Source organism: Natrialba swarupiae (genome assembly GCF_008245225.1).
Lineage (GTDB): Archaea > Halobacteriota > Halobacteria > Halobacteriales > Natrialbaceae > Natrarchaeobius > Natrarchaeobius swarupiae.
The window spans coordinates 1-57,671 of record NZ_VTAW01000007.1 but is presented as its reverse complement, the minus strand read 5'-3'; the positions used below and the strand labels follow the sequence as shown (position 1 = coordinate 57,671).

The 57,671-nt window shown below is 60.2% G+C and carries 45 protein-coding genes and 1 pseudogene (1 of these 46 running past the window's edge); 27 read left to right on the top strand and 19 right to left on the bottom strand.

The window, feature by feature from the left end:
- From FYC77_RS07390 to FYC77_RS07380, 3 genes are all read left to right on the top strand, one after another.
- Window positions 1–634, top strand: partial view of a dihydrodipicolinate synthase family protein gene (locus FYC77_RS07390; protein WP_149080870.1) — the 3' portion only. 389 nt of this gene lie to the left of the window's left edge; 634 of the gene's 1,023 nt are visible here — the last part of the coding sequence; its start codon lies off the left edge, out of view; it ends in the stop codon at window positions 632–634.
- A gap of 471 nt (window positions 635–1,105) precedes the next feature.
- Complete coding sequence (locus FYC77_RS07385) at window positions 1,106–2,464, top strand: MFS transporter (RefSeq protein ID WP_149080869.1); 1,359 nt, start codon at window positions 1,106–1,108, stop codon at window positions 2,462–2,464.
- A gap of 276 nt (window positions 2,465–2,740) precedes the next feature.
- Window positions 2,741–3,172: a universal stress protein gene (locus FYC77_RS07380; protein ID WP_149080868.1), complete on the top strand. Its 432-nt coding sequence runs from the start codon at window positions 2,741–2,743 to the stop codon at window positions 3,170–3,172.
- A gap of 89 nt (window positions 3,173–3,261) precedes the next feature.
- Here the strand turns inward: FYC77_RS07380 and FYC77_RS07375 are convergent, their stop codons facing one another.
- From FYC77_RS07375 to allB, 6 genes are all read right to left on the bottom strand, one after another.
- The gene (locus FYC77_RS07375; protein ID WP_149080867.1) at window positions 3,262–5,217 is read right to left on the bottom strand and encodes a TRAP transporter permease; all 1,956 of its coding nucleotides are present in this window, start codon (window positions 5,215–5,217) and stop codon (window positions 3,262–3,264) included.
- 6 nt (window positions 5,218–5,223) lie between these two features.
- Window positions 5,224–6,180 carry a TAXI family TRAP transporter solute-binding subunit gene (locus FYC77_RS07370; RefSeq protein WP_162354484.1) on the bottom strand — a complete coding sequence of 319 codons (957 nt, stop codon included), beginning with the start codon at window positions 6,178–6,180 and terminating at the stop codon, window positions 5,224–5,226.
- 182 nt (window positions 6,181–6,362) lie between these two features.
- Window positions 6,363–8,321: a TRAP transporter permease gene (locus tag FYC77_RS07365; RefSeq protein ID WP_149080865.1), complete on the bottom strand. Its 1,959-nt coding sequence runs from the start codon at window positions 8,319–8,321 to the stop codon at window positions 6,363–6,365.
- A 5-nt stretch (window positions 8,322–8,326) separates the two neighbouring features.
- A complete protein-coding gene (locus FYC77_RS07360) occupies window positions 8,327–9,286 on the bottom strand; it encodes a TAXI family TRAP transporter solute-binding subunit (RefSeq protein ID WP_149080864.1) in 960 nt (319 codons plus the stop codon).
- 215 nt (window positions 9,287–9,501) lie between these two features.
- Window positions 9,502–10,722 (bottom strand): C45 family autoproteolytic acyltransferase/hydolase, encoded by a 1,221-nt coding sequence (locus FYC77_RS07355; protein ID WP_149080863.1) that lies wholly within the window; start codon window positions 10,720–10,722, stop codon window positions 9,502–9,504.
- Window positions 10,722–12,113 carry an allantoinase AllB gene (gene allB, locus FYC77_RS07350; RefSeq protein ID WP_149080862.1) on the bottom strand — a complete coding sequence of 464 codons (1,392 nt, stop codon included), beginning with the start codon at window positions 12,111–12,113 and terminating at the stop codon, window positions 10,722–10,724. The genes FYC77_RS07355 and allB overlap by 1 nt, the downstream gene beginning before the upstream one ends.
- Window positions 12,114–12,723: 610 nt before the next feature.
- Between allB and FYC77_RS07345 the strand changes: the two genes are divergently transcribed.
- Window positions 12,724–13,638 (top strand): ABC transporter substrate-binding protein, encoded by a 915-nt coding sequence (locus FYC77_RS07345; RefSeq protein WP_149080861.1) that lies wholly within the window; start codon window positions 12,724–12,726, stop codon window positions 13,636–13,638.
- Between the two features lie 69 nt (window positions 13,639–13,707).
- Complete coding sequence (locus FYC77_RS07340) at window positions 13,708–15,210, top strand: aldehyde dehydrogenase family protein (RefSeq protein ID WP_149080860.1); 1,503 nt, start codon at window positions 13,708–13,710, stop codon at window positions 15,208–15,210.
- A gap of 221 nt (window positions 15,211–15,431) precedes the next feature.
- On the opposite strand, the gene FYC77_RS07335 is transcribed toward FYC77_RS07340, so the two are convergent.
- The 3 genes from FYC77_RS07335 to FYC77_RS07325 form a co-directional block, all read right to left on the bottom strand.
- The gene (locus FYC77_RS07335) at window positions 15,432–17,285 is read right to left on the bottom strand and encodes an archaea-specific SMC-related protein (protein ID WP_149080859.1); all 1,854 of its coding nucleotides are present in this window, start codon (window positions 17,283–17,285) and stop codon (window positions 15,432–15,434) included.
- Window positions 17,282–17,887, bottom strand: a complete 606-nt coding sequence (rdfA, locus tag FYC77_RS07330; protein ID WP_149080858.1) for a rod-determining factor RdfA — start codon at window positions 17,885–17,887, stop codon at window positions 17,282–17,284. The genes FYC77_RS07335 and rdfA overlap by 4 nt, the downstream gene beginning before the upstream one ends.
- A 363-nt stretch (window positions 17,888–18,250) precedes the next feature.
- Window positions 18,251–18,721: an Lrp/AsnC family transcriptional regulator gene (locus FYC77_RS07325; RefSeq protein WP_149080857.1), complete on the bottom strand. Its 471-nt coding sequence runs from the start codon at window positions 18,719–18,721 to the stop codon at window positions 18,251–18,253.
- 302 nt (window positions 18,722–19,023) lie between these two features.
- Between FYC77_RS07325 and FYC77_RS07320 the strand changes: the two genes are divergently transcribed.
- Both FYC77_RS07320 and FYC77_RS07315 read left to right on the top strand, forming a co-directional pair.
- Entirely contained in the window at window positions 19,024–21,117 is a 2,094-nt protein-coding gene (locus FYC77_RS07320) for a hydantoinase/oxoprolinase family protein (RefSeq protein WP_149080856.1), read from the top strand.
- Complete coding sequence (locus FYC77_RS07315; protein ID WP_149080855.1) at window positions 21,110–22,876, top strand: hydantoinase B/oxoprolinase family protein; 1,767 nt, start codon at window positions 21,110–21,112, stop codon at window positions 22,874–22,876. Before FYC77_RS07320 ends, FYC77_RS07315 begins: the two co-directional genes overlap by 8 nt.
- Window positions 22,877–23,036: 160 nt before the next feature.
- Here FYC77_RS07315 and FYC77_RS07310 read toward each other — a convergent pair whose 3' ends face one another.
- Window positions 23,037–23,768 carry an SDR family NAD(P)-dependent oxidoreductase gene (locus FYC77_RS07310; RefSeq protein WP_149080854.1) on the bottom strand — a complete coding sequence of 244 codons (732 nt, stop codon included), beginning with the start codon at window positions 23,766–23,768 and terminating at the stop codon, window positions 23,037–23,039.
- Between the two features lie 152 nt (window positions 23,769–23,920).
- Here FYC77_RS07310 and FYC77_RS07305 point away from each other — a divergent pair, with 152 nt between their 5' ends.
- Genes FYC77_RS07305 through FYC77_RS07295 form a run of 3 tightly spaced genes read left to right on the top strand, consistent with a single transcriptional unit; the run spans window position 23,921 to window position 26,458 of the window.
- Window positions 23,921–25,057, top strand: coding sequence for an NAD/NADP octopine/nopaline dehydrogenase family protein (locus FYC77_RS07305; protein WP_149080853.1), 1,137 nt, complete (start codon window positions 23,921–23,923; stop codon window positions 25,055–25,057).
- On the top strand, window positions 25,054–26,013 hold the full coding sequence (locus FYC77_RS07300) for a 3-hydroxyacyl-CoA dehydrogenase family protein (protein ID WP_149080852.1): 960 nt from the start codon (window positions 25,054–25,056) through the stop codon (window positions 26,011–26,013). The genes FYC77_RS07305 and FYC77_RS07300 overlap by 4 nt, the downstream gene beginning before the upstream one ends.
- Window positions 26,006–26,458, top strand: coding sequence for a VOC family protein (locus FYC77_RS07295; protein ID WP_149080851.1), 453 nt, complete (start codon window positions 26,006–26,008; stop codon window positions 26,456–26,458). The genes FYC77_RS07300 and FYC77_RS07295 overlap by 8 nt, the downstream gene beginning before the upstream one ends.
- 271 nt (window positions 26,459–26,729) lie before the next feature.
- On the opposite strand, the gene FYC77_RS07290 is transcribed toward FYC77_RS07295, so the two are convergent.
- On the bottom strand, window positions 26,730–27,119 hold the full coding sequence (locus FYC77_RS07290) for a DUF2237 family protein (protein WP_149080850.1): 390 nt from the start codon (window positions 27,117–27,119) through the stop codon (window positions 26,730–26,732).
- A 668-nt stretch (window positions 27,120–27,787) separates the two neighbouring features.
- Between FYC77_RS07290 and FYC77_RS07285 the strand changes: the two genes are divergently transcribed.
- Entirely contained in the window at window positions 27,788–28,102 is a 315-nt protein-coding gene (locus FYC77_RS07285; RefSeq protein ID WP_149080849.1) for a cupin domain-containing protein, read from the top strand.
- A gap of 119 nt (window positions 28,103–28,221) precedes the next feature.
- Here FYC77_RS07285 and FYC77_RS07280 read toward each other — a convergent pair whose 3' ends face one another.
- Window positions 28,222–30,372: an acetate--CoA ligase family protein gene (locus FYC77_RS07280; RefSeq protein ID WP_149080848.1), complete on the bottom strand. Its 2,151-nt coding sequence runs from the start codon at window positions 30,370–30,372 to the stop codon at window positions 28,222–28,224.
- 145 nt (window positions 30,373–30,517) lie between these two features.
- Between FYC77_RS07280 and FYC77_RS07275 the strand changes: the two genes are divergently transcribed.
- The 14 genes from FYC77_RS07275 to FYC77_RS07210 all read left to right on the top strand — a co-directional run bounded on the left by FYC77_RS07275 (window position 30,518) and on the right by FYC77_RS07210 (window position 47,291).
- Entirely contained in the window at window positions 30,518–32,224 is a 1,707-nt protein-coding gene (locus FYC77_RS07275; RefSeq protein ID WP_149080847.1) for an acyl-CoA synthetase, read from the top strand.
- A gap of 210 nt (window positions 32,225–32,434) precedes the next feature.
- The gene (locus tag FYC77_RS07270; RefSeq protein WP_149080846.1) at window positions 32,435–33,559 is read left to right on the top strand and encodes a mandelate racemase/muconate lactonizing enzyme family protein; all 1,125 of its coding nucleotides are present in this window, start codon (window positions 32,435–32,437) and stop codon (window positions 33,557–33,559) included.
- Between the two features lie 218 nt (window positions 33,560–33,777).
- Window positions 33,778–34,812 (top strand): Bug family tripartite tricarboxylate transporter substrate binding protein, encoded by a 1,035-nt coding sequence (locus tag FYC77_RS07265; RefSeq protein WP_149080845.1) that lies wholly within the window; start codon window positions 33,778–33,780, stop codon window positions 34,810–34,812.
- A gap of 60 nt (window positions 34,813–34,872) precedes the next feature.
- A complete protein-coding gene (locus tag FYC77_RS07260) occupies window positions 34,873–35,421 on the top strand; it encodes a tripartite tricarboxylate transporter TctB family protein (protein WP_149080844.1) in 549 nt (182 codons plus the stop codon).
- A 3-nt stretch (window positions 35,422–35,424) separates the two neighbouring features.
- On the top strand, window positions 35,425–36,909 hold the full coding sequence (locus tag FYC77_RS07255; RefSeq protein WP_149080843.1) for a tripartite tricarboxylate transporter permease: 1,485 nt from the start codon (window positions 35,425–35,427) through the stop codon (window positions 36,907–36,909).
- A 35-nt stretch (window positions 36,910–36,944) separates the two neighbouring features.
- Complete coding sequence (locus FYC77_RS07250) at window positions 36,945–38,180, top strand: CaiB/BaiF CoA transferase family protein (protein WP_149080842.1); 1,236 nt, start codon at window positions 36,945–36,947, stop codon at window positions 38,178–38,180.
- Window positions 38,177–38,962: an enoyl-CoA hydratase/isomerase family protein gene (locus FYC77_RS07245; protein WP_149080841.1), complete on the top strand. Its 786-nt coding sequence runs from the start codon at window positions 38,177–38,179 to the stop codon at window positions 38,960–38,962. The genes FYC77_RS07250 and FYC77_RS07245 overlap by 4 nt, the downstream gene beginning before the upstream one ends.
- Before the next feature lie 246 nt (window positions 38,963–39,208).
- Window positions 39,209–40,093: a DUF6282 family protein gene (locus FYC77_RS07240; protein ID WP_149080840.1), complete on the top strand. Its 885-nt coding sequence runs from the start codon at window positions 39,209–39,211 to the stop codon at window positions 40,091–40,093.
- Between the two features lie 173 nt (window positions 40,094–40,266).
- On the top strand, window positions 40,267–40,857 hold the full coding sequence (locus tag FYC77_RS07235; RefSeq protein ID WP_149080839.1) for a CoxG family protein: 591 nt from the start codon (window positions 40,267–40,269) through the stop codon (window positions 40,855–40,857).
- 54 nt (window positions 40,858–40,911) lie between these two features.
- On the top strand, window positions 40,912–41,409 hold the full coding sequence (locus tag FYC77_RS07230) for a (2Fe-2S)-binding protein (protein WP_149080838.1): 498 nt from the start codon (window positions 40,912–40,914) through the stop codon (window positions 41,407–41,409).
- Window positions 41,409–42,299, top strand: a complete 891-nt coding sequence (locus FYC77_RS07225; RefSeq protein ID WP_149080837.1) for an FAD binding domain-containing protein — start codon at window positions 41,409–41,411, stop codon at window positions 42,297–42,299. Before FYC77_RS07230 ends, FYC77_RS07225 begins: the two co-directional genes overlap by 1 nt.
- A 322-nt stretch (window positions 42,300–42,621) precedes the next feature.
- The gene (locus FYC77_RS07220; RefSeq protein ID WP_149080947.1) at window positions 42,622–43,497 is read left to right on the top strand and encodes an AAA family ATPase; all 876 of its coding nucleotides are present in this window, start codon (window positions 42,622–42,624) and stop codon (window positions 43,495–43,497) included.
- Window positions 43,494–44,774: a VWA domain-containing protein gene (locus FYC77_RS07215; RefSeq protein WP_149080836.1), complete on the top strand. Its 1,281-nt coding sequence runs from the start codon at window positions 43,494–43,496 to the stop codon at window positions 44,772–44,774. Before FYC77_RS07220 ends, FYC77_RS07215 begins: the two co-directional genes overlap by 4 nt.
- A gap of 144 nt (window positions 44,775–44,918) precedes the next feature.
- Window positions 44,919–47,291, top strand: coding sequence for a xanthine dehydrogenase family protein molybdopterin-binding subunit (locus FYC77_RS07210; protein ID WP_149080835.1), 2,373 nt, complete (start codon window positions 44,919–44,921; stop codon window positions 47,289–47,291).
- 179 nt (window positions 47,292–47,470) lie between these two features.
- Here the strand turns inward: FYC77_RS07210 and FYC77_RS07205 are convergent, their stop codons facing one another.
- Both FYC77_RS07205 and FYC77_RS07200 read right to left on the bottom strand, forming a co-directional pair.
- A complete protein-coding gene (locus FYC77_RS07205; protein ID WP_149080834.1) occupies window positions 47,471–48,697 on the bottom strand; it encodes a molybdopterin molybdotransferase MoeA in 1,227 nt (408 codons plus the stop codon).
- A 228-nt stretch (window positions 48,698–48,925) separates the two neighbouring features.
- A complete protein-coding gene (locus tag FYC77_RS07200) occupies window positions 48,926–50,077 on the bottom strand; it encodes an XdhC family protein (RefSeq protein ID WP_149080833.1) in 1,152 nt (383 codons plus the stop codon).
- Window positions 50,078–51,144: 1,067 nt separating this feature from the next.
- Between FYC77_RS07200 and FYC77_RS20640 the strand changes: the two are divergent.
- Together FYC77_RS20640 and FYC77_RS20635 are read left to right on the top strand one after the other, a co-directional pair.
- A pseudogene (locus FYC77_RS20640) lies at window positions 51,145–51,564 on the top strand (polysaccharide deacetylase family protein); the annotation flags it as partial.
- A gap of 27 nt (window positions 51,565–51,591) precedes the next feature.
- Window positions 51,592–51,978 (top strand): polysaccharide deacetylase family protein, encoded by a 387-nt coding sequence (locus FYC77_RS20635; protein ID WP_238386832.1) that lies wholly within the window; start codon window positions 51,592–51,594, stop codon window positions 51,976–51,978.
- 66 nt (window positions 51,979–52,044) lie between these two features.
- Here FYC77_RS20635 and FYC77_RS07190 read toward each other — a convergent pair whose 3' ends face one another.
- The 5 genes from FYC77_RS07190 to FYC77_RS07170 form a co-directional block, all read right to left on the bottom strand.
- The gene (locus FYC77_RS07190) at window positions 52,045–52,803 is read right to left on the bottom strand and encodes an SDR family NAD(P)-dependent oxidoreductase (RefSeq protein WP_149080831.1); all 759 of its coding nucleotides are present in this window, start codon (window positions 52,801–52,803) and stop codon (window positions 52,045–52,047) included.
- A 77-nt stretch (window positions 52,804–52,880) separates the two neighbouring features.
- Window positions 52,881–54,041, bottom strand: coding sequence for a M20 family metallopeptidase (locus FYC77_RS07185; protein ID WP_149080830.1), 1,161 nt, complete (start codon window positions 54,039–54,041; stop codon window positions 52,881–52,883).
- A 247-nt stretch (window positions 54,042–54,288) separates the two neighbouring features.
- The gene (locus FYC77_RS07180; RefSeq protein WP_149080829.1) at window positions 54,289–55,464 is read right to left on the bottom strand and encodes a M20 family metallopeptidase; all 1,176 of its coding nucleotides are present in this window, start codon (window positions 55,462–55,464) and stop codon (window positions 54,289–54,291) included.
- A gap of 188 nt (window positions 55,465–55,652) precedes the next feature.
- Entirely contained in the window at window positions 55,653–56,441 is a 789-nt protein-coding gene (locus FYC77_RS07175) for an ABC transporter permease (protein ID WP_162354483.1), read from the bottom strand.
- Window positions 56,442–56,491: 50 nt separating this feature from the next.
- A complete protein-coding gene (locus FYC77_RS07170; RefSeq protein ID WP_149080827.1) occupies window positions 56,492–57,448 on the bottom strand; it encodes an ABC transporter permease in 957 nt (318 codons plus the stop codon).
- Window positions 57,449–57,671 lie beyond the last annotated feature (223 nt).

Genomic DNA, 57,671 nt, shown 5'->3' with positions numbered 1-57,671 from the left:
GACCGTCGAGTTCCATCGCCACGTCGCGGAGGCAGTCCCGGAGCTCGGAATCATCGTCTACCACAACCCGCCGGCGTTCAAGAATCGGCTGACGCCGAAACTCTGGGAGGAACTCGCCGAGATCCCACAAGTCGTCGGTGCGAAATACGGTGCAGTCGACGCGGGATGGCGCGACGCCGTCAGCTCCGTCGGCGATTCGGTTCAGCTGATGCCGATCGAGCGAAAGTGGTACATCGCGAACGAACTCGCGCCCGAACACGCGAACGCGGCCTGGTCGGGGAGTGCATCGTGTGATCCCCTGCCGGCGCTCAGACTTCGGGACGCCATCACCGAGGGCGACGACGAGACCGCACGCGAACTGAACTACCGGATCAACAAGACGAACGAGAAGTTCTATCCACAGGTCGGTCCGGAAGCGGTCTACCCGGAAACGATGAACGTCCGCCACGACGACCTCTACGGGCTGTACACGATTCCGCTACAGAAGGCCCGAATCGAGGGTGCTGGGTATATCGACCCCGGCCCGGTTCGACCGCCATACCACGTTGCCCCCGAGGAACTCGTCGAGATGGCCCGCGAATCCGGTCGCGAGTGGCGCCAACTCGCGTCCGACCTCCGCGATACCGACAACTGATCGCACATCGACGGACGACTGACCGGCAATCAGTCATCGCAAACCGTATCATACGCTGAATCGGACAACTCCCGCCGAAGCTCGGTTTCGATGCCGGTCCTCACGGCCTAACGTAGTTCATCACTCGTTTTCGCCCGGACGTTCCGTCGAAACGCTCGCACCGATGCTATCTCTTGTCAACCGGCGATAGAAAATGTTACTTTCCTCTTGTCTAAACCACTGTCCTATCGATGAACGCCACCAGTCTTCCCTGCTGTATCCGACTGCTCGAAACTCGGGTCGTCTCTAGTACTCCGACACGCGTCGACTGCAGGGTCGACTCGGACCACACCACCGAATTCGACCCTGCAGTGCGGGCTTGCCAAAGCACTAGCGGACCGGCCAGTACCGCCAGCTACCGATGGAACCGGATGGACCGAATGGACAACGATGGGTTCCGACGGGACCGACCAACGCAGAGTTCGTTCGACGATGTCTGATGAAACGACCGTCAGCGACGTCGTCGACGATCTCTCGACGGGGTCGTTTCACCGGCGATTGCTGCTCATTACCGGTTGTGCCCTGTGCTTTACGGCCGTCGAAATCCTCTCTATCTCGTTCGTCCTCCCGGCCCTGATAGATAGTTGGTCTCTTTCGGGCGTTGCAGCCGGATTACTCGGAAGCAGCGCCCTTGTTGGCATCATGTTCGGAAGCTGGTTCGGCGGCTGGTATGCCGACCGGGTCGGACGCGTTTCCGGCCTCCAGTGGGCAGTTCTCTGTTACTCACTGTTCGCTGGATTGACTGCGCTTTCGCTCGGGTTCTACTCACTGTTCGCCTTTCGACTCCTCACCGGGTTCGGCGTCGGGTGGGCGACGACCATCACTGTCTCCTATCTCAGCGAACACCTTCCGACGCGCCATCGCGGTCGGTATATCGTCTATTTCGAAATGTTCTGGCCGATCGGGACGATTTTGGCGGTCGTCCTCGCGTGGATCTGTCTCGACGTTCTCGCCACCGATGGAACGATCCTCGGCGTCGCTTCCTGGCGGTTCGTCTTCCTCGGTGCGGCGCTTCCGGCCGTGCTCGTCCTGGTAATTCGCAGACTCGAGGAGACGCCGTACTATCTCGCCTCGGACGATCGTCTCGACGATGCGAACGCACGTGTCCAGGATATCGCGGGCGAAAACGGGGATTCCGCATCGGCAATTACTGCAACGCGATCCGATCGGGGTAATAGTGCCAGTTTCGCTCGACTGTTCGAACCGGGACTGCGTCGACGGACGATTCTTGCGTCACTCTCGTGGTTCGGCATCAACTTCGGATTCTACGGTATTTTCATCTGGCTTCCCGACACGCTCGAGGCGGCAAACGTCGGCGGCGATCTCTACGGGCAACTGTTTCTTGTCGCCATCGCGCAACTGCCCGGAATCCTCAGTGCGGCGTATCTGATCGACAGGATCGGCCGAATGTACACGATCGGTGGCTACCTGCTGTTGGCTGGCGTCTTTACGTTTACCTTCGCAACCGAACTGGCCGGCTGGTCGATCGCCGGACTCGAGGTCGTACACCCGCTGTTGAGTCTCTTTCTGGCGAGTTTCTTCCTGATTGGGGCGTGGGGACCGATGCTCGCCTATACCGCAGAACTGTTCCCGACCGAAGTGCGTGGAACTGGGTTTGGATTCGCAAGCGGTATCGGTAAGATCGCGTCGATCAGCGGTCCGATCGTGGCCGGCCTCCTCGTCACGTGGGGCTATTTCGTCGCGCTGACTCCCTTTGCCATCGGGATGGCAGCGGGTGCCGTGCTCATCCTCACGTGGGGGACGGAGACGAAAGGCCAATCACTGCAATAACTCCGACTCGAGGTTATCGTCGTCGGTGAACCGATTTTCCCGCTCGTCTCCGAGTGACCGGCGGCGGCCGTACCCGATAGTGATTCGCGGGCTCAAAGCTGTTTCACGACCGCTCGAGGGTATTTTCACCGGAAACGGCCTGTGTCACGGCCCAGTGGGCGATGCTCGATATTGCTTTCCGACCGAGAGATGTCGAGTCAGAGCGAAGAATTGACAGATAACTAACTATTCTTCTGGACCAGTTAGTTCAAGGCCTTCGACGTACAGTATGAGGACATGTATCGTGTTCTTATCCCGGTCGATCCGGACATGGACCGAGCGAGCGCAGCGGCGGATGCAGTCCTTTCATTACCTAGTGTGACCGACGAGATCGACGTAACCGTCCTGAGTGTGTTCGCGGAGCGGGACGTACAGGATCTCGACGGTGGTCGCCTCGAGTCCGAGGAACTGTTCGAGAATTCGGAGCCACCGGAGAGCCTCGAAGCGACGGCGGCGTATCTCACCGAGAACGGTGTGTCCGTTTCGACACGTCGGGAACACGGCGATCCGGCAGAGACTATTTTGGCGGTTGCAGAAAACGACGATGTCGATACGATCGTCATGAGCGCTCGAAAGCGCACGCCGGTCGGCAAGGCTCTCTTCGGCAGCGTGACCCAAAACGTGACGCTGGATAGCCCGGTTCCGGTCGTTATCGCCGGCACAGCGTAACCGGTCTCGCGTCTTCGTCGGCATGGTCGTAGCCTGTGTGGACCGGTGAGCGATTAGTGAACTCGGTTCGCCTGCGTGATCGACGAGCTTTAATCACTTTTTGCTGGCGTCGAACGGAGGTGTTCGTCTTTCAGCCGGCTTCTGATCTGGCGATATCCGCCGACCAATCCGACGAGCAGACCGACGGCGTTCAACGTGAGACTCGGATGGATGAGCAACAGTGCGGATCCAACTAACATCCCGCGTTCGATGCGAGATATTCCCGTGTAGATGTGTCCAACGATTGCCGCGGCGAGAGCAACGAACCCGATCGATGTAGTGAGTATCGCAATGGCAATTCCGTCGGCCGACCCAATCAGGAGAAGCCGTTCGTCGTAAACGAACGCAAACGGCAGCAAGAACGCACCCAGTGAGAGCTTCCAGGCCCAGAAGCCGGTCTTGAGCGGATGGCTCTCTGCAATCGTTGATGCGGCGTATGCGGCGATACAAACTGGCGGTGTGACCATCGCCATCATACCGAAATAGAAGATAAAGAGGTGCGCCGTCAACTCCGGTAGGCCGATTCGGACCAGCGACGGTGCGACGAGAATCGCCAGTAGAATGTAGACGGTTACCGTATCGGTTGCCATTCCGAATATGATACAGAGTACCATCGTCACGAGCAGGGCCATCATCAGGTGTGTCCCCGCTAGATCCATCACCACCGATGAAATGGCGAGTCCGAGCCCCGTCAATCCGATAACGCCGAGTACGATACCAATACAGGTCGCAGCCACGATGATCGGCGCGGCACGCTTACAGGCGAGCTCTATCCCATCAACTAACGAGTTTGACATCAGCGTATCGGATTCGGATCTCGGGTCGTACAGCCTCGCGTCTTTCGGAATGAACGTGATAAACAGCAGGATCGCCAGCGAGTAGACGATCGACCGGCGGACACTCATTCCCGTGTATAGGAGATAGACCAGTATAACCAGCGGAACGAAGTAATACAATCGTGAGATAACCGACCTGCGATCCGGGATCATCTCGTCAGGCAGTCCGACCAGATTCATCTTGACGCTCTGGAAATGAACGACCATGTATACACAGAAGAACGTCAGCAATCCTGGAACGAGTGCCCGTTCAATGATCGTTACGTAGTCGATCGCAGTGATATCCATCATAATAAAAATAGCAGCGCCCATAACGGGAGGGAGCAACTGACCGCCAGCACTGGCAGCGCTTTCGACTCCCGCCGCGAAGTTTCGTTCGTACCCCTGGTCTTTCATCGTCGGAATCGTAAAGGCTCCCGTCGTTAGCGCGTTCGCAACCGCACTTCCGGAGATCATCCCCATGGAGCCACTGGCGAACACGGTGAGCTTTGCGGGTCCGCCGGTTACCTTTCCGAACAGCACCTTCGCGAGATCCAAAAACATCTTTCCGCCGCCTGAGATCTCCAACAGCGCCCCGAACAAGACGAATACGAACACGTAGTCGAACATGACCGCCAGTGGGAACGAAAACAGCCCTTGTGAGCTCACGTAGATCTGCGTCGCCATCTGCTCTAAGGAGTACCCCGAGTGTCTGAACACGCCGGGAAACAGCGGACCAATAAACAGGTACAACAGAGAGAACACCGCGAGGATCGGTATCGCCCATCCGATCGTCCGCCTCGTCGCTTCTACCACCACGATTATTGCGAATATCCCCAGGACGATCTCCGTCGGCGTCGCTGTCCCTGCCTGTTCGATCACCTGCTGTGAAAACACGATCAAGTAGCCGTACGACACCACAGAGAGTGCGATCAAGGCGCGATCTATCCAGTCGTAGTAGCTGTCGCTTGGCAAGACATCGTAACTGATCTCCTCTCTCAGCGGAAATTTCACAAACAGATATACCAACGTCAACAGGAGAAAGGTTCCCAGCTGTTGGTACGAGTTAAACTGCAGCGTCAGGGCTACGTACAGGGTAAATAGCGTTACTCCCACTGCGATTATCCGCTGGAGTATGGTCGCCTCCCCGCCAACTCGCTGTTCGTCCGCCGAATTCAGGGCAGTGTCCATGGCCGGTCAGATCAGACCGTGTTCTTCGAAGTACTCGAGTGACCCGTCGTGATAGGGGACACCGAAGTCGTAGTACGCCCATTCCGTTTCGAGATTCTCCGAATTGACGTTGGATTCCTGGATCGGTTCCGGATTTTCCAGAATCGCTCTCGTCATCTCGTAGACGACGTCGTCGTCCATCTCCGGCATCGTCACCCAGAAACTGTTCGTCCCCATCGCCAGCTCGGTCTCCTCGTAGTTTTCGAGCATATCCGGCGTCACTTCCGCTCTCGCCGTCCACGGGAACACTTCTTGCATACTGTCGAACTCATCTTCGGTCCATCCGAGGACTCGGAGCTCGTCACCGTCCGTCGCAAAGGCGTTCATCGTGTCGGATCCGTGGTGTCCGAAGAACGCATCCAGGTCCCCGTCACGAAGGGCCCGAAGCCCCTCGCCGTAGCCCATATACTGATCGTCCGTTTCGAGACCGTAGTGGTCCATCAGTGTGTCGTGTTGACCGTGCGTGCCACTTCCCTCCGGTCCCGAGGTCATCGTCACGCCGTCTAAGTCGGAAATCGTTTCGATCTCCGAGTCGTCTCGCACGACGTAGTACTGTGCGACGACCTCCGAGCGCATGATACACCGTATATCGATTTCGTCTTCGAAGGGTACCTCGCCGTTGTACGCCAGATGTCCGATCTGGTCGACGGTCGTTCCGATATCGATCTCACCGTTGTCCAAATTTCGGATATTTGCCACGGAACCGTCCGACGTACTCACGGTTGCCGACAGCGGTGGATCTTCGGTGTGTTCCGGTAACAACTCCACGAGTGGCGCTGATTTCGTGTAATGAGAGGCTCCTTCACCGGCAGTGTGTATCGAAAGATCTCTCGCGTCGTCATCGCCACCGAGACATCCGGCAACCAATCCTGTTCCGACCGCCAGACCACTCGTTAGGAACTGTCGCCTGTTGGCTAGTACCATGCTAAACGGATACATCTACATTCACATAAAAATTCCCTTTCGTAACTGAGTGATAAGTTGTTGCTGGAATGTCAACAGATCCCGGGAAATCGGCGGTTGTAGCCCACTATCTGTGGCTGCGTTTCCTAACACAACGATAACATGTATCGGGAAATCGGTTGATCGGTCGGCCGTAGCCGACCTCAGTCGGCTTCGGTTGGCTGCGGTGTCAGCCGACGTTCGGTCACCATACTGCGGAACTGCCGGAATCCGCCGATTACGAGCAGGCCGAGACCGACGGCGTTTATGGTCAGGTTCGGCGCGATCAACAGGACGGACGCACCGAGGAGCGTAGCTCGTTCGATCCGGGAGAGGCCCGTGTACGCGTGGCCGACGATCGCTCCTGCGAGGGCAGTGAGCGCGACGATCGTCGTCAGGATCGACAATGCGATTGCGTCGGCCGACCCGATCATTAGCAGATTCTCGTCGAAGACGAACGCGAACGGAAGCAAGAACGCCGCAAGCGAGAGTCGCCAGGCCCAGAAGCCACTTCTGAGCGGATCGCTCTCGGCGATCGTCGACGCCGCGTACGCGGCGATACAGACCGGCGGGGTGACCATCGCCATCAGCCCGAAGTAGAAAATAAAGAGGTGTGCGGTGAGCTCGGGAACGCCGATGTCGACGAGTCCGGGTGCGACGAGGACTGCGAGGAGGATGTACACCGTGACGGTGTCGGTTGCCATCCCGAACATAATGCTCAAAAGCATAACGACCACGAGCGCGACCATCAGGTGAATCGATGCGAGATCCATTACGACCGAGGAGATCGCGAGGCCGACCCCAGTCATACCGATAACGCCCAGAATGATCCCGATACAGGTTGCAGCGACGACGATCGGTGCTGCACGTTTCGCGGTCAGTTCGATGGCGTCGACGAACGGGTTCGAAGCGAGTTCGTGAGATTCCCGTCGAGGATCGTACAGCCGTGCGTCGTAGACGAGGGTCGTCACGATGAGCAGAACACCGATCCCGTAGATGACCGATCGGCGAACGCTGATACCATCGTACAGCAGGTACACCAGGATCACGACCGGGATGAAATAGTACAGTCGCTTGAGTACCGAGCGTCGGTCCGGAATCGCCTCGTCGGGCAGACCGACCTGTCCGGATTTGACGCTCTGAAAGTGGACGACCATGTAGATACAGAGGAACATCAAGATCCCCGGAATGAGCGCTCTCGTGATGATCGTCACGTAATCGATGCCCGTGATGTCCATCATGATGAATACGGCAGCGCCCATGACCGGTGGCAGTAGCTGCCCGCCAGTACTCGCGGCGCTTTCGACGCCGGCCGCGAAGTCCCGATCGTATCCCTGATCTTTCATCGTCGGGATCGTAAATGCGCCCGTCGTCAGGGCGTTTGCGACTGCGCTGCCGGATATCATCCCCATCGAGCCACTCGCGAACACCGAGAGCTTTGCCGGTCCGCCGGTGACCTTTCCGAACAGGACCTTCGCGAGATCCAGGAACATCTTCCCACCGCCGGATACCTCCAGTAACGCCCCGAACAGAACGAACAGGAACACGTAGTCGAACATCACGGCGAGCGGGAACGAGAACAGCCCCCTCGTACTGACGTACATTTGTACGATCAGCTGATTGGTCGAGTAGCCGGGGTGGCTGAATATCCCCGGAAACGCCGGACCGAGATAGACGTAGACGAGGAACCCGGTGGCGAACAGCGGGATCGTCCAGCCGATCGTCCGTCGCGTCGCTTCCAGGACGACGAACATCGCGAGGAATCCGAGCGGAATCTCGAACGTCTGTACGCGACCTGCCTGTTCGATAATCTGCGCTGAGTTGAGTATCAGATAGCCGTACGTGACCGTCGACCCGACGATCATTGCGATATCGAACCAGTTACAGAGTCGTATCTGTCGATCGCTCAACTCCCGCTCGATCGTTTCCCGAAGCGGGAAGCGAAGAAACAGGTAGACGAGCGTCAGCATCAAAAACGTGCCCAGCCGCTGGAACGTGCTGAACTCCAGCGTCAGGGCGACGTATACGGTAAACGCTGCAATCAAAACGGCCAAAAGCTTCTGTAGCCGCGTCGTATCGTCGTCGATTGGAACTGCTACTTCTCCCTCGACAGATGTACTCATGACGATTAGAGTACGCCCTCGTCTTCGAAGAACTCGATTGCGGCGTCGTGATACGGGACGCCGAAGTCGTAGTGGGCGAACTCGAGTCCGAACTCCTCGGAGTTGACGTTACTGTCCCGAATCGGCTCCGGATTGCTCGTCACGACGCGACACAGCTCGTAGACGACGTCGTCGTCCATCTCCGGCGTCGTCATCCAGTAGCCGTGTGTCCCCATCACGCCCGTGGTCTCCTCGTAGTTTTCGAGCATATCCGGCGTCACATCCGCTTCGACCGTCCACGGGAACACCTCCTGGAGTCCCTCCATCGCTTCGTCGTCGAACTCGAGGAGCTCGAGTTCGTCGCCGTCGGTCGCAAACGCGTTGATGGCGTCCGACCCGTGGAAGACGAACCACGCGTCGACGTCGCCGTCACGGAGCGCACGCCCACCCTCTCCGTAGCTCAGATAGACGTCGTCGGTCTCGAGACCGTACTGGTCCATCAGCGCCTCGTGTTGTCCAGTCGTTCCGCCACCCTCCGGACCGGGGGTGACGCTCCGGCCGTCGAGATCCCAGATCGAATCGATGTCCGAATCGGCCTGGACCACGTAGTACTGCGGGACGAGCTCGCCGCGCATGATGCAGCGAATGTCGATCTCGTTTCCGTCGAACGGCCCCTGTCCGTTGTAGGCCAGGTGTCCGATCTGGTCGACGGACGTTCCAACGTCGATTTCGCCGTCGTCGAGTGCACGCATGTTCGCGACCGACCCGTCCGACGAACTCACCGTCGCGTTGAGGGCGGGGTCCTCCGAGTGATCGGGCAGTAGCTCGACCCAGGGCGCGGACATGTTGTAGTGCGATGCGCCCTCTGCCGCCGTATCGACCTGAAGGTGAACGCTATCGTCGTCCCCCCCGAGACAACCGGCGACGAGGCCGGCACCGACAACACTCCCACTCGCGAGAAAGCTGCGTCTGCTGACTGGTGGCATACGTCTCACACTATTCTTTATCACACTTAAATCTGGCGAAAAACTTAAACTGGTGAAAAAATATCTAGAATAATATGTGGTGTATTTGTCGGTGAATAACTGGACGAATACGTTCGCCGTGGCGAGAGTGAGGTGACTGTCGACTCGCCCTCGTTACGGCCACCGACTGCTATCGACGCTGTCGACGGCGTCCAGTCGAAAAAACGAACGAAAGTTCAGTCGAGCGCCGGCGGTTCGGCTTCGCCTTCGTAGGGTTCTTCCGTGTAGTGGTCGAACCAGGCGTCTCCCGTGAGGAATCGCTCCGGTACGTCGTCCTCGGAAGCGCCTGCCTCGAGGGCGAGCCAGCCGTCGCCTTCCTCGGTTCGCCAAGCGTAACTTGGCTTACCGAGCGCGATGTAGATCGTGCTGTTTTCCGGCTCGTCGCCGTCGAGTTCGAAGATCGCCGCTGAAAGCGACGTTTCGTCCGTATAGTCGTTCTCCTGGTAGCGACAGATCGACTCGAGGCCCGGACCGTTTTCGTGATCCATCGACAGATCACGCATCGTCTCGGCGGTCACGTCGCCGTTTTCGGCCTCGAGGACCTCCATTACTCGCTCGTGGCGCGAGTAGCTCGAGGGGATCTCCTCGCGTGAACGCGCCAGATCGGAGAGCACTTCGAACTTGTTCCCGCGACCGATGACGTCGTCTTCGACCCACTCGCTCGCGAGGTGGGTGAACTCGCCTTCGAGGATGATCGCTTTCTCGGCGTCGGCGATCGGGATGTTGCCGGGTGAGGACATCGGATCCGAGAACAGCATCGGGGTGATGTGCTGGGCGACCTCCTCTGCGGTGTCGCCGTGGAGCAGCCCTTCGCGCATGTACGCGCCCCGAGAGGCGGCTGCCCAGTCTTTCGAATCTTTCCCGTCCTCGTCGAAGGTAACCGTCCGGGAGATGTTCGAGCCGATGGCGACGCCCTGGTCGTTCATCCCCATCTTGACCGCCGTCGAACCGGCGGCAGTGACGCCGATGACCTTGTTCTTGTCGTCGGGGTCTTCGACGCTGACGACGTTGATCTGGTTGTGCTTGTGGTAGTTCTCGCCCTCGAACTCGTCAGCACCTTTCTTATCGCTTTGCTTGAAGAAGATCGTCTCGCCGGTCGCCGATGCCTCTCCGGCGGCGATGGCCGTCGTACAGCCGTCGGTGACGAGCGTCTCCTCGAAGAGGTTGTACGCGAGCAGATCACGGTGGGGAACGCCCGCTGCGTCGGCCATCCCGTGGATCTTGGAACGCGTCGACTCCGTGAGCCGCTCTCGGTTGGCACGTGCTTCCTCGTGTACCGTCTCGCGGTCGAGTCCGCGGTTGGCGACTGCCTGCCAGAAGCCCTCGAGGTTGTGCTCGATGGCCTCTCGGAGCCGCGTTCCCGTCTCTCGGCCGCGCTCGTATGCGTCTTCGCTCATTAGTTTCCGTAATCGTTGTCGATTTCGTCGACGTCGACCTGGTTCCCGTAACCGGATTCGCCGACGACTTCGCCGTCTTCGTAGACGACGTTGCCTCTGACGATCGTCGTCTCGACGCTACCGGTGAACGATTCTCCCTCGAACGGCGTCACCGTGTTCTTCGAGTGCAGCGAGTGGCGATCCTCGAGGGTCCACTCTTCTTCGAGATCGAAGATGGTGAAGTCGGCGTCGGTACCGACCTGCAGCGATCCCTTCTCGGGATACATGCCCCAGATCTTCGCCGGCTGGGTCGAGTGCATGTTGATCCACTGCTCGAGGCTCATACGACCCTCGTTGACGAACGAGAGCATGGCCGGGACCTCGGTCTCGAGGCCGACGAACCCGGAGATAACCTCCCAGGTGTTCTTGAAGGGATCGTCCATGCCCTTCTCTTCGTCCGTGTGCGGCGAGTGGTCGGTTGCGATACAGTCGATGCCGTCGCCCTGGACCTGTTCCCAGAGGAGATCCTGCTCTTCCTGATCGCGGATCGGAGGCTGGATGCGAGCGACGTTTCCTTTCTCTCGCATGACGTCCTCGGTGAACCACAGATAGTGGGGCATCGTCTCGGCGGTCACGTCGATGCCGCGGTCTTTCCCCTCGGCGACGAGCTCCGCGCCCGAGCCACACGAGAGGTGGAACATGTGGATCTTCGCACCGGTCTCCTCTGCGAAGAGGATCGTTCGGCTGATCGCCTCTCGTTCCGTGATCGGCGGTCGCGACCACGTGTGGTAGATCGGGTCGTTTTTGCCTTCTTCCTGGAACTTCTCGGCAAGGTGTGAGAGAATCTCGTCGTTCTCTTCGTGGAATCCGAGCCGGCGGTTGGTCTCGGCGACCTGTTCCATCGCCTCGAGAAGTTCGCCGTCGTTCGGTGGGGGAATCGCACCGATCGTGGTGCCCAGGAACACCTTGTAGCCGACGACGCCCGTCTCGGCGAGGTCGTGGACCTGATCGTAGTTGTTGGACGTGATGACCGCGTAGAACTGGAAGTCGACGAGCGCGTTCTCGTCACCGAGATTGGCTTTCGTCTCGATGTGTTCTGGCTGGTCGATGACCGGGTCCGTGTTGGGCATACCCATGACGGTGGTTACACCGCCGGCAGCCGCGGCCTGGGTGGCCGTTTTCCAGTCTTCTTTGTACTCGAGACCGGGGGTCCGGTTGTGAATGTGGCAGTCGATGACGCCGGGGGCGAGGTAGTTACCGTCTGCCTCGACGACCTCATCGGCGTCCGGCAGATTTTCGCTCGATCCGATCGCAACGATCTTCCCGTCGTCAACCGCAACCCCTGCGTCCGGGCCTATCTGCCCTTCAGGGGTAACGATTGTACAGTCTCTGACCACGAGGTCTACTGACATACATCCGAATACAATACCTGCTACAATAATATACCTTGTGACTTCTGCGGTCGGATCGGACATCTAGTACCGTTCCAAACGTCGACTGATGGGTGAAACGAGACGACCGCCATCGGTTCCACCCACCAGTTCAGGTTTGGAACGCCATTAGGACACGCGTCGACTGCAGGGTCGAATCGAACCACACCACCGCATTCGACCCTGCAGTGTAGGCTTGCCAAATCCTAGGGGTCGTGCGTCGGGGGTCCTGCATTGCCGGACCGTGTACATATACAAATAAAACGGCAAAATAACGGACTTAGTGCATTATTCCTATACGATAGAATCCGATATAAAAAATCACCAATTGCCTCCCCTGCACTCGACGGGGGATTCATCTTGTATGTGGGACAGGTGTTCACGTGATTATCGACCGTAATATAATAATTAATAACAACGGAGTAGGCATCCGCCGAGTCGGTGGTCCCCGATACCGGGTCGCTGTACGTCGATTTCTGCTCACTGCGGACGACGGGACGAATCGCTAGAGCGACACCTGGCCACCCAGCCCCGGGGAGTCCGCCCGTAAGTAGTCAGCAGATTTTTGCTGGTCGCCACTCATGCATCGGTGATGACGGAGACGCTCAAATTCAGTACGACGCCGTTTTACAACACAAGACAGTTCTACTACGCACTCGAGACCGGGGAAGTGACGCCGACTCTCGGCGACGTCAGCGTCGAACACAACCACTCGCCGAGAAAGGATCAGCTCTTGCTTACCGGAGAGCTCGACGCCACGACGATGTCGATGGGGAAGTACGTCACGTCGAAGCTCGTCAGTCACACCGACGTCGTCCCGACCGATCCGCTCGCAGTCGCCGCTGGGTTGACGTATCAGCGCGGCAACGGCATGTTCGTCCGCGCCGAATCCGGCATCGACGACCCACAAGATCTCGTCGGGAAGCGAGTCGGTATCCACGACCGCTCGCTCGCGATGACCTACCACAAGGCGATTCTCGAGGATCGATTCGACGTCGGCCCCGACGACGTCGAGTGGGTCGTCGATACCCATCAGGGACTTGCCGAACGGATGGAATCGGGTCGTCTCGACGCCGTCGAACGGATCAACGACTGGTACTGGGGCCTCGAGGAGGATCCGGACTACGAACTGCTCTACGACATGGGTGTCGAGTGGGACGAACTGACCGGCTATCGGCCGCTGGTCCACCTCGTCTGTGTCGACCGGTCGGTGTACGACGCACACACCGAGCGCGTCACGGCGTTCGTCGACGCGCTCGGCCGCTCGCGTGCGTACCGAAACGAAAACTACGAAGCCGTCCTCACCGCGTTTCTCGAGGAGACGGACACCGGCGAGTGGGAGGGTGAGCGGACGGTCGAGGCGCTCCGGCAGGTCACCGACGGCGTCGACTGTCCGTTCGTTCTCGAGTCCGACCAGCGGGAGAACGTCCGTGATTGGATGGAGTACGCCGACCGCTACGGCGTATTCGAACGGCCGCCGATCGCCGACGAACGGCTGTTTCCGTAGGACGGCTGCAGCCACCGTTCGTCAGTCACAACGGCTATATAAGAGGCGCGAGACATATGCTCATATAGCATGTTCGAGTACGATCTAGAGACGTTGTCCGGAAAACACGTCTCCCTCGAGATAGAGGACCGAATGTACATCGACGGCGAGTTCGTCTCCAGCGAGGAGACGTTCGAAAACGAGTGTCCATCGACTGGTGAGATCCTCGCCGACGTTCCGATCGCGACCGAAGACCAGGTCGACCAGGCCGTCCAGGCTGCCGACCGAGCCAGCCAGGAGTGGCGGGAACTCGACGTCTTCGAACGCCGCGAGCGCGTCGAAGCCTTCGCCGATTTCCTCCTCGAGCACCAGGACGAACTGACGAAACTCGACGTCGCCGACAACGGGAGCAGTATCTCCCGGATGAAATTCGACACGGAGAAGGGCGCTCGCAACCTCAAATACAACGCCGGGCTGGCGACCGAGCTCAAAGGGGAGACGATCCCGACCGGGCCGAACAATCACAACTTCACCCAGCGTGAACCCTACGGCGTCGTCGCCGGCATCATCCCGTTCAACCACCCGACGATGTTCGTCGCCGAGAAGGTCGCGCCCGCGATCGTCGCCGGCAACGGCATCGTCGTCAAACCATCGGAGTTCACCCCGCTTTCGGCGCTGTACATCGGACGTCTCATCGACGAGTGTGATCTCTTCCCGGACGGCCTGATCAACATCGTCACCGGCTTCGGCGAAACGGGCGCGAACCTCGTCGAACACGACGACGTCAGGCTCGTCTCGATGGTCGGCAGCCCCGCAACCGGAAAGAAGATCATGCAGGGTGCCTCGAAGAACCTCTCACCCGTCTTGCTCGAGTTGGGTGGCAAGAATCCGTTTATCGTCTATCCCGACGCCGACATGGACCGCGTTCTCGACGGCCTCAAGGGGGCGATGGCGTTACCCTGGCAGGGCCAGTCCTGTGGCAGCGGCACCCGGCTACTCGTCCACGAGGACGCCTACGACGACGTCGTTCCGCCGCTGATCGACCGACTCGAATCGGTGACGATCGGGGATCCGTTCGACGAGTCGAACACGATGGGGTCGGTCGTCTCCGAGCCACAGTTCGAGAAAGTCTGCAAGTACATCGATATCGCCAAAGAGGAAGGCGCGGACGTGCTGTTCGGCGGCGAGACGGTCGACGAGTACGACCGTGGATACTACCTCGAGCCAACCGTCTTCGAAGTCGAGCCGGATATGACGATCGCTCACGAGGAGACGTTCGGGCCGGTGCTCTCGGTGATGACCTGGAGCGAGTACGACGAGATGATCGAGATCGCCAACAGCACCGACTACGGCCTGACTGCAAGCGTCTGGACGAACGACCTCAACACGGCACACCGGGCTGCGGACGATATCGAGTCGGGTTACATCTGGATCAACCAGCACGGACGCCACTACATCGGCGCGCCGTTTGGCGGTTACAAACAGAGCGGCATCGGGAACAAAGAGGATATCTCGGAACTGCTCGATCACACCCGCGTGAAAAACATCAACATCGAGTTCAGTGACGATCTGACCCTCGCCGGCGGCAACTAACGCGGAAAGCCCACCGCCGTTCGCTTCATACGGATTGTTGTACCACTGTACCGGCGAACCCGCAGACGGGTCGCGGGTTCGGCGGTACCGACTGACAGTAAACCATCTCATCCATGGACGGTTCGTGGGGTCGCCGACGTCGACATCTCACCGTTTTTCCGACGAGAAAACGGACCGACTGCGATCGACTCGAGTGTGGATTCGACGCGTTGACAGTGTTCCTACGGCGTGAGCTGTTTCGGATTGACGGAACCGTATTCCAGTTCCGAGCCGGCGAGTACAGCCTCGTTGTCGGGGAGCAAGGCGGTAACCAAAAGCGGTGACTCGTCGGCAAAGTACTCGAGCAGCCCCGTCGCTCGTTCGGCGTCGAACGCGCCGAGCGTGTCGATGACGAGGACTGGAACGGTGTCGGCGACGTCGTAGGCGATGTACCCGGCAAGCGCGAGTACGAGCCCAACCATCTCACGCTCGCTCTCCGAGAGGTTGTAAATCGTGTCCTGACGAGTGACGCCATTTTCTTCCCGGGCGACGATCAGATCGAAGTTGCCGTCCAACCAGACGCGTTCGATCGCCTCGTACTCGAGCAACTCGATCAACTCGTCCATCGCCTCGTTGAACTGCGTCTGGAGGCGTTGTTCGAGGTTCTCGATGCGTTCAGTGAGCGTGCGGATCTCGTCGCGGAGCGACTCGATCCGTTCGCGGTTCCGTTCGCGGTCCTGACGAGCCGCTTCGAGGTCGTCGATCGTCGATTCGAGGCGCTCGATGTCTGTCTGAACCGAGTGTAACTCGATTCGCGTCGACTCGATCTCGTCGGTCAGATCACTCGTTTCGCTCTCTTGCTCGGCTTCCTTCTGGGCAATCTGATCCTCGACGCGGTCGATCTCGTCTTCGAGATCCGCGATCTGTTCGCGGTTGGTCTCGAGGGAATCCCGCCGCTCTTCGAGTTGCTCTTCGAGGGAGCGTTTCTTCGACTCGAGGGTGTCGACCCGTCTGTGGGCCTCGTCGATGGCGTCGAGTTGTGCGTTGATCTCCTCAAGTCGTGGCTCGTACTCGGCGCGTCGGTCCTTGTCCGCTTCGATGAGCTCGGTGAGTTGTGTTATCGTCTCGTCGAACTCCTCGGCGGTCGATTCGGTGCCACACGCCCAGCACGTCACTGTATCACCGGTTAGTCCGTGTTGTTGCCCGAGGACGCCGGTGTATGGCGACGATTGCATCTCCCGGTTTGCGGTCAGCACTGATTGGAGGATATCGAGACGGTTGGTGATCTCGTCGAGATCGTCCCTGATCGAGGCCTTCTCGGCCTCGAGTGACTCGACGTCGTACCCCGCGACGGTCTCACGGGCCTCCTCGAGTTCGGCTTCGACCTCCGCGATCTGGTCGGTGAGACGATCGATCGCGTCCTCGTAATTTTCGATCTGCGAGCGATAATCCCGTCGTCTGGTGACGAGTTGCGATCGCGTTTCCTGAAGCTCCTCGAGTTCCTCGTCGTCGGTGATCGTCCGCTGTTTGTCCCGCAACTCGTCGAGTGTCGCCTCGAGTTCGACGGCGGTTTCGCGTTTCGTCTCGAGTTCCCGTTTTCGGTCCTCCAGTCGCGTTTCGACGTCCGCCTGGGCCTCGATTTCCGTTTGCAGTTCGTTTTTCTCGACGATCTTCCCTTCGCGTTCGGCCTCGAGTGCGTCGATATCCATCGGGCCTTTGAGAACGTCTTCGAAGTTCTCGTTGTTTCTCACCGCCGAGCGGACGGTGCTGAATTCGAACAGGCAGGCGAACTGTTCGAACAACTCGATATCGTCGCCGTCGTCGATCCAGCAGTCGCCGTCGATTTCGATTCCGTGACCCGTCTCCGTTGCCGTCCGAACGATCGTTTCCCCGTCCAACGAGAGTTCGACGCGTGCAGTATCGGCGTCGTTTTTGATCGGCACCGTCGATCGACCGAGGCCGAACGCGACCGCCTCGAGAAACGACGTCTTGTTCGAGGAGTTCGGTCCGGTGACGACGTTGAGTTCGTCGGAGAGCGTACAGTCGACCGAGTCGATTCCGCCGACGTTCTCGATGGAGATCGTTAACTCGCTCATTGGTGGACCTCCATGGTCGCACAGTCACAGAGTTCGCCGCGGTAGATCGCACGTCGGAGCGGAACGCGCGTCTGGCAGGATTCACACTCGAGGTCGACGTCGACGTGGACGGTAATGTCCTCGCCGCCGCGGAGCTTTCCCTTTCGCTCGAGCGACCGGACGGCTGAGACGATCTTCTCTTTGGCGTGATTGCGCGCGATTTCGATCGCCTCACGTTCCCACTCGCTGGACTCTTCTTTTTCGTATTCGGCGTCGAGACAGTCGAGGAGATGCGTTCGAACGACGCCGTAGGAGACGAAATCGTCCTGCAGGCGCTCGACGTCGATCCCTTCACGCTCGAGCATGGCGGCGACCTCGCTGCTCGTCGTTCCCTCCTCGCGAAGCCTGTCGTACTTCGATTCGGCCTCGTCACCGAGTGTCGACAGTCCCACTTTGTCCATCTCCCGGCGCAGGAGGGTGACGTTCAACCACCGGGCGAGCTGTCTGTACCCCTTTCGCTGCGAACCGTCACCGCGCCACTCCTCGAGTAACCGTTCGTCGTAGTGTTCGAGGTCGTGGTCTTCGAGAACTCGGCAAACTTTACATCCATATTCTGTTCCCATATCCGGCCATATACCCCCGTGAAACAAAAGTGTACTCGTTGATATTTGCTAAAGCAAAGAACGTACTGGTGTTGGGAAGGCTGTGTGATCTCGTCGTTTGCTCAGCTCTCGCCGTCGTTTCGCCGCGCTCTCGAACCTGGTCTGGCGGGAGTTTTTGATACGGTTTACTGCCAATCATCACCGGCGAATCCGCGACCAGTCTGCGGGTTCGCCGGGACATCGTTCCAGCAATCCGTATGAGACACCTGTACGAAAATCAGGAGGAGTAGACCGTGACCGAAGCGAACGACCAGTCGACTCGAATCGTGAGCGGGGTGAAGACGAATATATTCGGCGGCGTCTGTCTCGATGGCGGGAGCGTTACTACTGTGCGAGGTAGTTTTCGATCGTCGTCATCCGGTCTGTCTCGACCATATACTCCACGTTCGAGACGTTCTCGAGGGTCCGGACAGTGTCGATCAGATCGTCGGCGTCTCGATTCGAGGAGACGGTTGCGACGGCGTACAGATCGAACGAACCGAGCCCGCGACAGTTCATCCAGAACCCCATCTCCGCCAGTGCTTCGAACGTCTCTTCTTTTGCATCCTCGTTGTCTTCGACTGCGATAAACAGCCGGATCACCTCCCATCCGTGCTGTTTCGGAGCCGTCAGAAGGAGAATCGACGTCGTCTCGAACAGCTTCGAGACGCGGTATCGGATCCCCTCACCACTCATTTCGAACCCTTCGTCCTCGAGTTGCTCGGCGATATCCGAGTACGGCGTCCGCGGGTTTTGAACGAGAATACGGAGAATAGTGCGGTCGATCTCGTCCAGCCCGTCGAGTTCTTGTGGCATGGCAATGTATAGATATGCACACGAAATAAATCCTCGTTTTCACTACCCATTCTGGATGGCCGCGTCTCGAGACGGGCTACTGGAAGTCGTTACCGTCGCATCCGGGATCGGTTCTCCGGGTCCGACAGTAATCAGTTACAGCAGTCCGTATGAACACTCGACATCGCATAGTTTCTCACCGAGGGGCCGACCTGGCTTACTGACGTTGTGGCGAATCAGTGTCACTCCGGAAACGTTTTCTCGCCGTCTGAGAGCGAAAAACCGTGGGAATTTATTACACATGCCGGGACATATACCACCTAATGCCCAAGCGAATAGGCTTCGATGTCGGTGGAACGTTCACCGATTTTGTACTGAAAGACGAGGAGACCGGTGAACTCGACGTGTACAAGTATCCGACGACTGTCGACGACCCGTCTCAGGGTGTGCTGACGGGACTCGACGAATTTCTCACCGAAGTCGACTCGGAGATCGACGACCTCGAGCAGCTCATCCACGCCACGACGCTCGCGACGAACACCGTTCTCGAGCGTGACGGTGCGGACACGGCGCTGTTGACGACGGAGGGATTCCGGGACGTACCGATTCTGGGCCGACAGAAACGCTACGATCTGTACGATCTTTTCATCGAGAAGCCCGATCCGATCGTCGACCGGGAGAACATCTACGAGGTTGACGAGCGTCTCCACCCTCGAGAGGGTGTTGTGACGCCACTCGACGAGGACGAACTCGCGTCGCTGGTCGAGGATATCGAAGACGACTACGAGTCGGTCGCGGTTAGCTTCCTTCACTCCTACGAAGACGACAGACACGAGCGTGCGGCGGCGGAGGTTATCGAGGACGTCGCGCCGGATCTGTATACGACGCGCGCGTCGGGCATTTCGAAACAATACCGCGAGTACGAGCGGACGAACACTGCGCTGGTCGACGCCTACGTCAAACCGACCGTCCAGCAGTATCTGAGCAAGATCGAAGACGACCTTGACGGGCAGGGGTACGACGGCTCGTTCTTCATGATGAAATCGAGCGGTGGCGTTGCGACGCCGAAGATGATCCAGCAGTCGCCGGTTCAGATCATCGAGTCTGGGCCGGTCGCCGGTGCGCTCAACGCGGCCCACATCGGCGAACACGTCGGTCACGAGAACGTGTTCTCGTTCGACATGGGTGGGACGACGGCGAAGATCTGCTTTATCATCGACGGCCAACCCAAACGAACGGACGTCTTCGAAGTCGACGAGGCCGAGATGAAAGAGGGCAGTGGCCTCCCGATCAACCTGACGGTCATCGACATGATCGAGATCAGTGCCGGCGGCGGTTCCATCGCCGCGGCGAGTGACACCGGCCGAATCACCGTCGGGCCGGAGAGCTCCGGTGCGGAACCGGGGCCGATCTGTTACGGTCGCGGTGGTACCCAGCCGACCGTCACGGACGCCGACCTCGCGCTTGGCTATCTCAACCCGGATTACTTCCTCGGAGGGCGGATGGACATCGACGTCGACGACGCACTCGCCGGCATCGATCGGGACATCGCCGAACCGCTCGGCATGGATACCTACGACGCAGCGTGGGGTGTCAAAGAGATCGTCGACAACGCGATGACCCGCGCGAGCCAGATTCACGCCTCCGAACGCGGGATCGACCCACGCGAGTTCGGCATGATCGCCTTCGGCGGTGCCGGTCCGTCCCACGCAGCGTTCATCGCACACGAACTCAACGTCCCGAAGGTGATCGTGCCTCCGGGTGCGGGCGTCGCGAGCGCCGGCGGCTTGCTCGTCGCCGACATCGAGTTCCACCTCGATCAGACGTACATCACCGAACTCACGCCCGACGGCCTCGAACACGTCAACGACATCTACGACGACCTCGAGGCCCGTGGCCGTGAACTCGTCAAGGAAGCCGGTGGCGACGACACCCAGATCGAAGTCGAGCGCGAAGCCGACATGAAGTACGTCGGTCAGGCACACGAACTCGGCGTCGAACTTCCGACCGGAGCACTTGGCTCCGATGATATCGAGACGATCGAACAGCGGTTCCACGACACCTACGAGCGAACGTACGGCTACAGCGACGAGGACGAGGAGATCGAAGGGATCACGTGGAAAGTTACGGTCCGAAGCCCGACCGAGTCGATGTCTATCGAGACGGCCGAGAGCGGATCGGCTCGTGCGAGCGACGCCAGAAAGGGAACGCGGGAGGCGTACTTCAAGAGCGCCGGCGGCTTCACCGATGCCGGGATCTACGACCGGGAGCAACTCTCCCCCGGTGCCGAACTTACCGGGCCCGCGGTTATCGAAGAGGTCAACTCGACGACCGTCGTTCCGCCGGGTGACGTCTTGACCGTCGACGAGTACGGCAATCTCGTCATCGAAATCAACGAGGTGAGCGATCATGAGTGAGACAGATTCGGATGCAGAGATCAGTATCGACGCCGACGAACTCGATCCGATCACGTTTACGGTTATCTGGGATCGACTCGTCGCGATGTGCAACGAGATGGGGAAAGTCCTCCAGCGAACCGGGAAGAGCGAGGCCGTCTCGCTCGGCCAGGACTTCTCCACCGGACTGTTCGACCGCGAAGGGCGAATGGTCGCACAGGGCAACTTCAGTCCCGGCCACCTCGGATCGATGCCGTATGCGGTCCAGCACGTCCGAGACCGGTACGATTACGACGACCTAGAGCCCGGCGACGGAATCCTGTTGAACGACTCCTACATGGGGTCGGGACACCTGCCGGATATGTTCCTCGTCACGCCGGTGTTCGTCGACGATCGGATCGAAGGGTTCTCCGTGACGATCGCCCATCACATCGACGTCGGCGGAATGGCACCGGGATCGCAGGCGGTCGAGGCGACCGAAATCTACCAGGAAGGGCTCAGGCTGTTCCCGACGAAGGTGATCTCGGAGGGCGAACTCGAGCGGTGGTTCGTCGACCTCATCGAGGCCAACGTCAGACTGCCGGACGAAGTGATCGGCGATCTGAAGGCCCAGCAAAACGCCAACCACCACGGTGCGACCCTGTTCCGGGAGATCATCGAGGAGTACGACCGGGAGACGATCTACACGTGTATCGACGAGGTCATCTCCCAGTCCGAACGCCGCGTCCGGGAGGACCTTCGGGAGATGCCCGACGGCAAGTACTCCTTCGAGGACGTCATGGACAACGTTCGCGTCGACAGCGGACCGGTCAACCTCGAGGTGACGATCGAGATCGACGACGACGAGTTGATCTTCGACTACGATGGGACCGATCCGGCGACACAGAGCGCGATCAACAGCTACATCAACTACACCCGGGCGTACTCGGCGTTCGTCCTCAAGGCGATCACCGAAAAGTATCTCCCGCAGAACGAAGGGATCATGAAACCGATGACCGTCCGTGCGCCGGAGGGATCGTTCCTCAATCCCCAGCCACCGACGGCGGCGAACGCTCGCCCGATCATCAACCAGCGACTCGTCGAACTGAACCTCGGTGCGGTCGCCAAGGCAGTCCCCGACAAGGTGATCGCTGCGAGCAGTCACTTCGGCAACCCCAACTTCAGCGGGGAGGATCCGGAGACCGGCGAGCAGTTCATCCTCTATGACTTCATGATCGGGGGCGTCGGTGCCTCCGAGCGCAAGGACGGTGAGGAGGGAATCTGTTCGTCGTTCAACGTGACCAACATCCCCGTCGAACTCCACGAGACGCGGTACCCCGTGGTCATCGACCGACTCGAGCTCATCCCTGACTCCGGCGGTGCCGGTCGACACCGCGGCGGCCTGGGTCTTCGGAAGGACTTCACGCTGTTCGCCGAAAACGTCTCGTTTACCAACCTGTTAGAACGCACCGAGTCCCAGCCGTGGGGACTCGAGGGTGGCGAGGGCGGTGACAGCGGACAAACGGTTCTCAACCCCGACGACGAGGCCGAGGAACTCCATCCCAAAGGACAGTTCGAACTCGAGTACGGCGACACCGTCAGCTTCCAGCTCTCGGGCGGTGGCGGCTACGGCGACCCGCTCGAGCGCGATCCCGAGGCGGTTCGAGAGGACGTCGTGAAGGAGTATATCACGGTCGAGGAGGCCCACGACGTCTACGGCGTCGTCTTCCACGACGACGAGGACGGCCTACGCGTCGACGAGGCGGCGACCGAGTCACGTCGCAGCGAACTGGCCGCCTGACGCGGTCGGCCCATAGCCCTTTCCCGACGGTCGGTACTCGTTTTCGTCGCAACGTCGCTTTTAGTACGACCTGCGAACAGGTGACACATCTGGGTCCGGACTCCTCGCCGAACGATTCGCGCTGAAAAAATTCGTTCGTCCCGAAACGCGAGTCGCCGGCTTACTCGAGGCTGAGTCCCGAATCGACGGGCAAGACGGCACCGGTCGTCGTCGATGCCAGATCAGAACAGAGGAACAGACACGCGTTCGCGATCGCCTGTGGCGTCGTCAACTGTTTGTACGGCTGTTGCTCGAGGAGACCGTCGATTGCGTCCTCCGAGAGCGCGTCGGGATCCCGGATGAATCCCGGCGAGACGACGTTTGCGCGGACGCCGGAGGGGCCGAGTTCCCGTGCGGCTTCCTCGACGAGTGCGATCAGTGCCTGTTTGCTGGCGTCGTAGGCGGCGAGATCGGAGCTTCGCATGATGCCGTCACACGCCGAGACTGCGACCATGGCACCGTGGCCCTGCTCTTCGAACTTCGGAGCGGCAGCCTTGATCGTATTGAACGCCCCCGTTACGTTGACGTCGAGGTGGCGCTGCCAGTCGTCGACGTCGGTGTCCGTGATCGAACTTCGGGCGATGACGCCGACGGTGTACACCAGGCTGTCGATCGGTCCGATCGCGTCGAACGCCTCGTCGATGACCGCTTCGGTTTCCTCGGGGTCGGTCACGTCACACGACCACGCCTCGTGGCCGTCTCCGTCGAGTTCGTTGAGTAAAGCCTCGGCGTCGTCGGATGCACTGTTGTACGTGAATCCGACGGTGCCGCCGGCGTCGGCGACGGTTTCTGCGACCGCACGACCCGAATCTGACGTTCCAGAGAGGACGAGTACTGTTTGTTCGTCGTACATACCGTATGTACGAAGCGGGCGTACTCACATCAAACTGGGGGATGCGGATTGTACGACCGTTACCTGGGGGATGCGGTTCGTACGTCCGTTATCGCAGGGCAGGTGACGATCCATCCAATTTACGTATGTTGGATTCTAACGTGTGACTGGTTATGCACACTGTAGCGGTAATCGGTGGCAGCAACGGCGGGTATGCCGCCGCTGCTGACTTCGCCGAACAAGGACATACGGTTCAGTGGTACGTTCGCTCCCCGGATAATCACGCGGCTGTACTCGACTCGCAGTCGGTTACGCTCGCAGTTTCGCCTCGTTACGAGGGGACGAGACGAACGGCGGACGATCGGACCACCGTCTCACTCTCGACGGTAACGACGGATCTCGCCGAGGCAGTCTCGGGAGCCGATGCGGTCGTAGTCCCGCTCCCGACGACGGCACAGCGGGGGCTCTTTTCCGACCTCGCACCGGTTCTCGAGGACGATCAAGTCGTGTTGCTCTGTCCCGGAAACTTCGGTTCGTATCTCCTCCGGCAGTCGATCGACGAACTCGACGACCCGCCGGAAAACGTCACCGTCGCCGAAACGCCGACGCTGCCGTACGTGACGCGTCGGTCCGACGACGCCGAGTCGACGATCAACCTCGACGCGGTCGCGCTCCCGATCGGTGCCTATCCCGGCGACGAAACCGACCGGGCGCTCGCGGTCGTCGAAGGGCTCTACGAGTCGGCCATCCCGGCCGAAAACGCACTCGACAGCGCGTTGAACAACAGCAACTCGTGTGTCAACGCCGTGCCGACGGTACTCAACGCGGGTGCGATCGAAAGCGACGAGATCGAGTCGTTCAACATCCACCGCCACGGGATCGGTGACGGCGTCTACAACGCGTTGATGTCACTCGACGAGGAGCGCGTTCGAATCCGAGAGGAGCTTGGATACGACGAACCGCACTTCACCCAGGACGAGTACTACCGCCCGGGGGAGGCCGACGGTGGGCACTTCTACGGCGAAAATGCCCGCAAGGCGCTGATGAGCGCCGACACCTTCAGCGAAGACCCACCGTCGCTCGACGATCGGTACGTCCACGAGGACATCAGCATCGCGACGGTGTTGTTGGCCTCCGTCGGCGAGTTCCTCGACGTCGAGACGGCGACGATCGACAGCATCGTCCACATCGCGGAATCGCTCATGGACGAGGAGTACAGCGAGACGGGACGAACGCTCGAGCAACTCGGCCTCGCCGATCTCTCGCGTGGGGAGTTCGAGCGGGTCCTCGCGGAGGGTGACGAGCAATGACGGACTCGGAGCCGCCGATCGTCGTCGTGGGACCGGGTCGAATGGGTATCGGTATCGCGCAAGTGTTCGCCACGGACGGGCGATCGGTTCACATCCTCGACGTGAAAGAGCGCACGGACTCTGAGTTCGAGGACAAAGTCGAGTCGGTCTCCGAGACGATCCGATCGAACCTCGAGTTTCTCGCAGCCCGCGGTCACTTCGATGGGGACGCGAGCGACGTGCTCGACCGGATCACCGTCACTCGCGAGACGGAGACGTCCCTCGAGTCGGCAGAGTGGGTGTTCGAGGCCCTCCCCGAGGATCCCGAGATCAAACGAGAATTCCTCTCCTCGTCGGCCGACGCGCTCGGCGACGCGGTCGTCGCGACGACGACCTCCTCGATCAGCATCGACGAACTGGCGGACGCCGCCCCCGCGCCCGAGCGACTGCTGATCACCCACTGGCTCAACCCGGCGTTTATCGTGCCGCTGGTCGAGGTCGCACACAACGAACGGACCGACGACGACGCGGTCGATCGAACGGTCGCGCTCCTCGAGGCCGTCGGCAAGGAGCCGGTCACCTGTTCGGACAGTCCCGGCTTTCTCGGCTCGCGCATTCAGGCGGCTGCGATGAACGAAGCGGTCCGGGCCTACGAGGACGGCGTGGCGTCGCCCGAAGAGATCGACCGCGCGCTTCGGACCGGGGTCGGCTTCCGGATGGCCGCGATCGGATTGATCGAGTTCATCGACCTCGGCGGCGTCGACATTCTCTACTACGTCAACGAGTACCTCGAGGACGAGCTCGGGGAACGGTTCGAGAACCCGGATAGCGTCGTCGAGAAGATGGAGGCGAACGATCTCGGACCGAAGACCGGTGCCGGCTACTACGACTACGGCGAGGACGTCGACGCCGAGGAGCTAAAGACCGAAACCTACAGTCGGATGCTCGCGCTCGCGGAGACACTCGACGATGAGTGACGTCGAGGTCGTCTCCCTCGACCGCGTCCTCATCGCGACGGCCGACCTCGAGGCGAGTACGCGTCAGTTCACCGAGCTGCTCGGACTCGAGTTCGGCGCGGTCGTCGATCCACCGGCAGCGCCGATTGCAAACCGAACCAGTCGCATCGGCGTCGAGTTCGTCTCCGGCGACGACGGCTCGGCCGTCCAGCGATTCCTCGAGCGAAACGGCCCTGGGCTGTACGCGGTGTCGTTCGAAGTTGCCGACGTCGACGAGGCGCGCGAATCACTCGCGGCGAACGGCGTCGACCCCGTCGACGAGGTCGAACTCGAGGGGTTTCACGAGGTGTTCTACCACCCATCTTCGTTCGAGGGCGTCATGGTCGCCCTCACGGAGTACGATCGTCCCCACCCGGCCGAATCGGCCGCCGCCGAGTCGGGATGGACTCGCGACGCGGACGACTGACGTCCGTCCGTTCCTGACGGGTCCGGATACGACGTCCCTTTTCACCTTCTCAGCCTGTCATAGAATACGTCTCACTCAGTGGCTTCCCAAGCCTGAACTGACGAGTCGAACCAGTTGGCGGGTATCGGTTCGACTCATCAGTCGACGCTTGGGAGGGTACTCAGTATAAAGAGTGTCGTAGAACGGTCATCACACCAGTAAGGAGGAAATCCGAAGCGGGAGCAGTCGAAGTTACCAAGGATAATCGCACGATCTCATGTCCGTTGGGCGCTCAGACGTCGTAGGAGTGGCTTTCGAGCGTCTCCAGATCCACGGAATCCAACACTGCCTCATTGGTTGCTTCGAGAACTACGGGTGGGACCGTGGTCTCCGGGAGACGTTTGGCTTGTGTGGCTTCAAGTGCCTCGATCCACCGTCCGAGACAGAGACACCAGCGATCACCAGGATCAAGCCCGGGAAACTCCAACTCCGGACGCGGCGTCACAAGGTCGTTGCCCTGTTCTCTACTGAAAGATAGGAATTCGTCGGTCATGACTGCACAAAGCTCGTGTCTACCTCGATCGTTGGGATGAGTTCCACAGCAGCCATCGCGGTCGAAGCCAGTCCTCGGATCAGTACTACAGGTGGCAATTTCCTCGCCAAGGACATTTCGTTCGGGCATACCGATAGAGTGTGATCCATCGTGAAAAGCCTCTCCCTCTGTGATTGTTTCTATGACACACGGATGAACCGAACCTATGCAACCCCGCAAAAACCCCTCTGTCGATATGGTAGGTTCGACAAATCCAACGTGAATTGGGCTGCAGTTTGGGCCAATTAGCTGAAATGTAGTATCACGAATTGAGATAACGGATACCACTCTCGAAACATGGCCCTATGTCGCTCGAGGAATCCGGTTCTATCCGGTTGAGCCCTTTACCCTCGAGCATCGAAAACACCACTTTAGAACGTATAGAACGCGAAAAGTCCCGAAGACTCTATCTTCGGTGGGATCGGTGTAGGAGCACCGACCACGGATCAACTATGCGTGTCATACAAAAGGTCTCATACGGATTGCTGTAACTATTTACCGGGGCAACCGCAAGGCGAGGCGCGGTTGCCCCGGTAAGGACTTATAACAGTCAGTATAAGAGGGGAGGAGGAACGGCAGCGTGAATACCCCTGTCAAGGTCTCAGAGATTCTCTGCCCGCAGATCTCTGATGCGATCGCGTTAAGTTAGAGGATGAGGCGCTCGACTTCAGGGTGTCTATGACCGAAATCGAACGCCCGAACGTATCGTCTAATGCCGACATTGGGTTTATATGTGATCAGAGCGAAGTGCTAACGGTATGAAACATATTACCGCAGAGGATTTGGCAGAACGACAGGAAAACCAGGACAGCGACGTCACCACAGTGTTCGATGAGGATGCGATGGTAATCGAACAGAGTCGGTATCGAGCCGAAAAAGCAGAGGAAACAGACGCCCAGACACATACGGAAGACGAATTTTATTATATCACTGCTGGATCAGGAAAAATGAGGGTTGGAGACGAAACGAGTCAGGTGAGCCCCGGAGACGTGATCTACGTCGAAGGAGGGGTCGAACACGACTTCTTTGACATAGACGAGGAACTCAGGACGCTCAAAGTGTTTGCGAGCTAGTTCGAACTGCTCTATTGAAAACGCCATACGGCACTGGCACTCCAGTACAGGGTTGAATACCGCATCGAGGAACACAGTTACTTCGAATCCGACGATCGCGGAAAACGGTCGGTGCGCCGTTACAGGGTGATCGACGCGTCGATCACCGACAGACTGTCCTCGTAACAGAAGACCGGGTTGAGGTCCAGTTCCGAAATTCGTGGGTTCTCGGCGACCAGTTCCGAGACGTCGACGAGCAGGTCGACGAGTGCGTCCTCGTCGATCTCCGGGTTGTCTCTCGCGCCCTCGAGGATCTCCTTGCCGTCGATTCCCTCGATCATCCGGCGGGCGTCGTGTTCGGTCAGCGGAACGCCACCGAACGTGACGTCCTCGAGAACTTCGACGAAGATGCCGCCGACTCCGAACATGACGACCGGCCCGACCTCTTCGTCCTGTATGGCGCCGATGATCACCTCGACGCCCTCCTCGAGCATCGGTGAGATCAACACGCCGTCGATCGTCGCCTCGGAATCGTAGGCCTCTGCGTTGGCCACCAGTTCCTCGTAGGTGTCGCGGACGTCCGATTCGCCGGAGACGCCGAGCGCGACGCCGCCAGCTTCGGTTTTGTGCTGGATCTGTGGGGAGACGATCTTCATCGCGAGCTCCTCGTCGAACCGGTTTGCGGCTTCGACGGCCTCCTCGGCGGAGGAGACCAGTTCGTAGGGGGCGACGGGAATGTCGTACTCCTCGAGTACCCCTTTCGCCTCGTGTTCGGCGAGTACGGTGCCGTCTGCCGCTTCCTCGAGTGTCTCGAGACCGTCAGCGCCCGATCCGGCGTTGAAATCGCTTCGTTCGTCCGCCGACTCGACGGCCTCGCTGTACTCCGCCAGCGACTGGAACGCGAGCGATGCGTCCCTGAACGAGTCGTAGACGGGAACGTTGCCGTCGCGACAGATCGCAAGTGCCTCCGACTCCTCGGGGGTGAAGGTGCTCTTGATGACGACCGGCTTGTCGTACTCCGAGGGCAACTCGGTGATCCGGCGGGCCGACTCGATCTGAGCCTGGGCGGAGGCGTCGTCCATCGGGAGTTCGATCCCGGTTCCGCCGACGCCGTAGCCGCCGTAGCCGCCACAGATCATCAGCCCGTCGATGTTCGGATCCGAGAGCAGTATCTCCGCTGCCTCTCCGTGTAGCGACGCCGTGTCCCCGGTTACCATCGTGTCGATCGGGTTCTCGAGGTTCGGCGAGTAAGGGAACAACTCGGCGAGTTTCTCCTGGGTTTCCTCGGTCAACTCGGGAACGTTCATGCCGTGTTCGACGAGCGAGTCGGCGGTAATCGTCGCGACTCCGCCCGCTTCGGTCATGATCGCGATATTTCGTCCGGACAGCGTCGGTGCATCGGTTAGCGCCTGGTAGACCGGAACGACGTCGTCGAAGCTGTCGACGGTGACGACGCCGGCCTGCGAGTAGACGTCCGCCACCACGTCGGCGTCCCCGGCCAGCGAGGCCGTATGAGACTCCGCGGAGGACTTTCCGGCACCGGTCCGCCCCCCTTTCAGGAGGATGAGTGGTTTCTCCTGGGTGAATCGCCGCGCTTCCTCCAGAAACGCTCGTCCCTCGGACATCCCTTCGACGTAGAGGACGAGCGCTTCGGTCGAGTCGTCGGCCGCGAAATACGGCAACAGCTCGTGGAACTTCAGATCCGCCTCGTTGCCGATCGAGACGAAGTGACTGAGGCCGGTACTGTGTGCTTTGTTCGTCGCCACGCCCAGATTCATCCCGAGGTTTCCGCTCTGGGAAATCACCGAGAGGCCGCCCTCCCCGTAGCTCGCGTCGATCCCCAGACAGATGTCACTCGGCACGTTTACCATCCCCATGACGTTCGGCCCGAGGAAGCGAATGTCGTGTTCGTTGGCGATCCGGATGAGTTCCTCTTCGGTCTCCTCGTTGCCGACCTCGCTGAATCCGGCCGAGAAAATCACCGCTCCGGCGACGTCGGCCTCGCCAGCGTCCTCGAGAACCGTCGGCACGGCTCCGGCGGGAGTCACGACGTAGACGAGGTCGACGCGGTCGGGGATCGACGAGACCGACGGGTGCACCTCGGTCCCGAGAATCTCGCCCTCGTAGGAGGGGTTGACCGGGTATACCTCTCCGTCGTACTCGGATTCTACCAGACGTTTGGTCGCGATGTACCCGCGTTTGTTTTCGTCGGCTGACGCGCCGGCGATGGCGATCGACTGGGGATCGAGTAGACGCTCGATCCGCTCTGCTGAATAATCGCGTTCGTCCATACGGTCTCAATTCACCCAGTTCGTTAATATAGATTGTGAATAGCACACAGCACGACCGGCGTCCGGACGATCGAGTGGCCGAGAGCAAAACCGGAAATCTTTATCAGAAGGCGCGAAAATGCGTACGTAATTGAGAGGTAGACACATGTCATCTGGAAACACGCAGTTCGGATCGATCTCGATCGACTGGGAATCTGAACCGGTTCCCAACCTTGGACAGTACGATAGTTACGAAGAGGCGCGTGCGAACTTCGAGTGGGATATTCCGGAGACGTTCAATATCGCGACCGACGTCGTCACCCGCCACGCCGAAAAACGCGGACAGGTCGCTCTGTTCCAGCGAATAGAGGACGAAGGCGAGGAGACGTACACGTTCTGGCAACTCGAGCGTGAATCGAACCGCCTGGCGAACGCCCTCGAGACACGCGGTGTCGGACAGGGAGACAGGATCGCTATCGTCGGTGCGCGAAGCGATCGGGTGATGCTCGCTCACCTCGCTGCCTGGAAACTGGGTGCGGTCAGCGTCCCGCTTTCGACGCTGTACGGTGCGGACGCACTCGAGTTTCGGCTCAGCGACTGTGATGCGAGTGCGGTCTTCGTGGATCAGGATCTCTCGGAGACGCTCGCGGACGCACTGGAATCGATCGACACCGTCGAGTGCGTCGTCGAGATGGGTGGGACGACGTCACATATCGAAGGCATCGAGACGGCCGATTTCGACGAGATGGACGGCGAGACGAGCTACGAGTCCGTCGAGACTGCGGCCGACGATCCCGCGCTCATCCTCTATACGAGCGGGACGACCGGCAGGCCGAAAGGCGTCGTCCAGGACCACCAGTCGCTTCTCGGCTGGCTGCCGAGCTTTCAGATGTGTTTCGAGTTGCCCTGGCACGACAGCGATCCGCTTCTGTACGCGACCCCCGACCTCGCGTGGATCGGTGGGATCAACCTCGTGCTTGGCTCCTGGCACTACGGGTTCCCCGCGTTCCGGTACGACTCTCGGACCGGATTCGACCCGAAGACGGTCTTCGAGAACATCGACCGGTACGGTCCGACCCGCGCGGTGTTGGTTCCGGGGATGCTCAAGCCGATGTCCCAACTCGACGCCTCACAGTACGACCTCGACGCGTTGCAGGTCGTGATGTCCGGCTCCGAACCGGTCTCCGAACAGCTCCACGAGTACGTCACGGAGACGTTGGGGGCGAACCTAAACGAGATGTACGGCCAAACCGAGGCCATGCATCTCGTAACCTCGTGTTCGCAGTGGTTCGATGCCGATCCGGGAAGTCTCGGCTACCCCGCACCCGGACACGACGTCCGAATCATCGACGAAGACGGGACCGAGTGTGAGACCGGTGAGACGGGTATCATCGGCCTGAAATCCCCCGATCCGACGATGCTCGTCGAACTCTGGAACGACGACGAAGCCACCGAACGAAAGTTCGTCGCCGACGGGGAGTGGATGAACACCGACGACCTGGGCTACTGCGACGAAGACGGACAGCTCTGGTTCAAATCTCGAGCCGACGATCTCATCATCACGAACGGCTACCGCGTCGGGCCAGCGGAAGTCGAGGATTCGATCCGCGAACTCGACCAGGTGCGTGAGGTCGGAATCATCGGCGTCGAAGACGACGGCCGCGGCGAGATCATCAAGGCGTATATCGAACCAAGCGAAGGGGTGGCCGACGACGACCAGCTCAAAGAAGTGGTTCGATCACACGTCAAGACCAACCTCGCGAAGTACGAGTATCCTCGAGAGATCACGTTCATCGACGAGGTGCCGACCACCGTCACCGGCAAGATCAAACGAACGAAACTCGAGGAACACGAGCGTGAGGGCCAAGCCTGATCGATCTCCCGTACCCACGTGCCGACGGAACCACGACTCGGTTGCTCCGCAGGATCGCGAGTACACCGGATAGCCCGTCCGACTAGGGTTTCGCCGTGACGAACGTCGGTGAACACGTCTCCGTCCGCCCCCTGCCGAACGTCGCGGTCGGGTGACTCCTCTTGCTCGAGGGGGAAATAATAAAATACCCCTGGGACAATTACAACCGCGATGGAGATTACAGCGATAGAGACGCACGTACTCAAGAGCGATGTCGATTCGACGTCGATCCCGTCGATCGGAGCGGTCGAGGTCGGCTCGGTTCTCGTCGAAGTCCACACGGACGAAGACGTCACCGGCTACGGGGAGTCGTTTCACAGACAGCGCGTCGAGGACAACGTCGTCCTCGCCCACGAGATCGAGTCGCTCGAGCAGTATCTCGTCGGAACGGATCCACGCGAAATTAGCGAACGGTGGTCGGAACTGTACGTCCACGTGAAACGGTCCGGGGCGTACAAAGCGCTCTCCGCGATCGACGAAGCGCTGTGGGATATCGCCGGCAAACGGGCCGGGCTGCCGGTCTACGAACTTCTCGGTGGCTACCACGGTGATCTCAGCGCGTACGCGACGTTCCCGATCCAGAAAGAAGCGGACGAACTGGTCGAGGATGCTCACTGGCTCGCCGAGAAGGGGTTCGAGTCGCTCAAGATAACGGCCGGGTTGGGCGTCGAACGAGATCGGGAGCGGATCGAGACGATCGCGTCGAATCTACCGGACGGGTTCCGGCTCGCGATCGACGCGAACACCTCCTACGACTTTACCGACGCCCTCCGACTCGCGAACGCGGTCGAAGAACACGATCTCGTCTGGTTCGAGGAGCCGATCGCACACACCGATACCGAAGGCTACGCCGAGTTTCGCCGGCAGGCACCGACTCCGCTGGCAGGGTTTCAGACTCACACTCCCCACTACTCGGCCGTCGAGATGCTCCAGGCGGGCGCACTCGACATCTACCAGCCATCTCTGGACAACGTCGGGGGCATCACGGCGGCACATCGCGTCGCCGTGCTCGCCGAAGCGTTCAACAAACGCATCGTCCCCCACGCGTTCGGTCCCGCGGTCAACTACACCGCGAGCTTACACCTCGCCGCGGCCAGTCCAGCCTGTTCGCTCATCGAATTCTGCGTGTTGAGCGACGACATCGACGATCCGGGTGAGTTTATCGCGAGCCCGTTCGTCGCGAACCAGGACGAACTGTCCGTCGCCGACGGCGGTGAAATCTCCCCGCCGGACCGACCCGGCTTGGGTATCGAACTCGACAGGGATGTCCTCGAGGAGTACCGAATCGAGCACTGATACGGATTGCTGTAACGATTTACCGGTGCTATCGCAGGAGTGCCCGCGGCTGCACTGTCGATGACGTACCGCAGTCTTCTGACTCTCGTCGATCTGCCTCGAGAGGGTAATCGTTCGATTCGACGACCGACGAGGGGTGGCTGTCTTCGTCGGTGTACCCGACCACCTCCATATAGCGGAAGTTTTATGTAGTTGTTACTCCTCGACACTGATAGTCCATGAGGGGAGTTAGCAATATCCGGAACGATAGTGGTGCAATTACTCGCCGCCAGGCGCTCTCGATCGCTGGAAGTGGGGTCGCGGTCGGACTGGCTGGCTGCATGGGTGACTCCGACGACGAGGACGAGGCCGAGGAGTTCCCTTCCGACACCATCCGGACGCTCATCGCGTTCGGAGAGGGTGGCGGTACCGACATCTACGCCAGACAGATCTGGGGGCAGGTATCCGAACAGCGGGACGTTTCCGTCCAGTTCGACAACGTCCCCGGTGCCGGTGGAATGACTGGGGCAAGCGAGTTCGCGGCCTCGGACTCGGGCGGTCACACGATCGCACCGTTTAACGCACCCGGCGACATCATTCCCGCGCTGATCCAGGACGTCGACTTCGACTTCGAGGAGTTCCGGGGCGTCGCCGCACACGCCGAAGAGGAGTTCGTCATCGTCGGCAACCCGGACGAAGAGATCGGCGACTTCGACGAGATGGTCGACCGCTACGCGGACGGCGAGTTCGATGCATTCGGTGGGATGCAGCCGGGGACCCAGTTCAACATCATCGCCACGATCCTCAGAGACAACGCGGATTACGACGTCCAGTGGGAGAACTACATCCCCTACGACGGCTCCGGTGAGGTCGGACAGGCAGTCGCCAGCGGCGAGATTCCGAACGGTATCGTCACCGTCTCGACGGCGGAGGACATGTCCGAGCAAGTCGACGTCGTCACCGGCCTGGTCGACCACGAACTCTCAGCGTTCCCCGACGTTCCTAGCCTCACCGATCTTGGCTACCCGGACCTCGGCTACCTGGGTGGGATGGTCAGAGCGACCTACGCGCCGCCGGAGACGCCCGACGAGCACATCGAGTGGCTCGAGGATGCAGCCGAAGAAGCGATCGAGAGCGACGACCTTCAGGGGTGGGCCGACGAAGGCGGTCTCCACCTCGAGTTTATGGGTGGGTCGGAGTTCGTCGAGGACCTCACCTCGGAGTCGATTGGGAACATTCGCGACGAGATCGATCTCGACGAGTTCAGGAACTGAGAGCGGTTAGCGTCGACTCTTTCGGTCACCAACGACTTTCACACAGTTCATACAAATCCAATGAGTACCGACAAATCCGGTGTCTTTCGAACCGACCTGACGTCCGAGCACGTGATGCTCGCCGCCATGCTCGCGGTCGCCTCGTACATGCTGATCGGGTCGTACGATTTCTCCGATAGCGCAGCGATGTTCCCGCGGTTTACTGCGACGATCACGATCGTCGGCGTCGTCTTACTGTTGACCAGGGAGTACTTGCCGAGTCCGCTTTACGAATACGTCGCCGAATCGACCGACATGCTAAGCGACTACGGCGACGACGTCGAGGAAGAGGACGGACAGGATACGGATACGGATACCGACGCCTCTCGCGGGAGGCCGATCGGGGCCACGACGTTTACCGTCGCGTCGCTCATCGCGTACGTCGCCGGTGCGTACGCCGTTGGACTCCTCTGGGTGACGCCGCTTTTCGTCCTCGGATACACGACGTGGTTTCGCCTGTCCTGGCCCGCCCGCCTCGCACTGTCAGTCATCGCGTTCGCCATCGTCTACGCGTTCATGGTGATACTGAACGTCGACCTCCACGAGGGATTCGTGGTCACACTCTTCTAAGCCATGATCGATAGTCTCTTCCACGCGATCGATCTTGTCTTCTCGTGGCCGGCGATACTCTGGCTGGCGGTGGGGATGTTGTTCGGCATCTTCGTCGGCGCCCTCCCGGGTGTCGGCCCGAACCTGGGGATGGCGGTCGTGCTTCCATTGACGGTGCCTCTCGATGGGATCACCGCGATTATCCTCCTGATCAGTATCTACAGCGGTGCGATGTACGGCGGGAGTATCGCCGCGATCCTCATCAACACGCCCGGCAACGCGGCCGCAGCGGCAACGACCTTCGACGGCTATCCGATGACCCGCCTCGGCCAAGCACGAAAGGCACTGGCCGTCTCCGCGACCGCATCGGCACTCGGCGGCATGTTGACGATCGTCACGATTATCCTGCTTTCCCCACTGCTAATCGAGTTCGTCCTCATGTTCGGATCGCCCGAGTACTTCCTCATCGCCATGTTCGGTCTCGTGTTGATCACGGTGGTGACCCGCGGATCGATGGTCAAGGGGATCACCGCAGGCGCGTTCGGACTGTTGCTCACGTCCGTCGGTATCCCCGTGATGACCTTCGAGCAACGGTACACGTTCGGCATCCTCGAGCTTCAGGACGGTATCTCGTTCGTCGTCGCACTTATCGGCGTCTTCGCGATTGGCGAGATGATGCGCCTGGCAGCCGAACAAGGCGGTATCGTCAAAGAGGACGTCGAACTTAGTGGGAGCATCGCCTCCGGATTCTGGGAAGTCATCAAAAATCCCATTTCGACGATCAGATCGGCGTTTATCGGGCTCGGAATCGGTGCCGTCCCCGGGTCCGGTGCATCGGTCTCGAACTTCATCTCCTACGGCGAAGCGGTCAGAAGCGATAGCGACGACACCTACGGCGAAGGAAATCCAAAAGGCGTCATCGCGTCGGAGGCTGCCAACAACGGCACCGTCGCGGGCTCGCTCATTCCGACGCTCTCGTTCGGAATTCCGGGTAGCGGTGCGACGGCAATTTTGCTCGGCGGCCTCTTGATGCACGGCATTCGTCCGAGTCCGGAGCTGTTCGGAGCCGAACTCCACATTACGTACGCGACGTTTATCGCACTGATCGTCGGGAACGTCTTCATCTTCCTGTTCGGACTCCTGATCGTCACCCGAACCGGCCACTGGTTTACCCGGATCAACACCGACTACATTATTCCACTCGTCATCTGTCTCGCGGTGACCGGCTCGTTTGCGATCCGGAACAACTGGCTCGACCTCGCGTTCGTCGTCGCCTTCGGTGTGCTCGGCTACTACATGGTCAAGCACAACTACTCGATCATCGCGTTCGTCCTCGGTATCGTCCTCGGCCCGATCGCCGAGGAGAACCTCTACCGGACGATCGAACTCGGCGGGTTCCCGGTTTTCCTCGAGCGCCCGCTGTCGATACTGCTGCTCGCGCTGACGGTGCTCGTCCTGGTCGGTCCGCTGATCAAGAACCAACTCGAGGCCAGACGGAACGCGGCCTGAGAACGGCCTCCGTCCCTCCACGTACCCAATAAACGATGATACGCAAACCGCTCGACGACGTCACCGTTATCGACGTCTCGTCGTACGTCAGTGCATCGTTCGGCACGATGATTCTCGCGAATCTCGGCGCCGAAGTAATCAAAGTCGAACGACCGGAGGCCGGAGACCCGGCCCGGTCGGCCGGCCCCCCGTTCATCGACGGCGAATCGCCGTACTTCATGTCGGTGAACTACGGCAAGCGAAGCATCGAACTGGACCTGAAAAGCGACGAGGGCCTCTCGATCCTCCGAGAGCTCGTCGCGGACGCCGACGCCTTCGTCGAGAACTTCCGTCCCGGAACGGCCGAACGGCTCGGAATCGATTACGAGTCGCTGGCCGAGGTCAACGAGAGTCTCCTCTATTGCTCCGTGTCGGCGTTCGGCGAGGACGGACCGTGGACGGACCGACCGGGGTACGACCTCCTCATCCAGGGGATGTCGGGGCTCATGTCCGTAACCGGTGAACCCGACCGGCCCCCGGTGAAAGCCGGCGTCCCGGTGTCCGATCTCGTCACCGGAAGCTGGGTCGCACAGGGCGTTCTCGCCGGGCTCTACGAACGAGAACGATCCGGCGAGGGTGACCGAATCGAACTCGCGATGTACGACGCGATCCTCCCGTATCTCACGAAACACGCGGGCGCCGTCTTCGCTGGCGAATCCCCCGAACGAATGGGATCTCGAGATCCGGTCATCGCTCCGTACCAGGTTTTCGAGGCCGCCGACGGCTATCTCGCCGTCGGGATCGGCAGCCAGAAACTCTGGACCGAGTTCTGTGCGGCGATCGACCGCGCCGACCTGGCGACGGACGACCGCTTCGAAACGAACCCGGACCGGGTCGACCACATGGACGAACTCGAGGCCGAACTCGAGGCGACGTTCCGGGAACGCCCGGTCGAGGAGTGGGTCTCGCTGCTGTCCGACGAGCACGGCCTTCCAGTGGGTCCCATCAACGACGTCGCCGACGCACTCGAGAACGAACACGTCGAGGCCCGCGGGCTGTTGACCGAAGTCGATCATCCAACCGCAGGCGACGTCCCGGTCGTCGAACACCCGCTCAGATTCGACCGCCTCGAGAGCGGCTTCGACGATCACGCGCCGGTGCTCGGCGAGGACACCCGGGAGTTGCTCGCCGAACGCGGGTACGACGACGAGGAGATCGAATCGCTCGCCGCCGATCGCGTGATCGGCTCCGTCGATCGCTCCGCTGACCGGAATTCGGGTGAGGAGTCGTGAGCGATCTCGGTCCGTACCGCTCGCTCTCGGTCGCCGTCGACGACGGCATCGCGACGGTGACGATCGATCGGCCGGACGTCCTCAACGCCCTCGACACCGCGGCCGTCAACGATCTCGGTCGCGCGTTCGACGAACTGGCGTTGCGCCCCGAGATCGACGCGATCGTGCTGACTGGAGCCGGAGACCGGGCATTCTCGAGCGGTGCGGACGTCTCCGAGTACGAAACTGCGGACGAACGCTATCACCGCCCCCGGAGTCGCCAGAGCTACGAGATGGTGAAGAAGGCGCGATCGGTCCGCCCGCCGACGATCGCGCGGATCGACGGCTACTGTCTGGGTGGTGGACTGACGCTCGCGATGTACTGTGATCTTCGAATCGCGTCGGAGACGGCCGAGTTCGGCGTTCCGACGACCCGTATCGGCCAGATCCCCGGCGGCGGGGTAACGTATCGACTGGTCGAACTCGTCGGGGAAGCCGGGGCGAAGGAAATCGTCCTCCTCGGTGATCGGATCGACGCCGACCGCGCACGGACGTTAGGTCTCGTCAATCGCGTCGTGCCCGCGGAGGAACTCGAGGAAACCGTCGATACCGTGACCGCGGCGATCCAGAACGCCGAGGACGGCGCCGCTGCGGCGGCCAAGGCGAGTATCAACCAGGTAGCCGACGAAACGGACCGAGCCGCTGCGTTCGCCGAAGAGACGGACCGGTGGCTGGCACAGTATCTCGGGGATACACAGACGAAGCCGGCGGGAGACGACGGTGACGTCTCGGACGAGCACTGATACGGATTGGCGTCCAGATGGACCGGCCACCCGCCGTCCAGGTCGCGAGTGCGCCGGCACTGACGAGAACCCGTCTGATACGGACCGCTGTCCCGACGTCCCGGCGTGACCGCAGGAGTTTACGGGCCACGGGAGCTGACGGACGGAGACCGCCGACGTCTGTCTCGCCGTCGCCGAGCCGGCCGGGGCTCGCCTGGCCGGTGAGTCGACACCTGTTTTTATTGTCGCTGGGGACAGAGACGTCGTATGACAGATCCGATCGATGTATCTGGACTGATAGATATACACGTCCACTGCGGCCCGTCCCCGTTCGACCGACGCACTGACGGATACGAGTGCGCACGCGAGGCCGCTAACGCTGGCATGGACGCCGTCGTCCTGAAAGAACACCACCTCCCGACGGCTTACGGCGTTCCGTACATCGACCGCTTGCTCGAGCGCGACGGACTCGAGGTCGACGTGATCGGAAGCGTGGTCCTCAACTACTGTAACGGCGGATTCAATCCGTTCGCCGTCGAATCGGCGATCGCTTACGGCGCCGACGTGATCTGGGGACCGACGATCGACGCACGCCACCACGCCGAACAGACGGGCTCACTCGGTGCCTTCCTCGGCGTCGACGCCGGAGCCGAGTACGAGGACCGAGACGGTATCTCGGCGCTGGAAGACGGCGATCTGACCGCCGACGTTCGGCTGTGTCTGGACAAGGTGATCGCTCACGACGTGGTCTTCTGTCTCGGCCACCTCTCCTACGAGGAGACGGTTGCGATCGTCGACTATCTCGCCGAGGCGGGCCACGAGCGAATCGTCGTCGACCATCCCAACTACGGCGTCACCGATCTCTCGATAGACCAACAGCGAACTCTCGCCGAGCGAGGTGCCTACCTGAACTTCCCGTTTATGGGACTCAGCCCGAAATACAGCTGGATCTCTAGCGAAGAACTCTACGAAAACATCCGTGAGATCGGCGTCGATCGGTGTGTCCTCTCGAGCGACGTCGGCCAGCAGGTCAACCCAAGCTCTCCCGAGAGCCTGCGGATCCTCGGCGAAACGCTGCGATCCGAGGGTCTCTCCGAGTCGGAGTTTCGGACGATGGCCGGCGAGACACCACGTTCGCTCCTGTTCGAGTGAGCGTTAGGGGGGGTCGCTGGGCCGGTCGCCACCTGAACGGCCGTCCTCCTTGGTACAGTATAACAAATTTCAACCGTCGCGCTCGGTGCAAGGTTTTTTAATGTGGTGATGCGTTTGTTAGCTCAAGGCATAGAGTATGACAGACGCGATGTACCACATAGCCGAGGTAAACTATGGAATTTGACGGTGAATTTACCCTCGAGGGCGTAACGAGCGAAGAAGTGTGGCTGGCACTGTCCGATCCAGTCATGATCAAGAACGCACTCCCCGGGTGTAAGTTCCTCACCGAGATCGAAGGCGAACCCGATTTCGACGAACTCGAAGCCGAGGCGACGGACGACGATCCACCGACGCTTCCCGAGGCCGACCCGGAAGAGGTCGCCGACCGCGCGTTCGTTGAGGGCGGACGGTACGCAACGCTGGTCCAGATGAACGTCGGCGGAGTCAACCCCCGCTTCGAGACGGTCGTCTCGATCGACAGTCGCGAGTTCCCACGGATGGACGCCTCCGCGACGGGGAGTGCCTCGGACAGCTCCTTCGAGATGGATTCCGGTATGACACTCGTCGAAACGGACGGCGGTGTGACCGTCGAGTGGTGGGCCGAAACCGACGTCTTCGGCCGCGTCGCACAGATGGGACAGCGCGTGATCTCACCGGTTGCAAAGCGGGTCATCAATCGGTTTTTCAACCAGATCGAGAGCAACCTCTCGGACGTCAGCGACGACTCGTCCGGGCTCCGCGATAGGATCAAAGGGTTGTTGTAAGTGGCGTCGACACGAGACCGTAGACAATCGGGGACCAATACCTGAGCAATACGCATGACAGAACACGACATAGAGATCACAGTTAACGGAACAGACCACGAAATGACGGTCGACTCGCGGACGCTACTGGTGCACGCGCTTCGCGACCAACTCGGCTACACCGGCCCGAACGTCGGCTGTGAGAGCAGTATGTGCGGTGCCTGTACGATCCACCTCGACGGCGAGGCCGTCAAATCGTGTACCGTTCTTGCGGTACAGGCCGATGGCTCCGACGTCACGACGGTCGGAGACTTCGCTGACCGTGACTCGCTTCATCCGATCCAGGAGAGTTTCTCGGAAGAACACGGGCTCCAGTGTGGCTACTGTACGCCGGGTATGATTATGACGACCTCGGAACTGCTCGAGCGAAACCCCGATCCGAACGAAGAGGAGATCCGCGAAGCGCTCGAGGGGAACCTCTGTCGGTGTACCGGCTACCAGAACATCGTCAAAGCCGTCGAGTCGGCAGCCGAAAAAATGCGTACGACGGCGACCGCCGAGGGTGACGACTGATGTACCCGTCCGAATTCGACTACGAGCGGGCCGAAACCGTCGACCACGCACTCGAGCTGTTGAGTGGTGATCCAGAGGCGAAGATCATCTCGGGTGGACACAGTCTCATTCCGATGATGAAGTCGGGACTCGCCAACCCCGGCACGCTCGTCGATATCGGCGAGATCGACGAACTGACCGGTATCGAGTGGGACGACGACACCGTCTCGGTCGGCGCGCTCACCACCTACGCGACGATCGCCGACGACGACGAGCTCTGGGACGAACTGCCGGTTCTCGCAGAGGCCGCCCACGAAGTGGGCGATATTCAGGTTCGAAACCGCGGGACGATCGGCGGGAACGTCGCACACGGCGACCCGGCCTCGGACCTACCGGCGGCCGTACTCGCCGCCGACGCGACGGTCGTCGTCCAGGGTCCCGACGGAGAGCGACGGATCGACGTCGACGACTTCTTCCTCGGGATGTACGCGACGGAACTCGGCGAGGACGAGATCTTGACCGGTCTCGAGTTCCCTCGATCCGAGAACGCGACCACCACCGGTGCGTACGTCAAGAAACCGAGCCCGTCCTCCGGCTACGCCCTGGTCGGGGTCGCTGTTTCTCTCGAGGTCGACGACGGACGAATCGAGTCCGCTCGCGTCGCCGCCAACGGTATCATGGACCACGGCGTTCGCCTCGAGCCGGTCGAAGACGGGCTCGTCGGCGAGAGCCTCGACGACGTCTCCTTCGAAGACGTCGCAGCGGTCGCAGACGAAGATCTCGAGGAGTTCATGATGATGGACGACATCCAGGCCTCCGCCGAGTTCCGCGCCCAGCTTCTGAAAGTCTACACCGAGGAGGCACTGAACGACGCGGTGGATCGACTCGACGCGTCGCTCCCGACTGCCTGAACGCTGTTTCAGTCTGTCTCACTGCTTCGTGGTGACGATCGACCGTTACGTTGGTCGCGTCGGCGTTCAATCCCACTTTTCGACGAGCAGCGTCCCTCGAGCGACAGCGGACCCCGGTAACCGGTGACATTACAAGCACGTAGTGCGAACGACTGGTAGTGACACGACACAGTTCGCCGGACGAGGCCCCGATCGATGCCCCACGGCATGGTGATGTACAGTGAGCGACGACGGCTTCGCCACGCCGGGTGGGACGGAGCGAGTCACCGGCCCCGCTCTCTCGGACGTCACCGAACGAGAGCTTCGCTCCGTGTTCGACGAGATGTCGTACGTCGCCGACGACGACCTGATCACGACGGTGTTGCTCGGTCTTCGTCTCGGCAAACCGCTGCTCATCGAGGGCGAGCCCGGCGCGGGAAAGACGGAGCTGGCGAAGGTTCTCGCCCACGGCTTCGACACCGAGCTGATACGTCTGCAGTGTTACGAGGGATTGGCCGCCGAGAACGCGCTCTACGAGTGGAACTACACGAAACAGCTGCTGGCCGTGCAGGCGGGCGACCGCGGCGTCGACGGAGACGGCTCCGTCTTCGACGAGGACTATCTGCTCGAACGCCCCCTCCTGCGCGCGCTCAGATCCGACGACGACACTCCACAGGTACTCCTCATCGACGAGGTCGACCGCGCCGACGAGGAGTTCGAGGCGCTGTTACTCGAGTTGTTGTCCGACTTCCAGCTGTCGATTCCGGAGCTTGGAACCGTGACGGCGTCGGTGCCACCGATCGTCGTCATCACGTCCAACCGGACGCGGGGGTTGAGCGACGCACTCAAGCGCCGCTGTCTCTACGTCCACGTCGAGCCGCCGTCGTTCGAGAAAGAGCGTGAGATTCTCCGGCGCAAGGTTCCCGAACTGGACGAGGCCACGGCCTCGGCGGTGTGCGCTGTCACCCAGGAGCTTCGTGACCATCCGCTACTCAAGCAGCCGGGTGTCGCCGAGACGCTCGACTGGGCGCGTGCACTCGTCGACCTGGGTGCCGACGGGGACGACCAGATAACCGCCGACCGGATCCGCTCGACGGCCGGATTCCTCCTGAAGGAGATCGAAGATATCGACCGGATCGACGAACTGGCCGACGATCTCACGGCGGCCGCCCGTGACGCACGCGACTCGACGGCTGTCGACACCGACCAGAAGCGATGAGCGACCAGGCAGACGACGGACCGACCGTCCCGACGGACGAACGCGTTCGCTTTCGCATCGTCGAGTTCACGCGAGCGTTGCGGGCGGCCGACGTCGACGTGCCGGCGACGGGGAGTCTCGAGGCGGCACGGGTCCTCGCAGAGATCGGCGTCGTCGACCGGACGCGGACCAGAGCCGCACTCCGTGGGGCCCTGATTACGTCTCCGTCCGATATCAGAACGTTCGACCGGCTGTTCGCGACGTTCTGGCGTGCTCTCATCGCGGATATCGAGGACGACCACGGCGCTGACTCCGTCCGACCGGACGAGCGCCCCGAAGTCCTCGACCTGCCCGAAGCCGATCCGACACCATCGGCGGATGCGAGCGAACCCGACGCGGAGATTGACGACGCCGGCTCGATGCTGGCGTTTGGCTCCGATTCCGACTCCGAGGAGGATCCCCTTCTGGACGACGAGCGAGAGACCGTCGCTGGATACAGTCGACACGGAGAATCGTCGACGGTCTCCCCTCGAGGAGCCCTCGAATCCGAGGTTGACCTCGTCGACCCCGTCAGCCGTCTCAGCGACGCCCTGGCACGACTGACTGACCGCGGCTACACGTCGAACGCCGATCCGACGCGCATCGACGTGCGTCGTGCGCTCAGAGAGAGCCACCAGACTGGTGGCGTGGTCGTGTCGACGCCCACGGAGGGTCCGAAGCGAACGGCCAGCAGGCTGTTGTTCATCGTCGACGTGAGCAAATCGGTACTGGACGTGATCGAACGCGACTTCCTCGTTCGAACACTCTCGTGTTTTCAGGAGGAGAGCCGATCGATGCGAACGTTTTTCTTCGACACCTCGGCCCAGGAGGTCACCGACGCGATCGATACGCGCACGACGGCTGACGCCTACGACACGCTCGAGCGACTCGAGGCGACGTGGGGGGGTGGAACCCAGATCGGCACCGCGTTGACCGAGATCAGGGAGAGACATCCGACCGCCGTCGACCGCCGAACCGCAGTGGTGGTCGTCAGCGACGGCCTCGAGACGGGCGATACGAGCGAACTCGAAGCGGGAATGAACTGGCTTTCCCGTCGCGGCCGGATCGTCCTCTGGTGGAACCCGCTGGCGACGACGTCGACGTACGAACCGACCTGTCGCGGCATGGAAACCGCACTCCCGTTCGTCGACGGGTTGTTCGGGTTCGCAGACGAGGCCGATCTCCGCGAGATTGCGTCCCAACTCGAGCGATACGACGGGACACAGCCCCTCGGCTACGAACGGACGGCCAGCCCGTAAGCGACCACAGCAACGCGAGGCCAACGACGGACATCACCTCGCTGTCATGCGATCTTAATTGTCCCCACGGCCCCGACTAGATTATTTGCATAGTTATTTATCCCGTGAGAGGCTTGGTAGAAGACGACAGAGTGCCTATTACAAATGAGCGGAGACACAACTAACGGTCTCATTGGAGATCGCGTCACTCGAACGGAAGACGCCGAGTTCGTCACTGGGCAGGCAGAGTATACGGACGACATCGCTACCTCGAATGCGGCTCACGCAGCCGTCCTACGGAGTCAGCACGCACACGCCAAGGTACACGACATCGATACCAGCGCTGCCGAGGAGTTAGACGGTGTTATCGCCGTCTATACGGCCGAGGATATGGAGGAGGCCGAGACGTCGGCCCCGCGGAAGATTCCGTCGATGTCGACGGATTATATCCAGGTCGAACCGGAGCTGTTCAGGCCGGTTATCGCGTCCGACCGCGTCCACTATCAGGGCGAACCACTCGCGATTGCACTGGCCGAGGATCGGTACACGGCAAACGACGCCGTCGACCGAATCGAAGTCGACTACGAGCGACTCGAGTCGGTCACCGACCCCGAAGCCGCAATCGAAGACGATGCACCGACGCTTTTCGAGGATTATCCCAACAACATCGCCTACGACTGGGAGTTCGGCGACAAAGACGAGGTCGACGAAGCCTTCGAAGACGCCGAGTACGTCGCGAGCGCGTCCGTCGACGAACAGCGTCTCATCCCGGACCCACTCGAGCCGCGGGCGACGGTCGCCGACTACGACTCGTCGTCGAACGAACTCAGCATCCAGATGAGCACGCAGACGCCCCACTCGGATCGCCACGCGATCGCGGGGATTCTCAGACACCCCGAGAACAAGATCCACGTCCAGGTTCCACGCGTCGGCGGTGGATTCGGGGCGAAGATTCACAACTACGACGTCGAGTCGCTCGTCCCGTGGTGTGCCCGTGAACTCGAGCGTCCGGTCAGGTGGCAGGCCACCCGCAGCGAGATCCACCAGACGTCGTCCCACGGCCGCGGTCTGAACCTCGAAGGCGAGGCGGCTTTCGACGAAGACGGCAAGCTGCTCGGCGTTCGTGTCGACGGCCTCGCCGATCTCGGCGGGTACGTCTCCTCGCACGTCCACATGCTGACGACGGTGCTTTGCATCGAGGTGATCAACAGCCAGTACGAACTGCCGAAGCTCTACTCCCGGATCCGTGGCGCGCTGACCAACGCGACGTGTCTCGACTCCTATCGCGGCGTCCACGAGGTTGCCGCGATCACCTTCATCGAACGGCTGATGCACGAGTCCGCGAAGGAAATCGGGATGGACCCGGCCGAGTTGCGCCGACGGAACCAGATCCCGGCGGACGCGTTCCCATACGAGACGGTCACCGGGACCGTCTACGACAGCGGCAACTACCAGCAGGCACTCGAGAAGACGCTGGACGTCCTCGAGTACGACGAGTTGCGCGAACGCCAGGAGGAGCTCCGCGAGGACGGACGCTACCTCGGCATCGGACTCTCGGCGTACACTCACGTCAGCGGCGTCGGCCCGGCCGACGTCTGTAAGGAGTACGGGATCTTCAAGACCCACTGGGAGAGCGGCCGCATCACCGTCCACCAGTCCGGAACCGTCACCGCCTACTGCGGAACGATGGACTTCGGGATGGGCCACCAGACCTCGTATGCCCAGATCGTCGCAGACAAGCTCGGCATCCCGATCGAAGACGTCGAAATCATCGAAGGCGACACCAGACACCTCAACGACGGTGTCGGGACGCACGCGAGTCGCTCGCTCGTCGTTGGTGGTTCGGCGCTTGCAGAAAGTGCGGACGACGTCATCGAGAAGGGTCGCTCGATCGTCGCCCACCAGCTCGAAGCACCCGAAGAGGACATCGAGTTCGAGGACGGTGAGTTCTGGGTCAAAGGCGCTCCCGAACGCTCCATGACGATCCAGGAAGTCGGATCACAGGCCCACCGCGCGTGGGACGTTCCGGGCGAACCCGGACTCGAGGCGACGACGTACTACCTGCCCGAACAGATGGCGATCACCTCCGGCGTCCACGCCGCGGTCGTCGAGGTCGATCCCGACACCGGCGAGGTAGAGTTCGAACGGTACCTCTCCGTCGACGACGCCGGAAACCGCATCAACCCCCAGATCGTCGAGGGACAGCTCCACGGCGGTATCGCTCAGGGGATCAGCCAGGCGCTGTACGAGGACGTCGTCTACGACGACAACGGAAACATGGTCACCAGCACGCTACAGGACTACGCGATGCCCAAATCGTTCCACGTGCCGGAAGTCGAAACGGTCGAGCTTTCGACCCCGGCACCGGACAACCCGCTGGGTGCGAAAGGTGTCGGCGAGACCGGACCGATCGCCGGTAACGCCGCCGTGCTCAACGCCGTCGTCGACGCACTCGAGCCGCTCGGATTCGACGGCAGTGAAGTCGACACGCCGCTGACACCCGAAAAGATCTGGAAGGGCGTCAACGACCAGGACTGACGACCGCAGGATATCGTTTTCGTTTTTTCACACTCGCGTAGTGGCCGGTCGATCGTCCGCCGTTCCGCGATCGGCCGGCGCGGACTCGTCACAGTCCGTCCGACTCCTTCGGTCCTACGGGCGATCGGCACACCGTCTCTCCGAACGGACGGGCCGAACCCCGTTAGCGGCCGCGGTCGTCACTCGAGAACGGAGTAGGGGACGACCGAAACCGACGACCCTGCCTCGAGCGGTGACTGTGTGACGACGACGCCGTCGGCGCTGCTCGCACGGGTACTCGAGGAGAGAACGCTCGGATCGAACTGCCGGTCGTAGACGGATAGCGGAGAGTCGACGTGTCCGAGGCCGGTGGCCTCGTAGCCGTCGTCGGTCTCCTCGAGCAAGACGGGGATGACGTACTCGAATCCGTCGGGCCCTAACTCGACGTCGTGGGTCATCGTCGCATCGATCGTCGCGTGTGTGGTCTCGCCCGTGAAAAACGGACCCATTACGAACGCTGAGATGGTGTGTGCGCCGATCGGTTTTCCGGGAATCGCGAACGCGACGGCGTCGTGTGCCGGCAGGATCGCCATCGCTATCGGTTTTCCGGGCCGAACGCGAACCCGGTGAAACGAGACCTCGCCGAGGGAGTCGAGCGCGCGGACGACGTGGTCTTTGTGACCGACGCTCGTCCCGCCGGTCGTCACCACGACGTCGTACTCGCTGGCGAGTCGATCGATCGCGGACTCGACCCGGTCGTACTCGTCGGGGACGCTCCCCTCGTAGGTGGCCTCGTGTCCCCACGACCGAATCAGTCCGGCGAGCATGTCCGAATCGAGGTCGGCAATACGGCCGTCGTGGATCTCCGTCCCGGTCGCGAGCACGCCCGCCGAAAATCGCTTGAAGACCTCGACGGTCTCACGGCCGAGGTCGCCGAGCAGTATCGCGTCTTTCGGGGACAGCCGTTCGCCTCGCTCGAACAGGGTCTCTCCTTTCGAGAGATTACTTCCGCGCTCGTACGTGTACGTCCCGGGCTCGATCCCTGCACCTCGAAGCTGGCCGTCTTCGATCGACGACTCTTCGCGCTTGAGAACCGCGTTGGCCTCCGGCGGGAGCGGTGCACCGGTCGCGATAGCCACCGCCTCTCCGGCGTCTATCGACGGCGGTTCGTCCTCCGGAAACACCTCGTCGTCGACCACCGCCAACGGGTAGTCGTCAGTCGCGTCGAAGGCGTATCCGTCCATGGTGGCACGGTCGTCTGCTGGAACGTTCTGTTCGGCGACGATCGTTTCGGCGAGGGTTCGCCCGCCGATCGAATCGAGACTGACCGACTCCGTCTCGTGTGACGAGCGGACCGCCGACAGCTGATCCAGCACTTGCTTCGTTGCCTCGCGCCGCCACCGCATCTCGTCGTGGTCGTGGTCCATGACGGTATGTTCGTCGAACGATCAGTTCAATCATGCGGTGTTCGCAACACGGACTCTCCCTGGTACCCGGGGACGAACGAAAACAGCGACGGCGTCCTCCAGGCAGTCTCCGAAACTACGTTCGACCTCTCGAGTCGCGTCCGTCTCATACTGACTGCTGTAAGTCCGTACCGGGGCAACCGCAAGGCGAGGCGCGGTTGCCCCGGTAAATAGTTACAGCAATCCGTATCAGTCGTCGGTAATCGACGACACTCGCCGATGGATCGGCCCCTCGCGCTCGCTCAGATGTTGCGGCGTCCGATCGTTGTCGACCGCCAGTAGTTCCGCGACGATACTGTGTGCGATCTGGGACGGCGAACCGCCGCCGAGATCGAGTCCGACGGGCGTATACATTCGCTCCAACTCGTCGTCGCCTACCGTACGATCTTCGTCCGCAAAGTCCTCGAGCATCTCCTCGAATCGCTCTCGGGGCCCCATCAAGCCGATGTACGGTACGGGCGTCCGGAGCAGTTCGTCGATGGCGAGCCTGTCGTCGAGGAAGTTGTGGGTCATCACGACGACGTAGGTCCGCTCGTCGAACTCGTGGGCGTCGCGCAGCGATGACGGCGAGGTCGAACTGACCTCGACCGCGTCTGGAAACCGTTCTTCGACCGCGTCGGCACCTCGGAACCCGATCACACGGACGCGGAAGCTGTTCTTCGAGGCGAGTTCGACGATCGGCGCGACGTCGTGGCCCGTCCCGAGAACGACCAGTTCCGGCGGTGCGGTGACGGTGTCGACGAACAGCTTGATCGATCGGTCGGCGTCGGTGACCGTGACCGTTCCGCTCTGCTCGCGCTCGAGCAGTTCTTCGACGGCGCGCTCGGTCTCCTCGCCGAACCACTCGAACTCGTCGGCTGCCGAGTCGATTCCGTCGGACGGATCATAGTAGCCGCGTTCGAACCGATAGTCGGTCTCGTGTTCGTCTTCGAGGACGGTAACCGACGAGATTGCGCCCCCGCTCTCGAAGGTATCGACGACGGGTGAATAGTCGTCTTCGATCGGTTCCAGCAACACGTCGATAATACCGTTACAGCCGACGCCGAGACCCCACACGTCGTCGTCTTCCATCAGATCGTACGTCTCCACGCGTGGCTCACCCTCCTCGAGAACGCGGCGGGCGAGTTCGACGACCTCGTCCTCGAGGCAGCCGGCCGTGATACTTCCCACACCGGAGCCGTCCGGCGTGACGACCATCTTCGCGCCGGGCCGCCGGTAGGCGTTGCCCTCGACGTCGATGATGGTCGCCAGGACGGCCTCACGGTCGCTCCTGACGATTTTCGTGATAGCGTCCATAACGTCCGTTTCAGACGCGCTCCAGCCGGGTTCAGACGAATTCATGGGTGGTACAGTCGGTGTGTGCGGTGATACCGGTCGGTTCGGTCTCGGTCCAGGCGATCTCGAAACGGGTCGGGACGTCCCGCGCTGTTGGCGAGAGACTCATTTGTCGTAGTTGGGTGCCGGTACCGATTAACACTTTCGCCAACTGGGATGCCACTGCTTGATCTACTGGTCTCCAGGCGTCTGCGAAGATAACAACTCTATGCACGTTTATAGGTCCCTATCAGATAATAGTATAAAAACTTATAATAACAGTGAATAATAAGTAGAATACGATAATCGATCGTGTCCCGGGGTAGACCACAATCGCAGTCAGCTATATTGGTGTGTATTATAAACTTTAAAATTGTATATTATATTTATCTATAATTAAGTGAAACTATAACGGGGAATGGAGAAATTTGTTATGATTTGGCGGTAATACACGAGAACGTCTTATATTACAATATTGTGGGGTGTACTACCGTAATTATAAATCATAGCTCTGTCAATTGTGTTGTGATCCAGTATCCGACTAGGTGCCAGTTTATCGATGGGGTTCGCAACTCGACCTATCTAATATTCATACAATAGCTGAATCTGGTTATACGCATATTGGTTCGACATCGAGTACAAACTCTTGAACTGTTTATCTCTCCTTCAAAACCAGAGGTGAACCGGCCATTTCCACCACCGATCAGGGATATTATTCCCAACTATTATGGGGGATTTTATCGTTTGGAGTGATCTGTACCACAAACCGACTGGATCATGCGGCTTGCCGTATCGATGTCCAGACGCAACCAGCGTTCGAGTCGTGGTCACGTCGGAACTGACGGACAGCAGACCGTATAAATCAATCTACCCACCGGTCACCCAGTCGCCGTCGGACCCGGTGTGCAAGACGCTCAGTGGCTACTATAGACGGTGGTCCATACTCGTTTTTGCTGAATTGCTTCAACTATCCGAACCGCCAACGGAGAACCTGTATTTCAACCCGTCTCCCTCCGGTACAACGCTGTAAACTACCTATCACTCTCGGTAGAGGGATACCTTTATGATGTGTTCGCCACACTGTGTGTATACAGATGTCACAGTCGACGGTAGCACTATGCTTCGATTTCGATGCAGTCTCGACGTGGCTGCACACGTTCAAAGCGCACCACAGTCCGACGAAACACTCCCGAGGCGTTTTCGGTGCGGAGGTCGGTTCACGACGGATCCTCGACGTACTTGACGAGGCTGACGTCCCATCAACGTGGTTCGTTCCCGGTCATACCGCCGACAGCTTTCCGGATGCGGTTGAAGCCGTTCTTTCGGATGGTCATGCTATTCAATCGCATGGCTGGTCCCACACGAACCCCTCGGAATACGAATCGAAAGCGGACGAGCGCGCGGACCTGAAGCGGTCTCTCGCGTCACTCGAGTCGCTCACCGGGGAGACACCGTCCGGGTACCGGTCACCGTACTGGGACTTCTCGCGGCACACGCTCGAACTTCTCCAGGACCTCGGATTCGAGTGGTCGTCGAGCTTGATGGGTCGCGAGTTCGAGCCGTATTACCTCCGCGAGAACTGGAGCGCGGATCCGGACGAACCCTACGACCCGGGCGAGCGAACGGACGTTCTCGAGTTCCCCGTTTCGTGGTATCGAGACGACTGGCCGGCATTGCAGTTCGTCATGGGTGCCTCCTCACAGGGCCCGCGGCCGAACGAACAAGCGTTCTTCGAAGCGTGGCGTGCGCAGTTTGATTGGATGCACGAACACGTCGACGGTGGAATCTTCACGCTGACGATGCATCCACAGATAACCGGAGTTGCCCCGCGTCCGGAATATCTCGCCGAACTTATCGATCACATGGCGTCGAAACCTGACGTGACGTTTCGGACGCTCGATTCAGTCGCGGCGGATATCCGATCGTAACTCGGGTATTGATCGTCGCTCGAGAATTCCAGTTGACTGTGTTCGAGTGGCTCTATCGACCGTCAGTTAACTGGTGAACCCGCCGTCGACGACGAGGTTGTGACCGTTGACGTACGAACTCGCCTCACTTGCGAGAAACAGTGCAGCAGACGCAACTTCTTCCGGCTTTCCCTCTCTCCGAAGCGGGATTTCGTCTTCGAACTCGCCAGCGGCATCTTCGTCGACGACGAGTTGTGCGGTTTCGATGACGCCAGGACTGATTGCGTTGACACGGATTCCGTTTGGACCCTGTTCGGCGGCGAGTTCGCGTGTCAGGTTCGCAACTGCGGCCTTGGAGGCACAGTACGCCGAGGCATCTTCGTAGGCGCTCAGGCCAGCGATCGACGACATGTTGATCACGCACCCACCCGACGGCTGTTCGTTCATCACGCGAATCGCGGCCTGACAGCCGAAGTAGACGCCGCCGACGTTGACGTCCATAACGGCGTCGTAGGATTCCCTGCTAACCTCTGTTATCGGACTCTGGTCGCCCCATATTCCCGCGTTGTTCACCATAATGTCGAGTGACCCGAACCGATCGACTGTCTCAGTGACAGCGTCAGTTATCGCGTCCGGGTCACTGACGTCGGTTTCGACGAAGCAGGCCTCGCCGCCCTCCGATCGAATTACTTCGTGTGTCGGTTCTCCTCCTTGCCGTGGCGTCTCTCGAACGTCCACGACAGTGACCGCCGCCCCCTCTGCTGCAAAGCGCGTTGCAATTGCACGGCCCATGCCGGAGGCTGCTCCAGTAACCAGTGCCGTCTTATCGGCTAATTGTCGACCCATACAGGAAGAGGCGGGTACCGAGTCATAATTTTTGTGTCCCTTTTGGTTCATATCATGTGTCTATGGTTGTGTCTCGGTCAGGGCTCGAAGAGATCTTCGAGCACGCGCCATAGCACCTCATACCCCGCCACCACTTCCGGAAGTTCTATGTGCTCGTCGTAGGTGTGTGCTTGATCGAGTTCGCCGGGGCCCCACGTGATTGCTTCCATCTCCGCGTCGTTGACGAGGTTTCGGACGTCGGTCGAAGCCTGAATCCCCCACGGGTCTGTAGGAACGTCCGCGACCGCCGCCGAGTGGTTGCGTACCACTTCGGCGAGCGTACTATCGACCGGTATCTCCGCTGACTCGTAGGTTCGCGTCCGCCGCCAACTCGTATCGATACCGTGATCTGCCTCGACGGTCGCAAGCAGTTCGTCAATTTCGGAGTCGACGTCCCCAGCGGTTTCAGACGGGAGAAATCGACGATCAACCGTAATTGTCGCGGATTCGGGTACGACGTTCTCTTTCGTTCCAGCTTCGAATTCGGTTACCGTCGCGTACGAACACCCGAGAAGATCGTCTTCGCGCGTTCGAACGTCGGTGTCGTACGCCTCGAGGGCGTCGAGTACCGGCCGGACATTCGCTATCGCGTTCGTGCCGTGGTCCGGCCGACTGGCGTGGGAAGGGTCACCCGCGACCGTAATCTCGTACCATGCCAGCCCTTTTTCGCTGGTTGCCGTTCGTAACGAGGTCGGTTCGAGCACGATACCGTAGTCGCCCGTGTATCCCGATTCGAGGAGCGTCTTCGTCCCCGGTTCCGCGGTCTCTTCACCCATCGCAGCGTGAAAGACAACTGTGCCTTCGAGCTCGCCAGCTTCGACCGCCGCCGCGATGTCGACGGTCGCGAGCATCGCGACAGCTACACCGGCTTTCATATCCGCGCTGCCGCGGCCGTAGAGCACGTCATCTTCGATGGTCGGCTCGTAAGGTGGGTACGACCACTGGTCGCCGTCACCCGCCGGGACGACATCGATGTGTCCGTTCAGGACGACCGTTGGATCTCCCTCGCCGACCCGGACGGCAACTTGTGGTCTGGCCGCGTTCGGTTCGTCGATGAGCGACGGCTCTATCCCCTCCTCGCGAAACCAGTCGTAGATAAACTCGGCGGCTTCACGCTCGTTTCCTGGTGGGTTTTCCGTCTCGAACGAGATGAGGCTCGTAAGCAGTTCGGTTACCCGCTCTCTGGTCTCGTTCGTCATAGACGTCCTCTGCGTGTCGCCGTTCGGCGACGGTCGATACTGGTTGCTTGTTCCCAATCGAGCGCTCTCATACACAGTGTAGATTGAGACAAGTCATGATAAACATTGTGACGATGGCGGGTAGGCGGTCTCTCTGACATGCCGGCGATCGTTCCCTCGACGGCTCGCGGCGTGGCGTCTCCCCTATCTATCGCTGGCGAGCCTCTCGAGAGATCCTGTCGCGCCTATCGACTCCCGAAGTTGTGACTCACTCGTCCGAAAGTATCTCGCGCGTCGCGTCCTGCAGGACGCTGAGGGCGACTGTTGCCTCGTCGATCTCGATGTGCTCGTCGTATCGACCGCACTGGACGCTGTCTCCCGGTCCCCAGGTGATAGCTGGGATATCTGTGTGATTGACGAACCATCGTGTGTCGGCGGCCCAGGGCCGCCCCGCTGGCTCGGTTGGAACGTCCGCGGCGGATGCGGAGTGTTTGCGGAACACTTCGGCCGGGTAGGAATCGTCCGCCGCGTCCGTCGACTCGTAGGAACTGACCCGTTCCCACTCGAGGGCTAGATCGTGTTCCCGTTCGACTTCTTCGAGGATGGCGTCCACCTCGTCGTCTATCTCTTCTCGAGTCTCGTTCGGGAAAAACCGCCGTTCGAGGCGAACGGTCACCTCCTCCGGGATCATGTTTCCGGTCAACCCACCCTCGATCTGCGTCAAGTTCGCGTATGCCGGGCCGACGAGTTCGTTCGTCTGAGTCCGAAGTTCCTCGTCGTACTCGAGCAGACGCGTCAACAGCGGGTGAGCCTCTTCGATCGCGTTTCGACCGGAATCGGGTCGAGCGGAGTGGCCCGGTTCCCCTTTGACCGTGATATCGTACCACGAGAGACCTTTGTGGGAGGTGACAGTGCGCATCCGCGTTGGCTCGAGAACGACGGCGTAGTCGCCGGCGTAGCCTTCGTCGATGAGACCCATCGTCCCAGGATCGCCAGTTTCCTGTCCAACGGGCGCCTGAAAGAGTATCGACCCCGCGAGCTCCCCGGATTCGATCTCGGGTTTGAGGTCCCTCGCGGTCAACATTGCGAGGGTGACACCGAGTTTCATATCCGCACTGCCTCGTCCGTAGAGTTTCCCGTCCTCGATCTCGGCTGCGTACGGTGGGTGTTCCCACCGGCTCGTATCGCCGGCGGGATACACGTCGGTGTGGCCATTGAGAACCAGCGTTGGATCTCCAGAGCCAACTTCAGCAACGACCTGAGGGCGGTCCTCGTACGGTTCGTACACCAGTTTCGCGTCGATATCATTGTCCTCGAACCAGTCGACGATGAACTCCGCGGCGGGTCGTTCGTCTCCGGGAGGATTCTCCGATTTGATCGAAACGAGGTCGGCGAGCAGATCGGTAATCTCCTCTGCCGAACTCGGCTCTCTCTGCTGAGACATGCAATATCTCCAAAGACGACGTGACAAATTAAACGTTTCCCAATGTGGGAGTACTCAGATTCGGTGACCAACAGGATTCTACGAACACCGTACTGTCGAAGCGGGGTAGTTGTGTCGGAGTAAGGTGAGTCGATCGGACTCGAATCCACAGTAGCGTACTCGAGACAGGAAAGAGAGTAAAACCGGCGTCAGGATTTGAGGAAATCCTCGAGACTGGCGACCTTATCCACAGCCAATACGGCGACGATGGCGATGAGGATGTAGATACTCGCGATAGCCGCGATGAGCGGCGAAATATCGCTCCTGATGGCGGTGTACAGCATGACCGGGAGCGTTACCGTGTCCCGTGTCGTGATCAGGAGGCTCACGACGAACTCGTTCAAGCCGAGGGTGAACATAATGAGCGCTCCAGTGATGATGCCGGGTAACAGCTTGGGGAACGTGACGTACACGAAGGTTTGTAGCTCTTCGGCACCCAGATTTTTCGCGGCATTCTCGGTCTCCTTGTCGATCGCGTTCACTCGCGAGTTTACGCTCCATAGCATAAACGGCAAGTTGATGATCGTCAGTGCCAGTCCGATGGTCCACGTCTCACCATAGATCTGCAACTGACCGAAGATCGTGGTGAAGATAATACCCGACACGACCAGCGGGATCATGAAGGGGAGCAATAGGTAGATCTGCAGTGGATTTCGCCACCTGATGTCGTACTTTATCATCCCGTAAGAGGCGAGCGTTCCGACGGGAATACCGACCAGCGTGCTGATCGTCGCGACCTGAATACTCCTCACGAAGGCGTCGATGAACTCCGTCTGGTACGGAATCTGGGAGTACCAGTACAGAGAGAGCGAATCCGGCGGAAACGAGACGGTCGACCCTCCCTCGAACGACGCGACGAAGATCACAGCGGTCGGGATCAGCAAGATCACCAGATTCACTGCGGTGATAAACCAGAGGAACGGGTGTTTCGTCGGCAATACACGAGAAGCCCGGTGTATTCGATCCATCGTGGAAAGCGACCGTCCGCTCATCGGTCACCACCCGAGTTCACATTGAGCGTTCCGATACCGATCTTCGAGAAGATGAACAGTACGAGAATCGACGTACACGCCACCAGCGCGAGACTCATTACCGCGGCGAGCGGTCGATTACCGACGAGGAAAATCGTCGAATAGATCGCGTTGGCGATGAAGTTGACCCGGCCTAAGCCGAGTATCTCGGGAACGGCGTACAGCGTCGTGGAGATGGTAAAGACGACGATCGTCGCGCCGGCGATTCCGGGCATCGCGAGCGGAATCACGACGTGGCGAAACATGTCGAACGTATTCGCACCCAGGTTCTGAGCCGCCAACTCCATCTCTCTATCGATGGATTCGATCGCGGGTGCGAGCATGAGAACGGCGTAGGGGATCATTATCTGGAGAGCACCGATGATGACTGCTGGAACCGTTCCAAGAAACCGAATCGAGTCGAATCCGATGCTCGTCAGCACGCTGTTGAGGAGACCGTTCTCACCGAGAATCACCAGCCAGCCGTACGCCCGGATAACCAGCCCCGTGAAAAACGGAGTGAAGACACTGATGAGGAGTATCTTTCGAACGGTCGCCGATTCCACGCGAATCGTGAGGTAGGCGTAGGGAAACGAGAGTGTCACCGTGAGCACGGTGATAATCGCGCCGAGACCGAGCGTACGAACGAGTACGTTCAAGTACGATGATGTCGCGAAGTCCGTCCAGTTTTCGGTGGTAAACTGGCTGGTCAACCCCTGAACTGAATCGTAGAACAGGAAGCTGTCTCGGAACAAAAGCACCAATCCGGCCGCGAGAAAGCCGATCAACAGAACGCTGGGAAGCAAAAACAGGTATCCGATCCAGTTCGGAGGTGATCGGTACAGTCCGGTCGGCAACTTGGACTTGAGCGCAATCACCCCATCCTCGATGCGTCTCGTATAACCGCTGGTATCAGTAGCCTCTAATCGGGCCATGTTAACCCAACTCTTCCGCTAATCCATGATAAAGCTACCCATCTATCCGAAAGCAGACACGTGGGTCGACGTCTCGAGCGCTACTTTGGGAAAAAGTCGGGCGAAATTTACAGAGAATCGTACTGCCGGGTGGGATCAAACAAGTTTCAGTCGATCACATCGACAGCCGCACTATCTCGTCCAGTAGACGCTGAATCTGCTTGAACTGTGCTCGGCCCGTCTC

Bases quoted from the DNA above. Each gene is read 5' to 3' on its own strand.
- FYC77_RS07385 (WP_149080869.1), top strand. From the start codon at position 1,106: ATGTCTGATGAAACGACCGTCAGCGACGTCGTCGACGATCTCTCGACG.
- FYC77_RS07380 (WP_149080868.1), top strand. From the start codon at position 2,741: ATGTATCGTGTTCTTATCCCGGTCGATCCGGACATGGACCGAGCGAGC.
- FYC77_RS07375 (WP_149080867.1), bottom strand. From the start codon at position 5,217: ATGGACACTGCCCTGAATTCGGCGGACGAACAGCGAGTTGGCGGGGAG.
- FYC77_RS07370 (WP_162354484.1), bottom strand. From the start codon at position 6,180: ATGGTACTAGCCAACAGGCGACAGTTCCTAACGAGTGGTCTGGCGGTC.
- FYC77_RS07365 (WP_149080865.1), bottom strand. From the start codon at position 8,321: ATGAGTACATCTGTCGAGGGAGAAGTAGCAGTTCCAATCGACGACGAT.
- FYC77_RS07360 (WP_149080864.1), bottom strand. From the start codon at position 9,286: ATGCCACCAGTCAGCAGACGCAGCTTTCTCGCGAGTGGGAGTGTTGTC.
- FYC77_RS07355 (WP_149080863.1), bottom strand. From the start codon at position 10,722: ATGAGCGAAGACGCATACGAGCGCGGCCGAGAGACGGGAACGCGGCTC.
- allB (WP_149080862.1), bottom strand. From the start codon at position 12,113: ATGTCAGTAGACCTCGTGGTCAGAGACTGTACAATCGTTACCCCTGAA.
- FYC77_RS07345 (WP_149080861.1), top strand. From the start codon at position 12,724: ATGACGGAGACGCTCAAATTCAGTACGACGCCGTTTTACAACACAAGA.
- FYC77_RS07340 (WP_149080860.1), top strand. From the start codon at position 13,708: ATGTTCGAGTACGATCTAGAGACGTTGTCCGGAAAACACGTCTCCCTC.
- FYC77_RS07335 (WP_149080859.1), bottom strand. From the start codon at position 17,285: ATGAGCGAGTTAACGATCTCCATCGAGAACGTCGGCGGAATCGACTCG.
- rdfA (WP_149080858.1), bottom strand. From the start codon at position 17,887: ATGGGAACAGAATATGGATGTAAAGTTTGCCGAGTTCTCGAAGACCAC.
- FYC77_RS07325 (WP_149080857.1), bottom strand. From the start codon at position 18,721: ATGCCACAAGAACTCGACGGGCTGGACGAGATCGACCGCACTATTCTC.
- FYC77_RS07320 (WP_149080856.1), top strand. From the start codon at position 19,024: ATGCCCAAGCGAATAGGCTTCGATGTCGGTGGAACGTTCACCGATTTT.
- FYC77_RS07315 (WP_149080855.1), top strand. From the start codon at position 21,110: ATGAGTGAGACAGATTCGGATGCAGAGATCAGTATCGACGCCGACGAA.
- FYC77_RS07310 (WP_149080854.1), bottom strand. From the start codon at position 23,768: ATGTACGACGAACAAACAGTACTCGTCCTCTCTGGAACGTCAGATTCG.
- FYC77_RS07305 (WP_149080853.1), top strand. From the start codon at position 23,921: ATGCACACTGTAGCGGTAATCGGTGGCAGCAACGGCGGGTATGCCGCC.
- FYC77_RS07300 (WP_149080852.1), top strand. From the start codon at position 25,054: ATGACGGACTCGGAGCCGCCGATCGTCGTCGTGGGACCGGGTCGAATG.
- FYC77_RS07295 (WP_149080851.1), top strand. From the start codon at position 26,006: ATGAGTGACGTCGAGGTCGTCTCCCTCGACCGCGTCCTCATCGCGACG.
- FYC77_RS07290 (WP_149080850.1), bottom strand. From the start codon at position 27,119: ATGCCCGAACGAAATGTCCTTGGCGAGGAAATTGCCACCTGTAGTACT.
- FYC77_RS07285 (WP_149080849.1), top strand. From the start codon at position 27,788: ATGAAACATATTACCGCAGAGGATTTGGCAGAACGACAGGAAAACCAG.
- FYC77_RS07280 (WP_149080848.1), bottom strand. From the start codon at position 30,372: ATGGACGAACGCGATTATTCAGCAGAGCGGATCGAGCGTCTACTCGAT.
- FYC77_RS07275 (WP_149080847.1), top strand. From the start codon at position 30,518: ATGTCATCTGGAAACACGCAGTTCGGATCGATCTCGATCGACTGGGAA.
- FYC77_RS07270 (WP_149080846.1), top strand. From the start codon at position 32,435: ATGGAGATTACAGCGATAGAGACGCACGTACTCAAGAGCGATGTCGAT.
- FYC77_RS07265 (WP_149080845.1), top strand. From the start codon at position 33,778: ATGAGGGGAGTTAGCAATATCCGGAACGATAGTGGTGCAATTACTCGC.
- FYC77_RS07260 (WP_149080844.1), top strand. From the start codon at position 34,873: ATGAGTACCGACAAATCCGGTGTCTTTCGAACCGACCTGACGTCCGAG.
- FYC77_RS07255 (WP_149080843.1), top strand. From the start codon at position 35,425: ATGATCGATAGTCTCTTCCACGCGATCGATCTTGTCTTCTCGTGGCCG.
- FYC77_RS07250 (WP_149080842.1), top strand. From the start codon at position 36,945: ATGATACGCAAACCGCTCGACGACGTCACCGTTATCGACGTCTCGTCG.
- FYC77_RS07240 (WP_149080840.1), top strand. From the start codon at position 39,209: ATGACAGATCCGATCGATGTATCTGGACTGATAGATATACACGTCCAC.
- FYC77_RS07235 (WP_149080839.1), top strand. From the start codon at position 40,267: ATGGAATTTGACGGTGAATTTACCCTCGAGGGCGTAACGAGCGAAGAA.
- FYC77_RS07230 (WP_149080838.1), top strand. From the start codon at position 40,912: ATGACAGAACACGACATAGAGATCACAGTTAACGGAACAGACCACGAA.
- FYC77_RS07225 (WP_149080837.1), top strand. From the start codon at position 41,409: ATGTACCCGTCCGAATTCGACTACGAGCGGGCCGAAACCGTCGACCAC.
- FYC77_RS07220 (WP_149080947.1), top strand. From the start codon at position 42,622: ATGTCGTACGTCGCCGACGACGACCTGATCACGACGGTGTTGCTCGGT.
- FYC77_RS07215 (WP_149080836.1), top strand. From the start codon at position 43,494: ATGAGCGACCAGGCAGACGACGGACCGACCGTCCCGACGGACGAACGC.
- FYC77_RS07210 (WP_149080835.1), top strand. From the start codon at position 44,919: ATGAGCGGAGACACAACTAACGGTCTCATTGGAGATCGCGTCACTCGA.
- FYC77_RS07205 (WP_149080834.1), bottom strand. From the start codon at position 48,697: ATGGACCACGACCACGACGAGATGCGGTGGCGGCGCGAGGCAACGAAG.
- FYC77_RS07200 (WP_149080833.1), bottom strand. From the start codon at position 50,077: ATGAATTCGTCTGAACCCGGCTGGAGCGCGTCTGAAACGGACGTTATG.
- FYC77_RS20635 (WP_238386832.1), top strand. From the start codon at position 51,592: ATGGGTCGCGAGTTCGAGCCGTATTACCTCCGCGAGAACTGGAGCGCG.
- FYC77_RS07190 (WP_149080831.1), bottom strand. From the start codon at position 52,803: ATGGGTCGACAATTAGCCGATAAGACGGCACTGGTTACTGGAGCAGCC.
- FYC77_RS07185 (WP_149080830.1), bottom strand. From the start codon at position 54,041: ATGACGAACGAGACCAGAGAGCGGGTAACCGAACTGCTTACGAGCCTC.
- FYC77_RS07180 (WP_149080829.1), bottom strand. From the start codon at position 55,464: ATGTCTCAGCAGAGAGAGCCGAGTTCGGCAGAGGAGATTACCGATCTG.
- FYC77_RS07170 (WP_149080827.1), bottom strand. From the start codon at position 57,448: ATGGCCCGATTAGAGGCTACTGATACCAGCGGTTATACGAGACGCATC.